This window comes from Burkholderia ubonensis, from assembly GCF_902833085.1.
GTDB lineage: Bacteria > Pseudomonadota > Gammaproteobacteria > Burkholderiales > Burkholderiaceae > Burkholderia > Burkholderia ubonensis.
Map to the genome: position 1 here is coordinate 109,858 of NZ_CADFEB010000008.1, position 55,444 is coordinate 165,301.

Sequence of the window (55,444 nt, forward strand, 5' to 3'; positions counted from 1 at the left end):
AGCCGCCGGTCGATCCGGAGCCGCCGGTTGCAGAGACGAAGCCGCCGGTCGATCCGGAGCCGCCGGTCGCGGAAACGAAGCCGCCGGTCGATCCGGAGCCGCCGGTCGCGGAAACGAAGCCGCCGGTCGATCCGGAGCCGCCGGTCGCGGAAACGAAGCCGCCGGTCGATCCGGAACCGCCGGTTGCAGAGACGAAGCCGCCGGTCGATCCGGAGCCGCCGGTTGCGGAAACGAAACCGCCGGTCGATCCGGAGCCGCCGGTCGCGGAAACGAAGCCGCCGGTCAACCCGCAACCGCCGGTCGCCGAAACGAACCCGGAACTTGTCGTCGATCCGACTGCGGCCGATCGCCCCGTGCTTGGCGCCGCACCGAACGGCACGCCGATCGTCGACATCAACGCACCGAATGGCGCCGGCATTTCCTCGAACCGGTTCCTCGACTACAACGTCGGCCCGAACGGCCTCGTGCTGAACAACAGCGTGAACCGCACGAACACGCAACTGGCGGGTGACATCGACGGCAATGCGCGGCTCGGCGGCCGTTCAGCACGGGTGATCCTGAACCAGGTGGTGGGCGGCAACGCATCGGTGCTCGCGGGCGCGACGGAAGTCGCGGGGCAGCAGGCGCGCGTGATCGTCGCGAACCCGAACGGGATCAGCGTGAACGGCGCGAGCTTCATCAACGCGAGCCGCGTGTCGCTCGTCGCGGGCACGACGGAATTCGACGAGGACGGCGATGTCGCACGGTTCCGGACGAAGAACGGCCGCATCGCGATCGAAGGCGCCGGGCTCGACGCACGCAATATGGATCAGCTCGATCTCGTGTCGCGCAGCTTGACGGTCGATGCGGCGGTGCGCGCGAAGAAGCTGGTCGCGATCGCCCATGAAGGGACGGCGGCGATCGAGCAGCCGAACCTGCGGACGCTCTCCGGTTCGGCGGGCAGCAAGGCGCCGGACGTGGCGATCGACGTGTCCGGATCGGGCAGCCTGCACGCGGATGAGATCGCGCTGGTCGGCGCGTCGGCGAAAACCGGTGTCAGGATCGCCGGCACGGTCGACGCGTCGGCCGGCAGCGTGTCGCTCGCATCGAGCGGCAAGGCGACGATCGAGTCGAGCGGGCGTCTGCAAGGGCAGAGGTTGTCGGTTCTGGGCCCGCTCGACAATCACGGCACGGTCAGCGGCGACACCGTCGAGGTGGCCGGTCACCTCGAAAACGACGGTTCCGTGCAGGGGCGCAGCGTCAGGATCGCCGGCAACGCGACCAATGCCGGCACGCTGCACAGCGACGGCACGCTCGAGATCGCCGGCCGCCTGACCAACGACGGCGACGGCAGCGTCGTCAGCGGGCGCGACGTTCGGATCGCGGGCAACGTCGACAACAAGGGGACGTTGCGCGGCGCCGAGTCGCTGAAGCTCATGGGCGCGTTGACCAACCGCGGCACCGTCGAAGGCGGCGACGTTCAGGTGATGAGCAAAACGGTCAACACCGGCACGCTGCGCGCGACGAAGCTGCTCACCGCGATGGGCGCCGTGACCAACAGCGGCACGATCGAAGGCGGCGACGTCAAGCTCATGGGCAATCTGACCAACGATGGCACGCTGCGTGCGGAGAAGTCGGTCTTTGCGATGAGCAACGTGACCAACAACGGTGAATTGCACGGCGGCGATTCGGTCGTCGTGATGGGCCGCCTGTACAACGGGTTGTCCGGCGTCACGAGCAGCTACGGCAATGTGTCCGCCTTTGGGCGCGTGTCGGGGCCGGGGCGTATCGTCAGCTACATGGCGCGTCCGCTGCCTGCCGACGACGTCCGGTAAGCATCGCTTGCCCGGCTCGCGTCGAGCCGGGCAAGCGGGGCGTCGCGCAGCCGGCGACGCCTTCCACCCGCGGCACGATCCGCAGCAAAATTCGCGCCGGAGCAGGGCGGCATCGCTCCGGCGCGATGCGCTATCCGCAGCACATCCTATCGCACGCATTTGCACGACCGTTCGTGCTGCATGTCGGGCGATCGCTATCGGCTGCATTGAAAAAGCCAATTGGGGGATGTTTTCCCGAGCGCCTAGATTACACAGCACGATGCCGGCGGCAGGTGCCGCGCTGCGCGCATCGTTCCCCACAATCGATCATCCGGTCCGACGCATCGCTGCGCGGGCGCAATGCACGGAGGCGCAGATGGCTCAGCTCAAAGGCAGCAAAACCGAAGAGAACCTGAAATATGCGTTCGCGGGCGAATCGCAAGCGAACCGGCGCTACCTGTATTTCGCATCGAAGGCGGACGTCGAAGGCCAGAACGACATCGCCGCGCTGTTCCGCTCGACCGCCGAAGGCGAGACCGGGCACGCGCACGGCCACCTGGAATATCTCGAGGCGGTCGGCGATCCTGCGACCGGGCTGCCGTTCGGTTCGTCGCGGCTGAACCTGCAATCGGCGATCGCCGGCGAGACGCACGAGTACACCGACATGTATCCGGGCATGGCGAAGACGGCCCGCGAGGAAGGCTTCGACGAAATCGCGAACTGGTTCGAGACGCTGGCGAAGGCCGAACGCAGCCACGCGAACCGCTACACGAAGGCGCTCGACGCGCTCGTCGACTGACCCGCGCGGGCCGGCCGGCCCGCCATGCGCCTGACGTTCGACGCCGCACCGCCGCGCCGCCGCCCGCATCGCGCGGGCGGCGCGCGCGCATGCGCCTCTCCGTCCCGCTGGAGCGCCCCATGCCACACAAGGAAGGCAGTCTCGAAGCCCCGACCCGGCATCCGCTCGACTGGCAGTCCGACGCGTTCTACGACCAGGCGGCCATCGATGCCGAGATGACCCGCGTGTTCGACATCTGCGCGGGCTGCCGCCGCTGCGTGTCGCTGTGCGGGGCGTTTCCGACGCTGTTCGATCTCGTCGACGAGACGGAGACGGGCGACATCCACGAAGTGCCGAAGGACGCATTCGGCAAGGTCGTCGACCAGTGCTACCTGTGCGACCTCTGCTACATGACGAAATGCCCGTACGTGCCGCCGCATCCGTGGAACGTCGATTTCCCGCACCTGATGCTGCGCGGCAAGGCGGCGCGCTACCGGCGCGGCGACGTGAAGCTGCGCGACAAGGTGCTGTCGAACACCGACGCGCTCGGCCATTTCGCGGGCATCCCGATCGTCACGCAGGCCGTCAACGCGGTGAACCGCACGCCGCCCGCGCGGCACGCGCTGGAAGCGGCGCTCGGCGTCGACCGCAAGGCCTGGCTGCCGGAATTCGCGCCGCGCAAGTTCCGGCGCGCGGCAAAGCGCTCGGACGGCCATCCGGTGCGCGACGGCGAGCGCACGCCCGGCAAGGTCGCGATCTATGCGACCTGCTACGTGAACTTCAACGAGCCCGGCATCGGCCACGACCTGCTCGCGATCCTCGCGCACAACGACATTCCGTACGAGCTCGTGACGAGCGAGGCGTGCTGCGGGATGCCGCTGCTCGAACAGGGCAACCTCGCGGGCGTCGCCGCGAAGAAGGACGAGAACATCCCCGTGCTCGAGCGCTACGCGCGCGACGGCTACGCGCTGATCGGCGCGATTCCGAGCTGCGTGCTGATGTACAAGAGCGAGCTGCCGCTGATGTTCCCCGGCGACGCCGCGGTGCGCGCGGTCGCCGACGCATTCTGGGATCCGTTCGAATACGTGATCGCGCGGCATCGCGACGGCCTGCTGAAGACCGATTTCAAGACCGGTCTCGGCACCGTGTCGTATCACGTGCCGTGTCATGCGCGCGTGCAGAACATCGGCCGCAAGACCGCCGACGTGCTGTCGCTCGTGCCCGAGACGCGCGTAAACGTCGTCGAGCGCTGCTCGGGCCATGCGGGCACGTTCGGCGTGAAGAAGGAATTCCACGCGGACGCGATGCGGATCGGCGGGCCGGTGTTCAAGTCGATGGCGCAGCCGCAGCCGGACTTCGTGTCGTCCGACTGCGCGCTCGCGGGCCATCACATCGTGCAGGGCATCGACGAGGCGGGGCTCGCGCAAGCGCCGCTCGCGCATCCGCTCACGCTGCTGCGTCGCGCGTACGGCATTTGATCCAGATCAATCAAGGATCGGAAAAGGACAACTCATGACGCTCACCCGCGATTCGCTGCTGACGCTCGAAGCGTACGCGAAGATCCGCAAGGCCGAACATGCGCGGCTCATCGAGCACAAGCGACGGCGCGCGGTGCAGCTCGGCAATCACCTGCGGTTCCTGTTCGAGGACGAGACGACGATCCGCTATCAGGTTCAGGAGATGCTGCACATCGAAAAGATCTTCGACGAGGCGGGCATCGAGGGCGAGCTGGACGCGTATCGGCCGCTGGTGCCCGACGGCGGCAACCTGAAGGCGACGATGCAGATCGAATACGCGCACGAGGCCGAGCGGCGCGCGGCGCTCGAGCGGCTGATCGGCGTCGAGGATCGCGTGTTCCTGCAGGTCGACGGCCACGCACCGGTCTATGCGATCGCGGACGAGGACCTCGATCGCGAGACGGACGAGAAGACTTCCGCGGTGCACTTCGTGCGTTTCGAGTTCGACGCGCCGATGCGCGCGGCGCTGAAGCAGGGCGCGGCGCTGTCGATCGGCTGCGATCATCCGGGCTACACCGTGCCGGCACGACGCATCGAAGAAGGCGTGGCGGCATCGCTCGTCGGAGACCTGCGCTAGCTGCGCGACAAGGTTCGGCATATTGCAAGCGCCTGCGCGCCACTGCATCGAAACATGCAGTGGCGCTTCGTTACATTCGCATTCCTGCAATGACGCGTGCGGCGTCACATCCCTTTCACTGTCCGGCGAGAAACAATATAAAGATTGTGCACAAGGAAAAGTTCAATCAAGCGCAATCGAATGAATTACCGATCGGAAAATATCTCGTTACGAATTTTCCGTGAATTACCGATTTTGAGGCATTGATCCGGTGAATATTACTGGAAGGGGTCGGAACCGTATCGGCGGCACTGCCGGGCGAGCGCGGCAGGCATCCCGAACAGCCCCGCCAGACGGGGCTTCACGGGCGGTCGAATAAAGTTTACGTAAAGAAATTCATCTATAAATTTGATCTTGATCGATTCCATGTTGTTTCATTGCGTAACATAAAGTCATTGTCATATTGAGATAAACCCTAGGGATGGTATGCTTCGTCGACAAATTTTTCCGCAATGGAGTGAGACCGGGATCCGTGCGTTATTGCCGAGATTCGCGGCACCGCCTTAGTGCGTGTTGCGATGGCATGCACAACCCGAACAACCATAACGTGCAACCTGGCCGCCCCGCGAGCGATCGCGACGGCGCCGCCAATCGCAGCCCGGCCTGGCTGCGTGGAGAGATCTACTATGTTCTTCGATGAGCTAAACGATGAAGAGTGGGTTCGTCTTTCGACGCTGATCGCCGATGAACCGATTCGGCTGAATCGTCGTGGCCGTCCGCGCGCGGAACCGCGCGTTGTCGCCAATGCGGTGCTCTGGATCCTGACGACCGGCGATGCATGGTCCAAGCTGCCCGGCCGCTATCCGTCCGGGCCCACGTGTCGCCGCCGCTACGAGGAGTGGCTCGCGAACGGGACGCTGCTGCAGATGATCGACGTGCTGACCCAGTTCAGCGGCCGCACGTTCGCGTACGTCCCGCCGCCGCCGGTGCCGGTCGTGCCCGCGCGCCGCGCCGAACCCGCGCCGGACAACGACCGCCTGCGCGGCGTGTTCTGGCAGAACCCGGAATCGTGGCAATTGCCGCAATTGCAGGGCATGCAGGCAAACGTTTGGCACCGCGACGATGCGGCATCGCGCTGCGAAACGGACGTGCCGGCGCAGCCGGCGTTCATCGTGCCCGGCGCGCCTGCCGCCGCCGAGCCGGCCGCGGGCCTGAGCGAGCGCCATCATTCGCGCGCGTCCACCGCGAGCTTCGCGGCGACCGAGCCGCAGGTGGACACGTATCGCGGCTATACGGTCTACGGCATCGCGCAGCCGGTGCAGAACCTGATGTATCGCGCATGGGCGGAGATCGTGCACGACGAGCGTCGCGTCGAGCGTTCCGGCCTGATCGGCCCGCGTTTCACCGACGCCGAGGAAGCGGAGCAGTACGCGCTCGAATGGGCGCGGCAGTGGATCGACCGGCACGGCGCGGGCGACGAGCCGGCGCGCGCGCCGCAGAGCGTGCCCGTGCTCGCCGGGCTGTCCGCGCTCGCGCGGGCGGAGTCGGACATCAAGCGCTTCATCGCCGAGCGCCACTCGGCGTCGCTCACCGACGGCCGCAACGATCCGGTGCAGAGCGACCGGCTCGCCTATCGGGTCGGTTGAGTCCCGCGCGCGGCGCATGGCGTGCCGCGCGCGATGCCGCAACAACACGACAAGGGCGCCGTCGTCGACGGCGCCCTTGTTCATCCGGCAATCGTCACTGCCGTCCGTAGGTATCGTCGAAGCGCACGATGTCGTCCTCGCCGAGGTACGAGCCCGATTGCACCTCGATCAGCTCGAGCGGCATCTTGCCCGGGTTTTCCAGCCGATGCGACACGCCGAGCGGGATGTACGTCGATTCGTTTTCCGACAGCAGGAACGTTTCGTCGCCGCGCGTGATGCGCGCGGTGCCGCGCACGACGATCCAGTGCTCGGCGCGGTGATGATGCATCTGCAGCGACAGCCGCGCGCCGGGCTTCACGACGATGCGCTTCACCTGGAACCGCTCGCCCGTGTCGACCGAATCGTAATGGCCCCACGGGCGATGCACCTTGCGGTGGTCGGTCGCTTCCGCGCCGCGCTCCGCCTTGATGCGGCCGACGATCTTCTTCACGTCCTGCACGCGCGATTTGTCGGCGACGAGCACCGCGTCGGGCGTCTCGACGACGACGAGGTTCTGCGTGCCGACGCAGGCGACGAGCCGGCCTTCCGAATGCGCGAACGTGGAGGCGGCGTCCTCGAACAGCACGTGGCCGCGGCCGACGTTGTCGGCGTCGTCCTTCGGCAGGATCTGCCAGATCGCATCCCACGAGCCGACGTCCGACCAGCCCGCGTCGAGCGGCACGACGACGCTCTCGCAAATCGGCTGCTCGGACGCGAGCGGCTCCATCACCGCGTAGTCGATCGAGTTGGACGGCGACGCGGCGAACGCGTCGCGATCGACGCGGAAGAAGTCGCCGTCGGCCTTGCCTTGCGCGACCGCCTGTTCGCAGGCCGCATGGATCGCCGGCTCGAAGTGGCGGATCGCTTTCAGCCACACCGACGCGCGCATGATGAAGATCCCGCTGTTCCACCAGTATTCGCCGGATGCGACGTACTGCTGCGCGAGTTCGAGATGCGGCTTCTCGACGAAGCGGTCGAGGCGCCGCACGTCGAGATCGCCGGATGCGTCGCCGCCGAGCGGGGCGCCGACGCGGATGTAGCCGTAGCCGGTTTCGGCATGGTCCGGCACGATGCCCATCGTCGCGATGCTGCCTTGCGCCGCGCAGCGCACGCCGGCGGCGACGGCCGCGTGGAAGCGCGGCAGGTCGGCGACCGCGTGGTCGGCCGGCATCACCGTCATCACCGCATCGCCGCTGTCGGCGACGATGCGCAGCGCGGCGAGCGTCAGCGCGGGCGCGGTGTCGCGGCCGAGCGGCTCGAGCATGATCGACGCGCGCTTGCCCGTGACGCGCAACTGTTCGGCGGTCGTGAAGCGATGGTCCTCGCCGCAGACGATCAGCACGTCGTCGCTGAGCGGATGGCCGCTCGACAGGCCGTCGAGGCGGCACGCGGTCGCCTGCAGCAGCGAATGGTCGCCGAGCAGGCCGATCAGCTGTTTCGGATAGTGCTCGCGCGACATCGGCCACAGGCGCGTGCCGGAGCCGCCGGCAAGGATCACCGGCTGCACCGCGACGCGCGCGCCGGCAGGCGCGGCGGCGGAAGAAGATTGGCGCGTATCGGCTGTCACGGCCGGAGCATTCATGATCGCACTCCTCGTTTGATGTCAATGCCTGCCGTTGTAGCATGAAGTAAATCGACAATAAAACCGTGGAAGCGCGTTTGATATTCGTCGATCGCCCGGAAGGGAAAAATTTTCCAGATGTCGGAAGGCGCAAATAAAAAATAAAAAAATAATTCGGAAAATTCGGGTCTGATTCCCGTCCATCATGGCTTTCAGGGCGATTCTACCGATTCGTGAACATCTTTATCGTTTCTCGATCCGGGAAAAGGTGCCGATATAAATCGTGTTCCGGCGCGCAGTAATTACCGATTAATTTTCGAAATACTTGTGCGCTTGCCGGAGGAATTTTCTTACCTGTTCAATAACGCCATGCAATGTTGGATGCGAATGCGCGGCACGGGCTGCGCAAGGAGCGGTTCGGCAAACGCCTGTCCAGAGAGGAAGCGAACATGTTGAGCGTGCTGGCGAGAATCATCGATATCGCGATGGTCGTGGCGGGAGCCGTGATCGCCGCCGCGCTGCACGACGGGCGCAGCGTATGGCTCGACGATCTGCAACGCACGATGGTGCTGTTCGACTGCGTGCTCGTCGTCGTGTTTTTCCCGGCGTTCGGGATCTACCAGTCGTGGCGCGGCAAGCGGCTGATCGGGCTGATGGGGCGCGTCGCGTTCGCGTGGCTCGTGGTCGAGCTCGCGGGCATCCTGATGAGCTTCAGCTTTCACCAGGCGGGCCAGCTGTCGCGGCTCTGGCTCGGCTACTGGGCGCTCGCGACGATGGGGCTGCTCGCGGCGTCGAAGGCCGGCGTGCATGCGGTGCTGCGCCAGCTGCGGCGCGGCGGCTACAACCACCGCGCGGTTGCGCTGGTCGGCGGCGCGCCGGCGACGCGGCGGCTGATCGCGCAGATGCGCGCACGGCCGGAGGCCGGCTTCAATCCGGTGTGCGTGTACGACGAAAGCGCGTCGCCCGGCGAAGCGATGCTCGACGACGTGGCGATCGAGCGCCGCTTCGACACGCTCGTGCGCCTCGTGCGCAGCCGCATGATCCGCGAACTGTGGCTCGCGCTGCCGCTGTCGGAAGAGCCGCAGATCAACCGGATCGTGACGGTGTTCCGCAACGACTTCGTGAACATCCGCTTCATCCCGGACGTGCGCGCCGTGTCGTTCTTCAACCAGGAAGTCGTCGAGCTGCTCGGCGTGCCGGCGATCAACCTCGCGGCGTCGCCGATCACCGACGTGCGGATCCTGCCGAAGTTCGTGTTCGACCGGCTGTTCGCGCTGAACGCGCTGATGGTGCTCGCGCCCGTGATGCTGCTGATCGCGCTGCTGATCAAGGCGACCTCGCCGGGGCCCGTGTTCTTCCGGCAGAAGCGCAAGGGCATCGACGGCAACGAGTTCGAGATCTACAAGTTCCGCTCGATGAAGGTGCACCACGAGACGGCGGGCACGGTCACGCAGGCAACCAAGAACGACACGCGCGTGACGCCGGTCGGCCGCTTCCTGCGCCGCACGAGCCTCGACGAGCTGCCGCAGTTCATCAACGTGCTGAAGGGCGAGATGTCCGTCGTCGGCCCGCGCCCGCACGCGCTCGCGCACGACGACATCTACAAGGATCTGGTCAAGGGCTACATGTTCCGCTACCGGATCAAGCCGGGCATCACGGGCTGGGCGCAGATCAACGGCTTTCGCGGCGAGACCGACCAGGTCGAGAAGATGATGGGGCGCGTGAAGCTCGATCTCTACTACATGCAGAACTGGTCGTTCTGGCTCGACATCAAGATCGTCGCGCTGACGCTCTGGAAAGGCTTCACCGGCAGCAACGCGTACTGAGCGGGCAGGCTGCCTGCCCCGAATTTCGAATCACTGGTCAAGAGGTCGACACATCATGAATCTGACTATCATCGGCAGCGGTTACGTAGGTCTCGTCACCGGCGCCTGCCTCGCCGACATCGGGCACGACGTGTTCTGTCTCGACGTCGATCAGCGCAAGATCGACATCCTCAACGGCGGCGGCGTGCCGATCCACGAGCCGGGCCTCAAGGAGATCATCGCGCGCAACCGCTCGGCGGGCCGCCTGCGCTTCTCGACCGACGTCGAGGCCGCGGTCGCGCACGGCGACGTGCAGTTCATCGCGGTCGGCACGCCGCCCGACGAGGACGGCTCCGCGGACCTGCAGTACGTGCTCGCCGCCGCGCGCAACATCGGCCGCTACATGACCGGCTTCAAGGTGATCGTCGACAAGTCGACCGTGCCGGTCGGCACCGCCGAGCGCGTGCGCGCGGCGGTCGCCGACGAGCTCGCGAAGCGCGGCGGCGACCAGATGTTCTCGGTCGTGTCGAATCCGGAATTCCTGAAGGAAGGCGCGGCCGTCGACGATTTCACGCGGCCGGACCGCATCGTGATCGGCTGCGACGACGACGTGCCGGGCGAGCGCGCGCGCGAGCTGATGAAGAAGCTCTACGCGCCGTTCAACCGCAACCACGAGCGCACGCTGTACATGGACGTGCGCTCGGCCGAGTTCACGAAGTACGCGGCGAACGCGATGCTCGCGACCCGCATCTCGTTCATGAACGAGCTCGCGAACCTCGCGGACCGCTTCGGCGCGGACATCGAGGCGGTGCGGCGCGGGATCGGCTCCGATCCGCGCATCGGCTACCACTTCCTGTACGCGGGCTGCGGCTACGGCGGCTCGTGCTTCCCGAAGGACGTCGAGGCGCTGATCCGCACCGCGGACGACCACGGCCAGTCGCTGCAGATCCTGAAGGCGGTGTCGTCGGTGAACGCCGGGCAGAAGCGCGTGCTCGCCGAGAAGATCGTCGCGCGCTTCGGCGAGGACCTGACGGGCCGCACGTTCGGCATCTGGGGCCTCGCGTTCAAGCCGAACACCGACGATATGCGCGAAGCGCCGAGCCGCGCGCTGATCGCCGAGCTGCTGTCGCGCGGCGCGCGCGTGACCGCCTACGACCCGGTCGCGCAGCACGAGGCGCAGCGCGTGATCGCGCTCGATCTCGCGAGCCACCCGAGCTGGCTCGAACGCCTCGCGTACGTCGACGACGAATCGCAGGTCGCGCGCGACGCCGATGCGCTCGTGATCGTCACCGAATGGAAGGCGTTCAAGAGCCCGGATTTCACCGCGCTCGGCCGGCTGTGGAAGTCGCCCGTGATCTTCGACGGCCGCAACCTGTACGAGCCCGACGCGATGAGCGAGCAGGGCATCGAATATCACCCGATCGGGCGGCCGGGCTCGCGCCAGGCACTCGCCGCACGCCGTTCCGGAGCCGCCCGCGCGAACGCGTGAGGCCGGTCATACGCCATGTTCCGAAACATCCTGATCGTCTGCCACGCCAACGTCTGCCGCAGCCCGGCCGCGGAGCTGCTGTTCAAGTCGCATGCCGCGTCGCGCGGCGGGCCGCGCGTGGCGTTCCACTCGGCGGGCGTCGATGCGAACGTCGGCGAAGGCATCGATCCGGTGATGCGCCGGCTGCTCGCCGAGCGCGGCGTCGATGCGACGACGCATCGCTCGCGGCGCCTGTCGCGCAACCTCGTGCGCGAAGCCGACCTGATTCTCGTCAGCGAGCGCGCGCAGATCGCGGCGGTCGAGTCGGTCGACCCGTTCTCGCGCGGCAAGGTGCACCTGCTCGGCAAGTGGGAAGACGCCGAGATCGCCGATCCGCACGGCGGCCCCGAGGCCGGCTATCGCCGAAGCTACACAATGATCGAACGTCTGGTTCAAGGATGGCTGCAAAAACTATGCTGAATCGTACGCTGCGCCCCGTGGCGCTTGCCGTTGCGCTGACGACGCTCCTGTCGGCCTGCGCAACCGCGCCGGGCAACTACCTCGATGCGTCGCGCCTGAAGGAAGAGGAGCGCGCGCAACCGTCCGAGACCTACACGGTCCACTACATCGACGCGAAGCTGATCATGGACCAGCTTCAGCAGCAGCGCGTGTCGCACCCGCTGCCGCCGTCGCGCTTCACGGACCCGTCGCAATACGTGTACCGCATCGGGCCGCAGGACATCCTCGGCGTGACGGTGTGGGACCACCCCGAGCTGACGACGCCGCAGGGCCAGTCGTTCTCGAGCGGCGGCAACACGACGCAGACGGTCGCCGGCGCGCTGCAGCAGCCGTATACGACGGCGCTGCCGGGCCAGGCCGATCCGTACGGCCAGACGGTCGGCGCGGACGGCACGATCTTCTTCCCGTTCGTCGGCCGCATCCGCGCGGCGGGCAAGACGATCGTGCAGGTGCGCGACGAGCTGGCCACGAGCCTTGCGCGCTACGTGAAGAATCCGCAGATCGACGTGCGCGTGCTGTCGTTCCGCAGCCAGAAGGTGCAGGTTACCGGCGAGGTGAAGCAGCCGGGCCCGCTCGCGGTGAGCGACGTGCCGCTCACGCTCGTCGACGCGATCTCGCGCTCGGGCGGCTCGACCTCCGAGGCCGACCTGCAGCGCGTGCGCCTGACGCGCGACGGCAAGTTCTACACGCTCGACGCGAACGGCGTGCTCGATCGCGGCGAGGTGTCGCAGAACGTGATGCTGCAGCCGGGCGACATCGTCAACGTGCCGGACCGCAGCGACAGCCGCGTGTACATCATGGGCGAAGTGAAGACGCCGGTCGCGGTGCCGATGATGAAGGGCAAGCTGACGATCGCCGACGCGCTGACGTCGGGCGGCGGCATCCTCGATACCGACGCGAACCCGCGCAAGATCTACGTGATGCGCGGCACGCGCGACAACCCGACCAAACCGGAAGTGTTCCGGCTCGACATGACGCAGCCTGACGCGCTGATGCTGTCGAGCCGCTTCCAGCTGCAGCCGCTCGATGTCGTGTACGTCGACACGGCGGGCTCGGTGCAGTTCAACCGCGTGCTGCAGCAGGTGCTGCCGACGATCCAGACGATCTTCTACATGAGGCAGATCACGCGCTGACGAATCGCGGGACGGCTCGGCCGTCCCGGCCCAACTCAAGCGGGAACGTATGGTGAACACGCAAGCGAAACAATCCTACGCGGGCCTGGCCGCGAAGACCGAGGAAGAAGACGTCGTGCTCGGTCAGCTGATCCAGGTGATCTTCGACGATTTCTGGACGCTGCTCGGCATCGCGGTGACCGTCGTCGCGCTCGCCGGCCTCTACTGCTTCATCGCGAAGCCGGTGTACCAGGCCGACGTGCACGTGCGGGTCGAGGGCAACGACAACACGTCGCAGGCGCTCACGCAGACGCAGACGGGCGCCGTCATCAACAGCGGCCCGCAGCAGGCGCCGACCGACGCGGAAATCGAGATCATCAAGAGCCGCGGCGTCGTCGCGCCGGTCGTCGAGCAGTTCAAGCTGAACTTCTCGGTGATGCCGAAGACGATCCCCGTGCTCGGCAGCCTCGCCGCGCGCTTCGCGACGCCGGGCGAGCCGGCCAACGCGTGGCTCGGCCTGAAGTCGTACGCGTGGGGCGGCGAAGTCGCCGACATCGACACGGTCAACGTCGTGCCGGCGCTCGAAGGCAAGAAGCTGACGCTGACCGCGGGGCCGAACGGCACCTACACGCTCGCGGACGCGAACGGCGGCCGGATCCTCGCCGGCCGCGTCGGCGAGGCCGAGCAGGGCGGCGGCGTGACGCTGATGGTGTCGAAGCTGGCCGCGCGCCCGGGCACGCAGTTCACGGTGGTCCGGTACAACGACCTCGACGCGATCGCCGGGTTCCAGGCCGGCATCCAGGTGACCGAGCAGGGCAAGCAGACCGGCGTCGTGCAGATCTCGCTCGAAGGCAAGGACCCGGAGCAGACCGCGTCGATCGCCAACGCGCTCGCGCAGTCGTACCTGAACCAGCACGTGATCGCGAAGCAGACCGAAGCGACCAAGATGCTCGACTTCCTGAAGAGCGAGGAGCCGCGCCTGAAGTCCGACCTCGAGCGCGCCGAGGCCGCGCTGACCCAGTACCAGCGCACGTCGGGCTCGATCAACGCGGGCGACGAGGCGAAGGTCTACCTCGAAGGCAGCGTGCAGTACGAGCAGCAGATCGCGGCGCAGCGCCTGCAGCTCGCGTCGCTCGCGCAGCGCTTCACCGATTCGCATCCGCTCGTGATCGCCGCGAAGCAGCAGCTCGGCCAGCTGCAGGCCGAGAAGGACAAGTTCGCGAACCGCTTCCGCAGCCTGCCTGCGACCGAGGTGAAGGCGGTCCAGCTCCAGCGCGACGCGAAGGTCGCCGAGGACATCTACGTGCTGCTGCTGAACCGCGTGCAGGAGCTGTCGGTGCAGAAGGCGGGCACGGGCGGCAACATCCACCTGATCGACTCGGCGCTGCGCCCGGGCGACCCGGTCAAGCCGAAGAAGGTGCTGATCCTGTCGGCCGCGGTGTTCCTCGGGCTGATCCTCGGCACGGGCATCGTGTTCCTGCGCCGCAACATGTTCCAGGGCATCGAGGATCCGGACCGCGTCGAGCGCATGTTCAACCTGCCGCTGTACGGCCTCGTGCCGGAAAGCGCCGAACAGGTGCGGCTCGACGCGCAGGCCGAGAAGAGCGGCAGCCGCGCGCGGGCGGTCCTCGCGAGCCTGCGGCCGAAGGACCCGAGCGTCGAGAGCCTGCGCAGCCTGCGCACCGCGATGCAGTTCGCGCTGATGGACGCGAAGAACCGCGTGATCGTGCTGACCGGCCCGACGCCGGGCATCGGCAAGAGCTTCCTGGCGGTCAACCTTGCGGTGCTGCTCGCGCACTCCGGCAAGCGCGTGCTGCTGGTCGACGCCGACATGCGCCGCGGCCTGCTCGACCGCTACTTCGGCCTCACGCCGCAGCCGGGCCTGTCCGAGCTGCTGAGCGACCAGTCGCCGCTCGAGGACGCGATCCGCGAGACGCCGGTGCCGGGCCTGTCGTTCATCGGGGCCGGCACGCGTCCGCCGAACCCGTCGGAGCTGCTGATGTCGGCGCGCCTGCCGCAGTACCTCGAAGGCCTCGGCAAGCGCTACGACGTGGTGCTGGTCGATTCGCCGCCGGTGCTGGCCGTGACCGACGCGACGATCTTCGGCCGCATGGCGGGCTCGACGTTCCTCGTGCTGCGCTCGGGCATGCATACCGAAGGCGAGATCGGCGATGCGATCAAGCGGTTGCGCACCGCGGGGGTCGACCTGCAGGGCGGCATCTTCAACGGCGTGCCGCCGAAGGCGCGCGGCTACGGCCGCGGCTATGCGGCCGTGCACGAATACCTGAGCGCCTGACCGGCTGGAGACTCGACGATGAAAATTTCCGTGCTCGTTCCGACCTACCGGCGTCCGGCCGATCTCGCGCGCTGCCTGCATGCGCTGCAGCGCCAGGCGCGGATGCCCGACGAGGTGATCGTGGTCGCGCGCCCGGAAGACGACGCGACGCACGAGCGCCTCGCCGATCCGTCGGTCGGCGGCACGCTGCCGCTGCGCGTCGTGCCGGTCGACGTGCCGGGGCAGGTCGCCGCGCTGAACAAGGGCCTCGACTCGGTGCACGGCGACATCGTCGCGATCACCGACGACGACGCCGCGCCGCATCCCGACTGGCTCGCGCGCATCGAAGCCGCGTTCCTTGCCGATCCGCGCGTCGGCGCGGTCGGCGGGCGCGACTGGGTGCACGAGAAGGGCCGCCTGCTCGACGAATCGCGCGAGCTCGTCGGCCAGCTCACGCTGTCCGGCAAGATCATCGGCAATCATCATCTCGGCGTCGGCGGCATGCGCGAAGTCGACACGCTGAAGGGCGCGAACATGAGCTTCCGGCGCGCGGCGATCGAGCGGCTGCGCTTCGATACGCGGCTGCGCGGCGCGGGCGCGCAGGTGCACAACGACATGGCGTTCAGCATGCGCGTGCAGCGCGCCGGCTGGACGCTCGTCTACGACCCGGCGATCGCGGTCGATCACTTTCCGGCCGAGCGTTTCGACGACGACCGGCGCGACGCCGCGTCGCTGAACGCGATCAGCAACGGCGCGTACAACCTGCATCTGACGCTGCGCGAGCATCTGCCGACGATCCGGCGCGAGGTCGCGTGGTGGTGGTGGATGCTGGTCGGAACCCGCGTGTACCCGGGGCTCGCGCACCTGCTGCTGTCGCTGCATACCGCGCGGCGCGACCGCGTGCGCGACCACTGGCGCGCGGTGCGGCGCGGCGCGCGCGACGCCCGCCGCGCGACCCTGGCCTCCCACCGTGCGGCGATGCCGCCGGTGACGTCTTGAACGGCCCGCGCGCATCTTGCGCGGCCAAACCCGGAGGGCTTGAATTGAAACGACCCCCACGCTCACTTCGTTCGCTGCCCCCCGAGGGGGCGGTCAGCCTCCTTGGGGCGGCCCGGCGGAGGCTGACATGACTGCGACGAAAGTGCACGTCCATCTGTTTTACGGCGCCGATCCGCGCACGTACCGCAAAGGCGACGACATCGGCTGCCTGTACGGCTATCACCACGCCGAATCGGACGAATTCACGCTGACCTATTCGCAGGACGCGCGCGAGAACCGTGTGGTCGGGATCGCGCGCCGCGCGCTGAAGGCGGCGCTCGGCTTCGACGTCGTGCATGCGTGGCGCAACCGCGCCGCGCTGATCGGCACCGACGTGATCTGGACGCACACCGAGCAGGAGCACCTGGCCGCGTCGCTGATCCTGAAGCTGGCGGGCGAGCGGGGCAAGCGTCCGCTGCTGCTCGCGCAGAGCGTGTGGCTGTACGACAAGTGGAGCGGCTACGGCCGCCTGCGCCGCTGGCTGTATCGCACGCTGCTCGCGCGCGCCGACGTGCTGACGACGCTCGCGCGCGACAACGCCGAGCTGTGCCGCCGCTACCTGCAGCGCGACGCGCTGTTCGTCCATTACGGGCTCAACACGCAGGATTTCCCGATCGGCGAGCCGCAGCAGTGGACGCCGAACCGGCCGCTGCGCATCGCGGCGATCGGCAACGACCGCGATCGCGACTGGCGCACCTTCCTCGCCGCGTTCGGCGGCGACGACCGCTACGACGTGCGGCTCGCGACGCGCCGGCGCGTGCCGCGCGAATGGCGCGCGCCGAACGTGAAGATCGGCTCGGCGTCCGGGCTCGCGAAGCAGCACGAGCTGTATGCATGGGCCGACGTGATCGTCGTGCCGCTGCGGCCGAACTTCCATGCGTCGGGCATCACGGTGATGCTCGAGGCGGCCGCGGTCGGCAAGCCGATGATCGTGTCCGACGTCGGCGGGCTCGCCGACTACTTCCCGCACGATACGGCCGCGTACGTGCCGCCGTTCGACGCGCAGGCGATGCGCCAGGCGGCCGACGGCTTCGCGGCGGACCCGCGCCGCGCGCTCGCGACCGCGCAGGCCGCGGCGGCGCAGTTGCGCGAGCGTGACCTGACGACGCAGGCGTTCGCCGCGCAGCACGTGCGGATCACGCGCGACCTGCTGCGCCAGCGCCGCACGCCGGCGGCGGCCGGCATGGCGCTGCCGCTCGCGGATTCCCGTCCGTCGTCGTCGCGATGAGCACGGGTGCGATGAGTACGTCGATCGCTGCCGCCGAACCGTCCCGCGCGCGCCGCCGGTTTGGCGAGCCGAAGCACTGGGCCGGGCAGGCCGGGCTGTGGACCCTGACGGCCGCGCTGATCGCCGCGCACCAGGGCTCGGTGCTGACGCTCGCGTTCCCGGTGCTGTCGATCGCGGTGGGCCTGTGGCTGTATTTCAAGAGTCCGGCGCGCTACGTCGGCTTCATGTGGTGGGTGTGGTTCCTGAGCCCCGAGGTGCGGCGTCTCGCCGACTGGTCGAAGGGCGCGTTCACGCCGACGAGCCTGATCCAGGTCGCGCCGCTCGCGGTGACGATGATCGCGGGCCTCGGCCTCGTGCGCCATTACCGCGTGCTCGCGCAGCGGCGCGGGATACCGGTGCTGCTGATCCTGTTCGGGCTCGCGTACGCGTACCTCGTCGGCATCGTGTCGAGCGGCGTGATGGCCGCGACCTACGATCTCGCGAACTGGGTGTACCCGCTGCTGATCGGCTTTCACATCATGGTCAACGCGCGCGACTATCCCGAGTATCGCGACGTGCTGCTGTCCACCTTCATGTGGGGCATGCTCGTGATGGGTGCATACGGCGTCGTGCAGTACTTCCTGATGCCGCAGTGGGACGTGCTGTGGATGGTCGGCTCGCAGATGGGCTCGCAGGGCGAGCCCGTGCCGTACGGCGTGCGCGTGTTCAGCACGATGAACTCGTCGGGGCCGTTCGCGTTCGCGATGATGGGCGCGCTGGTGTTCGTGCTCGCCGCGCCGCAGAAGATCCGCTGGGTGGCGGGGGCGATGGGCTTCCTCTCGTTCGCGCTGTGCCTCGTGCGCTCGACGTGGGGCGGCTGGGTGATCGCGCTCGCGATCCAGCTCGTGCAGTCGAGCAACCGCGTGCGGATGCGGATCATCGTCAGCGGGCTCGTGCTGGCCGGGCTGTGCGTGCCGCTGCTGACCGTCGGGCCGGTCGCCGACCGGCTCGGCGCGCGCCTGCAGTCGATCACGAACCTGAAGGACGACCGCAGCTACGACGACCGCAACAAGTTCTACGCGACCTTCGCGCAGACGGCGTTTACCGACGTCGCCGGCGAAGGCATGGGCGCGACCGGCGCATCGACCAAGCTGTCGAGCGACAGCGGCGAGCTCGGCAAGTACGGCAGCTTCGACAGCGGCGTGATGAACGTGCCGTTCGTGCTCGGCTGGCCCGGCACGCTGCTGTATCTCGCGGGGCTCGTGCTGCTGCTCGGCCGCACGCTGCGCGCGGCGTTCAGGCTGCGCAAGGACAAGTTCGTCGGCGCCTGCCTGAGCCTGTGCCTGTCGGTGTTCGCGATGCTCGTGTTCACGAACTCGCTGATCGGCACGGGCGGGCTGCTGCTGTTCACCGCCATTTTTTCGATTCTTTCCGCGGCGCACTGGCAGAAGGCCCGGCGCCAGTCATCCGCCGCGGCCTTAACGGGAGCCGACCATTGAGAATCGCGATCGTCACGCATGTCGTGCGTCATAACGACGGGCAGGGCCGCGTCAACTACGAGATCGCCCGCGCGGCGCTGGCCGAGGACTACGAGGTGACGCTCGTCGCGTCGCACGTCGCGCCCGAGCTGCTGGCGAACCACCGGGTGCGCTGGGTGCCCGTGAAGGTCGGGCGCTTCTGGCCGTCGAATCTCGTCAGGCAGCAGGTGTTCGCGCTGAAGAGCGCGTGGTGGCTGCGCGCGCATCGCGGCGAATACGACGTGCTGCACGTGAACGGCTTCATCTCGTGGATCAGGGCCGACGTGAACACCGCGCACTTCGTGCACGGCGGCTGGTTCAAGAGTCCGTACTATCCGTTCGGGCCGACCAAGGGCCTGTGGTCTGCCTACCAGTACGTCTATACGCGCGTGAACACCGCGCTCGAACGCTGGGCGTACCGGCGCTCGCGCGCGATCACCGCGGTGTCGCAGAAGGTCGCCGACGAGATCCGCGGGCTCGGCATCGACGGCGGCAAGATCGACGTGATCTATAACGGCGTCGACGCCGGCGCGTTCGCGGATGCGCAGCCCGACCGCGCGGCGTTCGAGCTGCCGGCCGACGCGTTCCTGCTGCTGTTCGTCGGCGACCTGCGCACGCCGCGCAAGAACCTCGGCACCGTGCTGAAGGCGCTGACGAAGCTGCCGGAGAACGTGCATCTCGCGGTCGCGGGCTACCTGCCCGGCAGCCCGTATCCGGACGAGGCGCGCGCGCTCGGGCTCGGCAAGCGCGTGCATTTCCTCGGGCTCGTCAGGAACATGCCGACGCTGATGCGCTCGGTCGACGCGTACGTGTTTCCGTCGCGCTACGAGGCGATGAGCCTGTCGCTGCTCGAGGCGATGGCGGCCGGCCTGCCGGTCGTCACCGCGCGCACCGCGGGCGGCGCCGAGATCATCACGCGCGAGTGCGGGATCGTGCTCGACGACCCCGACGATCCGGCCGCGCTCGCGCAGGCGATCGGCACGCTCGCGGCGTCGCGCGACGCGTGCCGCGCGATGGGCGCGGCGGCGCGCGACCTGATGTCCCGTTTCGGCTGGGCGCACATGGGCGCCCAGTATGTCGCGCTTTATCGGCGCATCGGCCAACCCTCGCAGCCGACCGCCTTCGGGCATGTCGAGCATGCAGTCACGCAGGAGCAATCGTGATGTCTCATTCCCCCCGGCCGATCAAATCGCTGCAGATCGGCATGCACTGGTTTCCCGAACGTGCGGGCGGCCTCGACCGGATGTATTACTCGCTCGTCGGCGCGCTGCCCGGCGCGGGCGTCGCGGTGCGCGGGCTCGTCGCGGGCTCGGAGCAGGTCGCGAACGACACCGGCGGCGCGATCCGCGGCTTCGGCCCGGCCGAGCAGCCGCTCGCGCGCCGGATGCTGGCCGCGCGCCGCGCGCTGCGCGACGTGATCCGCACCGAGCGGCCCGACGTGATCTCGTCGCATTTCGCGCTGTACACGTTCCCCGGCCTCGACGTCACGCGCGGGATTCCGCAGGTGTCGCATTTCCAGGGGCCGTGGGCCGACGAGAGCCAGGTCGAGGGCGCCGCGTCGCTCGGCCAGCGCGCGAAGCGCTATCTCGAGCATGCCGTGTACGCGCGCTCGTCGCGGCTGATCGTGCTGTCGCAGGCGTTCGGGCAGATCCTGACGAGCCGCTACGATATCGATCCGGAGCGCGTGCGCGTGATTCCGGGCTGCGTCGACACCGCGCAGTTCGACACGCCGCTCGCGCCCGCTCAGGCGCGGCACAAGCTGCAGCTGCCGCAGGATCGGCCGATCGTGCTCGCGGTGCGGCGGCTCGTGCGGCGCATGGGGCTCGAGGACCTGATCGACGCGATCGGCCTCGTCAGGCGCCGCCATCCGGACGTGCTGCTGCTGGTCGCGGGCAAGGGCAAGCTCGCCGAGGAACTGCAGCAGCGGATCGACGCGGCCGGGCTGCAGGACAACGTGAAGCTGCTCGGCTTCGTGCCCGACCATCATCTCGCGGCGCTGTATCGCGCGGCGACGGTCAGCGTCGTGCCGACGGTCGCGCTCGAAGGCTTCGGGCTGATCACCGTCGAATCGCTCGCGTCCGGCACGCCGGTGCTGGTCACGCCGGTCGGCGGGCTGCCGGAGGCGGTCGCCGGCTTGTCCGACGATCTGGTGCTGCCGTCGACGGGCGCGGACGCGATCGCGGAAGGGCTCGGCGCGGCGCTGTCCGGCGCGATCGCGCTGCCGGACGAAGCCGCGTGCAAGCGCTATGCGCGCGATCACTTCGACAACTCGGTGATCGCGAGGCGCGTCGCCGGCGTCTACGACGAGGCGATCCAGGCCGGTTGAGCGCCGCTGCGTTCGTCGTCAGCGCGCGCGTTTCAGCGTTGCCGCCCAGAATGCGAGCGCGGCGACGCTGACCGCCGCGCCGAGCACGCACACGCCGGCCCAGCCGGCGTGTGCATATACCAGCGTCGACGCGATCGCGCCGAGCCCGCTGCCGACCGAGTAGAACAGCATGTAGCAGCCGACGAGGCGCGCGTGCGCGTCCGGGCGCGCGCCGAGGATCATGCTCTGGTTGACGACGTGAATCGCCTGCCCGCCGATGTCGAGCAGGACGATGCCGACGATCAGCAACGGAATCGACGACGTCGTGAACGCGAGCGGCAGCCACGACGCGACGAGCAGCACCAGCGCCGCGCCGGTCGTCGCCTGGCCGAGGCCGCGATCGGCGAGCCGTCCCGCGCGCGCGGCCGCTGCCGCGCCCAGCGCGCCGACGAGGCCGAACGCGCCGATGGCCGTATGCGACATCGCATGCGGCGGCGCGCTGAGCGGCAGCACCAGCGCACTCCAGAAGATGCTGAAGGCCGCGAACATCAGCAGCGCGAGCATGCCGCGCACCTGCAGCACGCGGTCGCGGCGCAGCAGGAATCCCATCGATGCCAGCAACGCCGCATAGCCGATGCGCTCGCGCGGCGCGCGCGCATCGGGCAGCAGCCGCGACAGCACGACCCCCATCACGATCGCGAGCGCCGCCGACGCGAGATAGACGGCGCGCCAGCCGGCGAGATCGGTCACGAAGCCGGCCAGCGAGCGCGCGATCAGGAGCCCGATCACGACGCCGCCCTGCGCGGCGCCGACCACGCGCCCGCGCTCGCCGTCGCCCGCGAGCGCCGCCGCGCACGCGATCAGGCCCTGGGTCATCGCGGTGCCGAGCAGCCCGACGCCGGCCATGGCGGCCAGCAGCCCGACGCGCGACGACGACGCGGCGACGCCGATGCACGCGGCCGTCAGCAGCGCCAGCTGCACGGCGAGCAGCCGCTTGCGGTTCAGCAGGTCGCCGAGCGGGACCACGAACAGCAGCGCGAGCGCGCAGCCGAGCTGCGTCGCGGTGATGACGCCGCCGACTTCGGCATGCGGTATCGCGAAGTCGCGCGCGATCGAATCGAGCAGCGGCTGTGCGTAGTAGACGTTCGCGACGCTCGCCGCGCAGCAGGCCGCGAGCAGCGCGACGCGCGCGGTCGACAGGCGGTTGCCCGCGGCGTCGGCGTCGGGCGCGCGACCGGCCGGCGCTGAAGTCACGGAAGTATCCATCGTTGCTCCTCGTGCAAAGTAGTTGCAATTTGAAACTTGTGTGAGTGTAGGAAAAGAAGTTTTAAAATGCAACTTGTTGACGTGTGAGCGGAGGAACGGATGGCCAAGCAGAAAAGTCTTGCGGATTCGCCGTGCCCGGTGGCGCGGGCGACCGACATCGTCGGCGACCGGTGGGCGCTCCTGATCGTGCGCGACGCGTTCGACGGCGTGCGACGCTTCGGCGATTTCCGTGCGAGCCTCGGCGTGGCGAGCAACATCCTGTCGGACCGGCTCAGGATGCTGGTGGAGGCCGGCGTGTTCGAGGTCGTGCCGGCGTCGGACGGCACCGCGTACCAGGAGTACGCGCTGACGAAGAAGGGCGAGGGGCTGTTTCCGGTGATCGTGATGCTGCGCCAGTGGGGCGAAGCGAACCTGTTCGAGCGCGGCGAGCCGCATTCGGTGCTGGTCGACCGCCAGACCGGCCGCGCGATCCGCAAGCTGGCGCTGCGTCACGACGACGGCCGGCCGCTGAAGGCGGCGGAGACGGTCGTCAGGAAGGTCGGCGGCGGCGATGCTGCAACGCCGCGCTGACGCGGCGCATTCATTTCCGGCATTCGGCCGGCATCGTTCAAGGACCGCTTGCCGTCACTCGATGGCCCGCGCCGCGCGACCGCCGCGCGGCACGCCATGCGCGTCCGGCCGGACGATCGTGGCCAGCAGCGCCGCCACGACCAGCAGCGCGGCCGATACGGCGACCGAGGCTCTGAGCCCGCCCACGACGTGCGGCGCGCCGCCGCCGGCGAGCGCGCCGAACGCCGCGACGCCCATCGCACCGCCGGCCTGTCGCGCGGTGTTCAGCACGGCGGACGCGACGCCCGCGCGTTCGGGTTCGACCGACGCGAGCACGGCCGTCGTCATCGCGGGCACCGCGAAGCCCATGCCGGCCGGAATCAGCAGAAACGGCACGAGCAGCGCGGCCAGCGGCGTCGACGCATCGACGAAGTGCAGCGCGCCATAGCCGAGCGCGGCGACGAGTGCGCCCCAGGGCCTGTTCCCGCTAATAACGGGCTTGCGCTGGCCGCCAGAAGGGCCGAGCGCAAGGAATGGGACGTAGCGAATACCGGGCGTATTCGCAAGGAGCATGACGCGGCGATCGGCCCTTCTGGCGGCCAGCCCCACAAATGAATTTTTTAATCACGGGAACGTGCCTTGCCGGCCGTATTGCGGCGTCGCGCGTCGCTTGTTTGGCTCGGCCAAACGGCGCTCCTTGCTCCTTGCACTACGACCGGCAAGGCACGTTCGCAAGCCCGTTATTAGCGGGAACAGGCCCTGGCATCGGCAGGCGCGGGCCGTGACGCGCGACCGCGCGGCCGCTCGCGAGGTTCGACAGCAGGAAGCCGCCCGTCAGCGGCAGGAACGCGAGGCCGGCCTGCAACGGCGATTCGCCACGCACGCGCTGCAGGTACAGCGCGAGCACGAAGACGGTGCCGTAGTACGTGAGGTTCACGCAGATCCCGAACAGCACGGCCGCGCTGAACGTGCGGCGCCGAAACAGCGCCAGCGGCAGCATCGGCGCCGTGGCGTGCGATTCGGCCGCGACGAAGGCGAGCGCGGCGAGCGCCGCCAGCGCGAAGCCGCCGGCCACGACCGGATGCGCGAAGCCGAGCGGCCGCCACTCGATCACGGCGCCGGTCAGCGCGGTCAGCATCAGGATCGCGAGCGCCTGGCCGCGCAGGTCGAGCGCGTGCGTGCCGTGCTTGCCGTTCGGGAGCGCCGCCGCCTGCCGCTTTGCCGGCACCCACGCGAGCGTCGCCGCGAGCCCGGCCGCGCACAGCGGCAGATTGACGAGGAAGATGCTGCGCCAGCCCCAGGCGGCGATCAGCAGGCCGCCGACCACCGGGCCCGCGGCGATCGAGATCGCGCCGGCGGCGGTCCACCAGCCGACCGCCCGCGCGCGCAGCCGCGGATCGTGACGGCTCGCGTCGTTGAGCAGCGCGAGCGAGTTGGGCAGCATCGCGGCGGCGCCGACGCCCTGCAGCGCGCGGGCGGCGATCAGCATCGCGGGGCGGGTGGCGGCGCCGCACGCGAGCGACGCGATCGCGAACAGCGCGAGGCCGGCGCCATACATGCGCCGTGCGCCGAAGCGGTCGCCGAGCGCGCCGCCCGACAGCATCAGCACCGCGAACGCGAGCGTATACGCATCGACGACCCATTGCAGGCCGGCGACCGACAGATGCAGATCACCGGCGAGATGCGCGAGCGCGATGTTCACGATCGTCACGTCGAGCTGCGTGACGACGAAGCCGGCGCTGACGGTTGCGACGATGCGCGCGAGCGCGGGCGGGAAGGCGGGAGCGGGGGACCGGCTGTTCATGCGTTCATCGTAGAACGCATGGGCGAGCGACGTTTCACGCCGGCGCGAAGTGTCGATGCGTCGTCAGGGTCGGAGGCGATGCGGCGGGACGCGAACGGCGACGCACCGGGGTTGAAGCGCGAATCAGCCGCTCAATGACGATCGCCGCGCCAGCGGCCCGGCGCGATACCGAACCGTTTCGTGAACGCGTGCGTGAACGCGCTCTGGTCGGCGAAGCCGACCTGCCCGGCGATATCCGCGAGCGGGTGCCGGCCGTCGGCGAGCAGGACTACCGCCGCGTCGAGACGCAGCCTTTGCAGGTAGCGGTGCGGGGTTTCGCCGAACGCGTCGACGAACAGTTGATGAAACCGGCGCATCCCGTAGCCGCAATGCGCGGCCAGATCGGCGATGCGCAGCGGCTCGGCGAGCCGCGCGCGCAGCCACTGGTCGATGCGCGCGAAATCGAGGCCCGCCGCGGGCGCTGCCGCTGTGAGGCTGCCGTTGTCCAGCAGCGCGCCGCACAGCTGCGCGGCGGCCTGCCACTGGAAACGATGCGCGGCCGCGCGCTGCGCGTCGCCGGCCGCGGCGTCGAGCCGTTCGGCGGCGGCCGCGACCCGCGCGACCAGCGCCGTCAGGCCCGGATCGACCGACACGGCGCGCGCGCCGTCGAACAGCCGCCGCGGCACCGCGAGCGACGACGCGGGCAGGTCGAGCACGAGCTGGCGGTTGTCGCCGAGGCCCGCGTAATCGTGGCGCGAACCGGCCGGAATCAGCCACGCGGCATGCCGGTCGATGCGCTGGCCGACGCCGTCCACCGCCATCACCATCGCGCCGTCCACACCGAGTACGACCTGGTGGAAGTCGTGCAGGTCCGACGCTTCCGACGCGTCGTAGCGGCGCAGCGCAAGGGTGGGGGACGCGACGCGTTCCATCGGGCGGACGGCGGACCGTGGGGCGTCAGACGTCGAGCAGCTCGACCTCGAACACGAGCGTCGCGTTCGGCGGAATCACGCCGCCCGCGCCGCGCGGACCGTAGCCGAGTTGCGGCGGAATCGTCAGGCGGCGCACGCCGCCGACCTTCATGCCCTGCACGCCTTCGTCCCAGCCCTTGATGACCATGCCGCCGCCGAGCACGAACGCGAACGGGTCGTTGCGGTCCTTGCTCGAATCGAATTTCTGGCCGTCGGTCAGCCAGCCCGTGTAATGCACGCTGACCGTTTGACCTGCTTGCGCCTCGGCGCCGGTGCCTTCGGTGAGATCTTCGTACTTGAGGCCCGTATCGGTCGTGATGACTGCCATGACTGCTCCTGAATGGGGTTGGGTGAAACCGCTATTGTAGGCGAGCGGACGCCGCGCCGCCGCACGCGCGGGCAGGGCGTCGGCGCGCGGTCGACGGTGCGCTTCCCGCCGTGTGCCGGCGCGTCGCTTCACCGGCCCGTTTGAATCGATCCGAATCGATCGGCGGCCGCATGGCCCGCATCGCGGCGCACGGCCGAGGTGCGCGTATGAATCCGTTGCCGCATCGGTGCGTGCATCCGTTGCAGCGCCTGCGCGAGCAGTCCGGCGACGCCGGGCGCGCGTTCGAATTTCCCTGTCGATGCGCGTCGTTTCCGCGCCGCTTGTTCCGTCGCTTGCACCGCAAGGTGTTTGGAAGCGCGCGTCTACCGCGCGGCTTGCGTGTGCGGGTCGCCGCGACCTATCTTTACATCTATCAATGTCAAGATCGCCGATGTCGTGGACCGGCCCGGAGCGGCATGGCACGAGACCCGTGCACGCAGCATGGGACAGGAGACGAACCAACATGAAATCAGCCGCTTCCGCCACCGCGGCCAACGTGATGCCGGTGCGCCGCGACCTGCGTTTCGACCTGCCGGTCGAGCGCGCGAAGGACTGGCACGGCAAGGGGCCGCACGTCACCCATTTCTTCAACGCGCTGTCGCTGCTGTTTCCGGCCGGTGAGCGCTTCTTCATGGATTCGGTGCGCCATTACCGCGACCGCATCGACGATCCGGTGCTCAAGCGCCAGGTGCTCGGCTTCATCGGACAGGAGGCGATGCACACGCGCGAGCACGTCGAATACAACGAGCTGCTGCAGGCGAACCGGCTGCCGGCGCGCAAGCTCGACAAGCGTGTCTGGGCGGTGCTCGGCTACCTGAAGCGCACGCTGCCGCATTCGGTGCAGCTCGCGCACACGGTCGCCGCCGAGCATTACACGGCGATGCTCGCCGACTGGATCCTGCGCGATCCGTCGCGGCTGGCCGGCTCGGTCGACGGCTACCGGCAGATGTGGATCTGGCATGCGCTCGAGGAAACCGAGCACAAGTCGGTGTCGTTCGACGTGTGGACCGCGGTGATGAAGCCGGGCGCGCGGCGCTACTGCGTGCGCATCGGCGTGTTCCTGGCGACGACGCTGACGTTCTGGCCGACGGTGTACCTGATGCACCGCGCGCTGCTGCGGCGCGACCCGGCCGCCCGGCGCCACCGTGTGCGCGGGACGCTGAGCATGATCGCGTTCCTGTACGGGCCGCGCCACGGGTTGTTTCCGCGCATCGCGCGCGAATGGCTGAGCTTCTTGCGGCCCGGTTTCCATCCGTGGGATCACGACAACCGCCACCATCTCGCCCGCGTCGACGCGCTCGTCGCCGCGTACGGGGAGCACGACGGCACGTCGCCCGGCCGTGGCCGCGCGCTCGCGCCGCTGGCGTCCGGGCGCTGAAGGGTGCTGATCGGCATTGAGTGCCGAGGGCGCGGTGTTGCGTCCGCACATCAGTCGGCTGCGTCTGACGATTGACCTCGGTCAATCGCCGCGATCCGCCCCCGATCGCGTTTGCCTGCTTCGGATCGGAACCGAAATCGACGGTCGCGGGCATCGCGGACACGGCGGACGCCGCCATGCCCGGCGCATAGCGGACGGCGCCGGCCGCGCGACCCTGCGCCTTCGCGCCCGCCCCTGACCCTGAGCCGACCCCCACATCCCGGCCGCAACCGCGCGACGCCAGCCCGTTTCGCGGCCGCCGTGCCACCGGGATTACACCCATCTAGCCGCACCGTGCCGGCGCCGATATACCGCTTAAGGCAGGCTTCGAACCGATGCAATTATTGCGCCGGGGTATTTTATTCAGACGGAAATACGGCGAATATGTCGGTTCGATCGTCTGGTCTGTCGCGCGCCACGGCGGCGAGCCGAAGCGCGCAACCAACGCAGAGCGGGGAACAACGATGGTGTCAAAGTCACCCGATGCAACCAGGGGGGCGGCGTCCGCCGGATCCGACGCGCCGCCGGTATCCATCACCGCGCCCGAGGCCGGGCGCAAGCTGTTCGTGATTGCGAAGTCGCCCGACGAGCCGCTGCTCGCGCAGCTGCGCTCGCTCGGCTGGGAGATCGCGGTCGCGAAGTCGGCCGGCGCCGCGCAGAACATGACGTCCAGCGCGGGCGTCGCGGCGGGCCTGATCGATTTCACCGGCTTCACGTCGCGCGATTTCCCCGCGCTGAAGGCGTGCCTGAGCCTGCCGGCGATCGGCTGGATCTCGGTCGCGCAGGCCGGCGTGTCGATCGGCCAGGCGGTGCGCGAGCTGATCCGCAGCTATTGTTTCGATTACGTGACACTGCCGCTGCCGTACGAATGGATCTCGCACGTGCTCGGCCATGCGCGCGGCATGGCGGCGCTCGATCGCGTCGACGGCGCGGCCTATGCGGCGTCGATCGGCGAACACGGGATGATCGGCAACTGCGAGGCGATGCAGCAGCTGTTCAGCACGATCCGCAAGGTCGCGAAGACCGACGCGAGCGTGTTCATCTCCGGGGAATCCGGCACCGGCAAGGAACTCACCGCGCTCGCGATCCATGAACGTTCCGCGCGCGCCAAGGGGCCGTTCGTCGCGATCAACTGCGGCGCGATTCCGCACCACCTGCTGCAATCGGAGCTGTTCGGCTACGAACGCGGCGCGTTCACCGGCGCGAACCAGCGGCGCGCCGGGCGGATCGAGTCGGCCGACGGCGGCACGCTGTTCCTCGACGAGATCGGCGACATGCCGCTCGAAAGCCAGGCGAGCATGCTGCGCTTCCTGCAGGAGGGCAGGATCGAACGGCTCGGCGGCCAGGAGTCGATACAGGTCAACGTGCGGATCGTGTCGGCGACGCACGTGGATCTCGACGGCGCGGTCGAGTCCGGGCGGTTCCGCGCGGACCTCTATCACCGGCTGTGCGTGCTGCGTATCCACGAGCCGCCGCTGCGCGCGCGCGGCAAGGACATCGACATCCTCGCGCATTACGTGCTGCAGAAATACAAGGCGGACAGCGGCCGCAAGATCAGCGGCTTCACGTCGGCCGCGCTCGACGCGATGCGGCGCTACGAGTGGCCGGGCAACGTGCGCGAGCTGATCAACCGCGTGCGGCGCGGCATCGTGATGGCCGAGAGCCGGCTGCTGACGCCGCACGACCTCGGGCTCGAGACCCCGGGCGAAGCCGAGCCCGTGACGCTCGAACAGGCGCGCGCGCTCGCGGAGCGCACGGCGATCGAGAATGCGCTGCTGCGCAACGATCACCGGATCAACAAGGCGGCCGCCGAACTCGGCATTTCGCGCGTGACGCTCTACCGGATGATGATCGAGCACGGCCTCAGCGATCACGACAACGGCGACGGCGGCAAGGACGGCGCGCCGACCGAGCCGCCGTCAGGCGACGAGGGCCATCGCCGGGTCGGCTAGCGATAAGTCCACAGCCGGTGCAGCACGAACGTGACCGGCGGCACGAACAGCACGACCGCGACGATGCTCCATCCGGCGGCGAGACCGAGCGCCTCGGTGCCGCGTGCGAGCAGCATCGTCTCGACCAGCCCCGACACCGCGACCGCGAGGAAGCGTGCGAGGTTGCTCCATTGCACGGTCGACGAGAAACTCCACAGCGTGTTGGCGAGATACGAGAACACGGTCGCGCAGACGAACGCGACCGCGTTCGCGGTCACGGGCGTCGCATCGGCCAGCGCGAACATCGCCGACGCGATGAGCGTGTGGATCGCGGTCGAGCAGAGGCCCGACACGCCGAAGCGGATGAGCCGCCCGCGTTCGGCGGCGTAGAGGGCGCGAATCACCTGGATCTCCATGGCAGTGTTCCGTGCGCGGCGTTCAGTGCGCGGCGACGCGATGACGCGTCAGCGCGCGGCGGCGCGCAAGGTCGGCGCGCGCGGTGGCCGCCGCCTGGCGCAGCGAGTCGCGCGACACGGGCAGCGCCGTCACCTTGCTGCGCGCCTGGTAGCGGCGGCGCACGAGATAGACGGGCCGTTCCTTCGATTCGTAGTAGATGCGTCCGATATATTCGCCGACGACGCCGATCCCGATCAACTCGATGCCGCTGATGAACAGCATCGCCGAGATCAGCGACGCGTAGCCGGGCACCGGATTGCCGAACATGAGCGTGCGCGCGACGATGAACGTGCCGTACACGAACGCGAGCGCGGCGATGCCGAGCCCGATGTAGGTCCAGCTGCGCAGCGGCACCGTGCTGAAGCTCGTGATGCCCTCCAGCGCGAAATTCCACAGCTTCCAGCCGGAGAATTTCGACTTGCCGGCGCTGCGCGCTTCGCGCTCGTAGTCGACGATCACGGTGCGAAAGCCCACCCACGCGAACAGGCCCTTCATGAAGCGGCGCCGCTCCGGCAGGCTGCGCAGCGCGTTGACGACCTGGCGGTCCATCAGCCGGAAATCGCCGACGTTTTCCGGCAGCTTCACTTCCGACAGCGCGTTGTGCACGCGGTAGTAGAGGGCGGCGGCGGTGCGCTTCGCGAACGAATCGCACGCGCGGTTGGTGCGCCGCGCGGCAACGACTTCCGCGCCGTTGCGCCAGTGATCGATCATCACCGGGATCAGGCTCGGCGGGTCCTGCAGGTCCGCGTCGATCGGAATCACCGCGTCGCCGACCGCTTCGTCGAGGCCCGCCGTGAGCGCCGCTTCCTTGCCGAAATTGCGCGTGAGGTCGATCACGCGCACGCGGCGGTCCTTCGCGCCGATCGCGATCAGGCGCTCGAGCGTGTCGTCGCGGCTGCCGTCGTTGACGCACACGATCTCGAAGCGGATTCCGTCGATTCCGGCCATCAGCGGAATCACGACGTCGAAGAAGTGCCCGACGGCCTCGCCTTCGTTGTAGAACGGCACGACCAACGAGACGAGTGGTGTATGTGGTTGAGCCCGCATGACGTTTCCCCCTGTGTATGCCGCTTCGGTGCCGGCTGCCGGACGGCAGCGGCCGGGCGGTCGAATCAATGAAGCCGCGGCGCCGCGTGGCGCGGCCGCACGGCGTGCGTGAAATCGGTGTCGGTCGCGCTGTCGTGCGCGTCCGGCATGCACGGCGCGTCGTGGCGTTCGTGCGCGATGCGCGCAACGAGCAGCAGCAGCGACACGGCCGTGACGAGCGGCATGAACTGCACGTGCAGATGCGCGATGGCGAGGCTCGCCAGCGGCGCGGCCCACAGCAGCGCGAGCCATTCGCGGTCGAAGCGCCGCCAGCCGAACGCGAACGCGTGACGCGCATACCACGCGATCACGATGCCGTACCACGCGAGATCGCAGTCGATCAGCGACGGGCCGGCCAGCAGGCTCGCGCAGACGAGCGTCGCGGCGCGCAGCGCATAGGTGCAGCTGCCGCGCCATGCGTAGACGACGGCCGCCGCCGCGCACACGATCGACAGCGCCTGCAGCGTCCGCGCGACGAACGGCGGCCAGCCGGCCAGCGCCGCCATCGCCTGCGCGGTCGGCATGCGCGCGAGCAGCGCGGGGGCGGCGCCGGCCGCCCGGCGCACGTCGTCGATCGCCTGCGCGAACGCGAGCCACGCATCCGGGCCGAACGCGAGCGTCGCGAGCGCGGCGATGCCGGCGACGGTCGCGGCCCATGCGGCGAGCGCGCGCCATTGCGCGGCGCACAGCAGCGCGAGCGGGAACAGCGCGGCGAGCTGCGGCTTCATGCTCAGCAGCCCGAAGCAGACGCCGGCGGCGAGCGGGCGCCGCTGCAGCAGCAACAGCCCGAAGCCGGCGAGCGATGCGGTGACGAGCGCGTCCTGCCCGGCGAGGGTCGCGAGGAACGCGCCGGGAAACGCCCACGCGCATAGCGCGGCGGAGCGGCGCTGCACGATCAGGCGGCTCGTGGCGACGAACAGCGCATACCCTCCGCCGAGCCACAGGGCCGCCGCGAGCGCGTAGGGCAGCCAGCCGAGCGGCATCGCCATCCACAGCGTGCCGGGCGGGTAGAGCCACGGCATCGCGGCCGGCGCGCCGTGCAGCGACGGAATCGCCTGCGCCTCGACCGCGCGCAGCGCCGCGCCGTGCCATGCGTCGAGCGCGCGCCCGTGCGCGGCGAGCCACGCCGCGCTCCAGGCCGACGCGAAATCGGACGCGGGCGGCGTCAGCGTGTCGCCGTGCGGGCCCAGCAGGCGCACGACGTAGATTCCGGCGAACAGCAGGTAGCAGCACAGCGCGGCGCACGCATATGCGCGCACGCGGCGCAGCGTGAGCCAGTGGGGCCGGCGGCGCGGGCCGGCCGCCGGCAGTTCGGGATGCGCGTCGAACGCGGGCAGCGCGTCGCGGCCGGAGTGACGGAGCTGCATCATGCGGCTCCCGGCGCGAGCGACGCGCGGCGCAGGACGACGAACAGCAGGCTCAGCAGCACGACCGGGCCGATTTGCGGCAGCAGGAACAGGCGGTTGACGAACTCGAACGCGGGCAGCAGCCACGCGAGCACGACCACCGGCTGGTCGCCGGGCAGCCAGCCTTCGTCGAGGCCGTACGCGACGACGCAGAACACCGCGATGCCGAGCCACGGCAGTTCGTAGTGCCACAGGTACGGCGTCGTCAGCAGCGTCGCGGCCGCGAGCGCCGCGCCGCGCAGGCGCATGTCGCGCGTGCGGCGCCACACGGCAACCGCGGCCGTCGCGGCGACCAGCGCGATCGCGGCCTGCGCCGCGTACGCGATAGTCGGCGACGCGCCGGCGAGCCGCAGCGCCGCGAACGGCGACGGCGACACCAGCCAGTACCCCACGCCGTGCTCGACGATCATCTCGCGCACCGTCGTCATGCCGTTCGCGAAGCCGCGCAGCGCGGCGGCGCCGCCGAGCGCGACGCTGGCTGCCGCGAACAGCGCGGAGCCGGCTGCGGCGGCGGCAAACGCCCGCCACGCGCGCGTGGCGATCAGCACGAGCGGAAACAGCACGGCGAGCTGCGGCTTGACCGCAAGCAGGCTGACGAGCAGGCCGGCTGCGACCGGCCGCCGTTCGAGATGGCGCAGCGCGAGCGCCGCGATGCCGGCGGTGAGCAGGCCGTTCTGGCCGCTCGCGATCGCGACGAACACGCCGGGGAACGCCAGCAGCGCGAGCGTGACGGCGCTCGGTTGCGAGAGGTGCGCGCGCAGCCCGGACAGGCCGGCGACGCCTCGCGCATAGCATAGAAAGCTGCCCGCGAAAAAGAGGAAAAAAGCGGGCAGAAACGGCACGAAAGCGAGCGGCACGACGAGCAGCAGCATCGTCGGCGGATACAGCCACGGCAGGAAGCCGCGATGCAGGTACGCGCCGAACCGCAGCAGTTCGGCTTGCGTGAAGAAGCTGAAATCGTAGATCGAGCCGACCTGTCCGTGCAGGATCAGGTCGGAGGCCGTCCAGAACACCGCGAAGTCGACGCCCGGGCGCACCGCCGTGTTGGCGCTGAAGCCGTGCGTCGTCCACGCCCATGCGCCGAGCGTGAGCGCGATGAGCAGCAGCATCGCGCAGCTGTACGGCACGATCCGCTCGGCCGTCAGCCACTGTGTGCAGCGCAGCGCGCGCCAGCGCGCTCCCCGATTGGCTACGTACATGATGCCCCGCCTGCAGGTGGGGGCTGCATCGTCGATGCAGCCCGTTGGTATCGTGTGGTATCGCACGGACTTCGAAGCGTGTTCGCTTTCTGGCAGCGTCCGGCCATTCCATTGTTAGAAAAAAACGCCCGGCGATGCAAATCGCCCCCGGTTTAACCGGGTGTTTAAAAAAGGAAAATCAGGCGAAAACGGGCCGGCGGCGGGTTCGTGATAGGACGAATCGGGCCTCGGTGTTACGGACATGAAACATTTCGCATGGCCGGCCGATGCAAACCTGTACACCGGCTGCCGTGCGCTCGCGGGCGGCGCGATCCGGGAAAATCCCGAGAAAATTTTTTGAGCCTTGTCCGGCGGGGCTCTGCGCGGGTCGTGCCGCTGCGCGCGGCGGCGCGGATGTATCAGAAGCGCAACTTCCGGCCGGCCGCGCTCCCCCCGTTCGACCACCCCCCGACCCGAACCCCTTGTGCGGGCGGGATCGGGGGCAGGCTGGCCCGCTCTTTGCGATAGCTGACTCGCGGAAGTCGACGACGTGACGTCCGGCCGATCCAGACATCGACTACACCAGGATCGACGCCGGCGCCGCCCACGGGGTTGGAGTCCGGAGCCGTGCAGAACAGCGCCGCATCCGGTCTCACTGGGCAAGTCGCCGTCTGGCCAGCGGGGCGCCGGCATCGTCCGGTCGCCAGAACAAGGAGCAGGACCGAAGTCGGGGGTAACAAAATGATGGACCAAGCCACGCCGCGGCTCGCGAGCCGCCAACGCAGCGCAACGGCGCCACGCCGGGCGACTGCGCTTCATTCGTCCGGCCGGCGTGCGTCGACCGGCCTCCAGTCCGCTTCGGGCGGCAAGCGCATCCGGCAGATCGCCACGCATGCGCACCCGAGCGGCAGTTCCTCGTTCGTCGAAACGGCCCGCAAGGGCATGTGCGCCCGCGCGCCCGTGCCGATGCGGCCGATCTTCACGTTCTGATTTTTTGCAGTGCCAGCAGCAGGTAGGTCCCCCGAGTCAATGGTGGCAAGGGGTTTTGTTTAGCTATCCCAAGGGAGAGAAAACATGTCCAAGCTCGTTCAGCAACTGAAGCAGTTCGCCCGTGACGAAGACGGCGTGACCGCCATCGAGTACGGCCTGATCGCCGCATTGATTGCCGTCGTCATCATCGGCGCGGTGAAGATCGTCGGCCAGGATCTCAATGGCGTCTTTACGACGATCGGCAACGAACTGTGAACCCGCCGACGGGCGAGTTCACGGTTGATTCGCCCGTCATTTCCTCGATTCGATGAGTGATGTCTTTGGTACGCGATGAGGAGCATGTCATGAAGCAGACAGTCCTTGTGCAGCACTCCGGCAGTTTGCGTCAGCTGCTGGCCCGTGTGCACCGCTCGGGTTTCCTTCGGGACGACAGCGGCGTCACGGCGATCGAGTACGGCCTGATCGCCGCGTTGATCGCGGTGGTGATCATCGGCGCCGTGCAGCTCGTCGGCCAGGACCTGAACGGAGTGTTCACGACCATAGGGAACGAACTGTAGCGCACATGACATGGCGCACGGTCTGGCGTCCGGGCAGGCCAGCCCGGACGTGTATCGGCAGACACGTCGCGCATGTGCAGCGGCACGAATACTGAAGAAACGGAGATCGCCATGCGAACGGGAATCAAGGCGGTAGCGAGATGGATTGACGACAGGGGCGGGGTCACGGCGATCGAATACGCGTTGCTGGCGTCGCTGATCGCGATGGCCATCGTCATTGCCGTGACGACGCTCGGCACGACGCTCGACGGTCTTTACCTGGACGTTGCGGCCCGCATCACGGCCGCGACCTGAATCATCCCACCCACGATCGAAGAGGCCAGCCATGTTGCCTGTCATGCCGCCCCACCCGATTCCGCTGTGCGTCACGACGCTCGTGGTCGTCGCGGCGAGCACGGACCTGACGTGCCGTCGCATTCCGAACCGCCTGCTCGCAGTCGGGCTCGGCGGCGCGCTGGTCGCGCAGTGCGTGCTGCTCGGGCCGTGGGCCGGTGTGCTCGCATGGCTCGCCGGCGCCGCGACCGGGCTCGCGCTGCTGCTGCCGCTGTACCTGATGCACGGGATGGCGGCCGGCGACGTGAAGCTGATGCTGACGATCGGCGCGTGGGTCGGCCCCGCGCTCGCGGTCTGGATCGTGCTCGCGACCTTCGTCGCGGGCGGCGTCGGCGCGCTGGCGGTGGTGGTGTGGCGAGGCCGCGCGCGGCAGCTGTTCGCGAACATCCGCTACCTGCTCGCGCGCAGCGCGCTCAGGCAGCAGGGCCTGGGGGCCGAGATGCCGGCGCAGGTCGCGTCGGTGGGGGCGTTGCCGTACGGCGTTGCAATCGCCGCAGGCACGCTGGGGATGTTGTTCGCGGCCGCCGTGTAGGCGGGCCGCCTGCGCAATCGATGCTGACAACGGAGCGATCATGAACGCAGACCACAACGAGCCGAGACGCGACGCGCAGATCGCTCATCTGCCCGATCCGGCGCCGTCGCGCGAGTCGCACACGAAATTCCAGCCGCGCCTGCCGCGCGCGCCGCGCACGCTCGCGGATACCGGGCTCAAGGACACGTTCGTAGCCGGCCTGGTGCTCAAGTCGACGCTGATGCACGGGCGCTCGGAGTACGCGGACCTGATCGACCGGCACTGCCTGCCGATCTCGGTGCTCGACGACGTGCTCGCGTTCCTCGTGCGCGAGCATCTCGTCGAGATCACGCACCGTGGCACGACCGATCTCGACGTGTCGTTCCGCCTGACCGACGCCGGCCGCGTGCTCGCGATCGAGGAAAAGGCGCACAGCAACTACGCCGGCCCCGCGCCGGTCACGCTCGACGCGTATCTCGAGATGATCGACCTCCATTCGGTTCGCAGGCAGCGCATCGCACGCGCCGACGTGATGGCCGCGTTCGAGGGCATCGTGTACGACATGGCGATCATCGAAGCCGCGGCCGCCGCGCTGAACGCCGGCCGGCCGCTGCTGATCCACGGGCCGGCGGGCAGCGGCAAGACCTTCCTCGCGGAGCGCCTCGGCTCGCTGATGCGCGGCGAAGTGCCGGTGCCGTACGCGATCTACGCGGGCGGCGAGATCATCCAGATCCACGACCCGCTCGTGCACGTCGACGCGGCGCAGCAGCCGGACGGGCAGTCGGTCGACCGCCGCTGGCGGCTGTGCGAGCGCCCGATGGTGCTGTCGGGCGGCGAGCTGACGCTCGAAGAGCTCGACCTGCGGCGCGAAGACGCATCCGGCTGCTACCAGGCGCCGCCGCACGTGAAGGCCAACATGGGCATGTACGTCGTCGACGACCTCGGCCGCCAGCGCGTCGAGCCGCGCGACCTGCTCAACCGCTGGCTGCGGCCGCTCGATCGCGGCGTCGACCTGCTGACGCTCGGCTCGGGCAACCGCTTCGTCGTGCCGTTCGACGTGTGGCCGGTGTTCTCGAGCAACATCGCGCCGTCGCAGTTCGGCGACGACGCGTTCCTGCGCCGCCTCGGCTCGAAGCTCTACGTCGGGCCGATGGCGATCGAGGACTACCACGCGGTGTTCGACGCGATGTGCCGCTCGCTCGGCCTCGTGCCGGCCAACGACGCGTTCGACTACCTCGCGCACAAGCTGCACCTGCCGACCGGCAAGGCGTTCCTCGCCTGCTTCCCGGGCGACCTGCTGCGTCTCGTCGCCGCGTCGGCGCGCTATCGCGGCGACCCGATGGAAGTCACGCCGGAGGGGCTGCATGAGGCATGGGCCGGCTACTTCGGCGCCGCGCCCGAGCGGGACAGCCCGCATCCGCCGGCGGGCGAGCGGGTGGGCCGCACGCTGATTTCCGGTTGAGCCGTTTCATTCACGATCTGTCGAGGAGCATTGCCATGAAAAACACTCGCGCAATCACGATGCTGATCATCGCCATGGTGGCCGGTCTCGCCGCCGTCGCGTTCGCATCGCGGTGGCTCGTTCAAACGTCCACCAGCGCCGTCACGCAAGTTGCCGTCGCGGCCACCGACCTCAACCTGGGCGAGCCGATCGGGCCGGCCCAGGTCCACACCGTCAGCTGGCCGTCGGGCAGCGTGCCCCCCGGCACGTTCACCGACACCAAGTCGCTCGAAGGGCGCGTCGTGCGCACGAGCCTCGCGCGCGGCGAGCCCGTGCTCGAAGCGAAGCTCGCGCCGATCGGCACGAAGGGCGGGCTGTCCGCCGTGATCGGCGCGGGCAACCGCGCGATCACGGTGCGGGTCAACGACGTCGTTGGCGTCGCGGGCTTCGCGCTGCCGGGCAACTACGTCGACGTGATCGTCAACACCCAGGAGCCGGGCAAGACCGACAACCAGCAGAGCATCTCGAAGATCGTGCTCGAGCACATCCTGGTGCTGGCGGTCGCGCAGCAGGTCAGCCGCGACGATACGGCGCCGAAGGTCGTCAACGCGGTGACGCTCGAAGTGTCGCCCGAGCAGGCGGAGAAGCTCGACGTCGCGCGCAGCGTCGGCACGCTGTCGCTCGTGCTGCGCAACCAGGTGGACAAGCAGACGCTGAACACCGACGGCGCGACCAAGCTCACGCTGCTCGGCATGCCCGCGGCGCCGTCGGCTCCGCCGGCGCCCGCCCGTGCGAAGCCGGTGCGCGTGCACGTCGCGTCGCATGCGGCGCCGGCGGCGGTGCGGCGCGACTGCATCGGTGTGCTGACGGGCGTGGCCGGCAGCCTCGAATGCTTCTGAGCACATCAACAACAGGTATGGCGTCAACAACACGGACAGCAACCAGGCCGCTCGCCGCAAGCGGCGGCCTTTGACAGTCAAGCCCGGCGCTTCGCCGGGAATTCGGGGGATCAGACGAAATGAAGATCAAACCGCAAAGTTCTGGAGCCGGACCGGCGCGCCTGCGCGCCCTGCACGGCGCGATGGTGGCGGCAATTCTCTGCGCCGGCTGGTTCAACGTCTACAGCGCGGTCGCGCAGGTCGGCGCCGAGTCGGGGGCGCTACTCAAGGGCGGCCCGGCGAGTGCGCCGGCGGCGATGGGCAAGGGACCGATGCAGATGACGATCAGCATGACGCCGGCGCCTGCAGCGGGGGCCGCGGCCGCCGCCGCGAACGGGCCGCTGCGCGGGCCGAACTGCGTCGGCGCGGTGCGCGAATCGACGTCCGTCAGCGTGCCGCTCGGCAAGTCGATGCTGGTGCCGATGCCGGAGCCCGTGCGCAATCGCACGATCGGCAACCCGGCCGTCGCGCAGGCGACGATGGTGTCGCCGCAGACGCTCTACATCCTCGGGCTGTCGGTCGGCACGACCAACATGATCGTGCAGGGCAAGAGCGGCGCGTGCCGGATCATCGACGTGGCGGTCGGCGCCGACGCGGGCGGCCTGCAGGCGTCGCTCGGGCAGCTGATGCCGGGCGAGCGCGACATCCACGTGTCGACCGCGGCCGACACGATCGTGCTCGCGGGCAACGTGTCGAGCTCGCAGGCCGCGCAGCAGGCGGCCGCGATCGCGAAGGCCTATGCGAACGCGGGCGGCGGCGGCGCCAACGGCGACAACAAGGGCGGCGGCACCGTGCTCAACATGCTGACCGTGACCGCGCCGCAGCAGGTGATGCTCGAGGTGAAGGTCGCCGAGGTGTCGAAGACGCTGATCAACCAGCTCGGCTCGGCGTTCAACATCCAGGGCGGCTTCGGCTCGTGGAGCGGCGCGCTGGTGAGCAACCTGCTCGCCGGCGTCGCGAGCGGCATCATGGCGAACAAGGCGAACAACCGGCCGTTCCGCGTCGCGGTGGACGCGCAGAACACCGACGACCTCGTCAAGATCCTCGCGGAGCCGAACCTCGTGACGATCAGCGGCCAGGAAGCGACCTTCCTCGCCGGCGGCAAGATCTTCATCCCGGTCCCGCAGAGCAATACCAGCGGCGGCACGACGATCACGCTGCAGGAAGAGGAATTCGGCGTCGCGCTGCGGTTCCTGCCGACGGTGCTGTCGAACGGCCGCATCAGCATGAAGGTCGCGCCGGAAGTGTCGGAGCTGTCGCAGACGGGCGTCACGCTTACCGCGACCAACGTCGCCGGCGCGTCGATCCTGCCGCTGATCACGACGCGGCGCGCGTCGACGACCGTGCAGATGGCGGACGGTGAAACGTTCGCGATCGGCGGGCTGATCAAGGACAACGTGACGGGCTCGCTGAAGGCGGTGCCGGGCATCGGCGAAATCCCGGTGCTGGGCGCGCTGGCGCGCAGCACGTCGTTCCAGCAGGACCGCACCGAGCTGATCTTCATCATCACGCCGCACCTCGTGAAGCCGCTGCAGACCGCCGACGTGCCGCTGCCGACCGACAGCTTTACCCGGACGAACGAAGCGGACGTGTTCGCGACCGGCAACATGGAAGGGCGAGGCGGGCTGCGCAAGCACGGCAGGGCGCCCGCGAGCGAGGCCGCGCCGACGCAGCAGTCGATGCCGCAGTCGCAGGCGCCGGCTCCCGTGCCGGCCCCGGCGCCCGCGCCGCAGTCGGACGAGCCCGCCGCCTCCGCCGCGCTGCCGGCGCCGCGCGCGCCGCACGCCGATCCGGCCGCGCAGCCGGCCGTGACGGCGCTGCCGGTGACGACGCAGGACGTGCCGGCCAAGCCGATCGCGGCATCGTCGTCACCGGTGAAGGCCGTGCTGGCCAGGCAGTTCGCGGCAGCACCGGCCCCGGTGAAGGCCGAGCCGGTCAAGCCGGTCGCGGCAGCACCGGCTCCGGTCAAGGCCGAACCGGCACCGGCCGCTGCTGCACCGGCCGCCGCCGACGCGACGGCGGCCCGCGTCGCCCGCATCGAAGCGGCCGCCGCCCGCATCGCCGCGGCGACCCAGGCGAACCCGCCGAGCCCGGCCAATCGCCGCCCGCAACAGGTTGCCGGCGCAAACGCCGCGCCGTCGTCCACCGATCGTTGAAAAGACACTCAAGGGGAAGCTCATGAAATCCGCCTACCTCGTAATCGTGCGCCGCGTGGCCCTGGCCGCGCCGCTCGCCGCCGCGCTCGCGGGCTGCATGTCGTCGACGCCGGTGTGGGACGGCCGCTTCGGCGAGTCGGTGCGCGCCGTGACGCAAGCGCAGATCATCGATCCGCATGCCGCGGAGCACGCGCCGAAGCCGGCAGTGTCGGGCAGCGCCGCGGCGTCCGCGCTCGACAACTACGACAAGTCGTTCCAGACGGTTCAGCCGCCGTCGAACACGTTCGTGATCGGCATCAGCAAGTCCGCCAACCAATAACGACAGCCGCTCAGGGAGATTGCCATGTCCCGCGTCGCTCAACATCCTCGAATCACCGCTCGCGGCAGCCGCCGCCAGCGCGGCGCCGTCGCGGTCATCGTCGCCCTCGCGCTGGCGGTGCTGATCGGGTTCGTCGGCCTCGCGCTGGATCTTGGCAAGCTGTACGTCACGCGCAGCGAACTGCAGAACAGCGCCGATGCCTGTGCATTGGCGGCTGCGCGTGACCTGACCGGCGCCACGGTGAACCTGTCGGTTTCGGAGGCGGCCGGCATTACCGCCGGCCACCAGAATTTCGCGCTGTTCCAGCAGAACGCGGTGCAGCTGCTGACGGATTCGAACGTCACCTTCAGCGATGCGCTGACCAATCCGTTCCTGCCGAAGGGCTCGGTATCGGCGCCGGCGAGCATCAAGTACGTGAAGTGCACGACGGCGCAGGGCAACATCGCGAACTGGTTCATCCAGGCGCTGAACGTGATCCCGGGCATCAACATCGCGAACGCGTCGGTGTCGGCCGCCGCGGTCGCGACCGTCGGGCCGGCGCAGACGACCTGTGCGATTCCTGTGTTCGTCTGCAAGGCGGGCACCAACGTGAGCCCGCCGGTGGCCGGCGCCAGCTACAACATCGGCGACTGGATGGCCTCGAAGACGGGCTCTCCGCCGAGCTACGGCGCCGGCAACTTCGGCTGGGCGGCGCTCAACGGCTCGAACAGCGCGTCGGAGATCACCAAGGAACTGGCCGGCAACTACTGCAACCTGCCGGCGGTCGGATCGAGCCTCGGCTCGCCGGGGAACAAGGTGTCGAGCGGCGATGCGTGGAATACGCGCTTCGGCATCTACAACAACCCGTTCAAGGGCCCGGCGGACGGCACGCCCGATTTCACCGGCTGGACGTACAACACGACCACGTGGGCCACGGGACGGGACGCATACGCCGACTTCGTGGCCCACCGCCGGACGTTCGCCAGCTATCAGGGCGACGCGACGACCGGCATCACCACGAGCGGCTCGTATGCGGCGAGCAACTATACGGCCGGCGCGGATCGCCGCCTGGTGCTGGCGCCCGAAGTCGACTGCACGCAGCTGTTGAGCGGCCACAGCGCGCCGGTGCTGCAGTGGGACTGCATGCTGATGCTCGACCCGATGGGCTCGGGCGGCGGCGCAGGCCCGGTGCACCTCGAATATCGCGGCTCGTCGTCGATGGCGGGCAGCCCATGCGCCACCGAAGGCGTGCCGGGCGACCTCGGCTCGGTCGGGCCGATGGTGCCCGTGCTGCTTCAATAACCGAGGCGATCATGAACCAGAAGCCCTTGTCCCGTCGTTCCCGGATGCGCGGCGTCGCCGCGGTCGAGTTCGCGTTCGTGATGATTCCGCTCGTGCTGCTCGTCACCGGCGTCGCGGAGTTCGGCCGCGCGATCTACCAGTACGAGGCGCTGACCAAGTCGACGCGCGATGCGGCGCGCTATCTGTCGACGTACCTGCCGAGCGATCCCGCGTATCCGCTCGCGGCCGCGCAGTGCCTCGCCGTCTACGGCAGCACGACCTGCGGCGCGAAGGGCACCGAGCTCGCGCCCGGGCTGGCGACGACCAACGTGGTGATCTGCGACGCATCGAACAACACGGGCTGCAGCGATGCGTCCGACCCGCCGCAGTTCGCGAGCGTGGTCACCTACGACGCGAACAACGGCGCGTCGGGCGGCGCGCCGTCCGGGAGCATCAACCTGGTCGAGGTCAAGATCAAGGGCTACAAGTATGTGCCGATCCCGGCGTTCCCGGGCCTGCCGCAGATCACCTTCGGCAACATCGTCACCGTGATGAGGCAAGTGTCATGAAACCGCGCACCCGTTCCCCGCTGCGTCGCCGCGCCGAGCGCGGCGCGACCGTCGTCGAGTTTGCGCTGGTCGCGGCGATCTTCTGCACGCTGCTGATCGGCATCTGCGAATTCGGCCGCGTGCTGTTCTACTGGAACACCGCGAGCGAGGCGATGCGCCTCGGTGCGCGCACCGCGACCGTGTGCGACGCGGATGCGACCGTGATCAAGCAGCGCATCACGACGCTGATGCCGCTGCTGAAGGCCAGCAACGTGACGCTCACCTATACGCCGTCGGGCTGCGATTCCGATCCGACGACCGCGCGCAGCACCTGTACGTTCGTCACGCTGCAAGTGACGGGCATCACGATCAAGACGCTGATCCCGTTCGTGAAGATCAACGTCCCCATGCCGTCGTTCTCGACCACGCTCCCTCGCGAGAGCCTGATGTCGTCCACTGGCGGAACGGTCTGCAATTAACCGAACGAGGCAAAACATGATCAACATCCTCGTGGCTTCCGACGATACGGGGCGTCTGACGCAGATCGCGCGGCTCGTCGCCGACTGCGGCAACTATCGCGTCACGCGCGCGGCCGGCCGGCCTGCGCAGATCGAGCATCGCACCGACGGGCTCGACGCGTTCGACGTGCTGATGGTCGACTGCGCGTCGCTCGACGCGGCCGAGCTGGCCGCGATCGAGCGGATGTGCCGGCTGCACATGGGCCTGACCTGCATGCTCGTGACCGCCGACGCGTCGCAGCACACGCTGCTCGACGCGATGCGCGCCGGCGTGCGCGACGTGCTGGCGTGGCCGCTCGAAGTGCATGCGCTCACCGACGCGCTGCAGCGTGCGGCCGCACAGAGCACGCGGCGCGACAGCGGCGACACCCGGATCGTCTCGTTCATGTCGTGCAAGGGCGGCTCGGGCACGACCTTCATCGCGAGCAACGTCGCGTACGAGATCGCCGAGACCTTCAAGCGCCGCGTGCTGCTGATCGACCTGAACCAGCAGTTCGGCGACGCGGCGTTCCTCGTCTCCGACGAGACGCCGCCGTCGACGCTGCCGCAGCTCTGCACGCAGCTCGAGCGCCTGGACGGCGCGTTTCTCGACGCGAGCGTCGCGCGGGTCAGCGACACCTTCCACGTGCTGGCCGGCGCGGGCGACCCCGTCAAGGCGGCCGAGATGCGCGAGGATGCGCTCGAGTGGATCCTCGGCGTCGCCGCGCCGCGCTACGACTTCGTGATCTTCGACGTCGGCCTGAGCCTCAATCCGGTGTCGATGGTCGCGCTCGACCGCAGCGACCGGATCGAGCTCGTGCTGCTGCCGACGATGCCGCACGTGCGCGCGGGGCGCCGGCTGCAGGAAATCCTGATGTCGCTCGGCTATCCGCTCGACCGGCTGCGCCTGATCGTGAACCGCAACGCGCGCGCGAGCGAGCGCACGCGTTCCGCGCTCGAGGAAGTGCTCGGCATGCACGCGACGGACGTGATTCCCGACGATCCCGTCACCGTGCTCGAATCGGTCAACCAGGGGCACCCGATTTCGCGCCTTGCGCGCAACTGCGCGGTGGCCCGCGCGCTGCAAGGCTGCGCGAAGCAGCTCGTCGAGGGCGAGATGCGCGCGGGGCACGGCGCGCAGCGCACTGAACCGCTGGTCGCCCGGCTGTTCGGCCGCGGCGCGGCGCCGAAACTCAAGTCCATGTGAATTCATTCGAGGAGTCGACCATGTCACTGCGCGAACAGTTGTCCATGCAACGGATGCCGCCGGTCGCCGCACGCGCCGACCACGGCGGTCCCGGCGGCGCGATGGTGCGCGAGGCCTATCAGAAGCTGCGCCGCGAGATCCACGCCGCGGTGCTGGAACGCGTCGAGCTCGAGCGCCTGTCGCGGATGCCGCAGGAGCAGGTCCGCCACGAGATCTCGATGCTGATCGCGCGCATCCTCGACGAGGACAAGCTGCCCGCGAACGACATCGAGCGGCGCCAGCTCGCGATCGACGTCTACGACGAGATGTTCGGCTTCGGCCCGCTCGAATCGCTGCTGCGCGACCCGAGCGTGTCGGACATCCTCGTCAACACGTACAAGCAGGTCTACGTCGAGCGGCACGGCCAGCTCGAATTGACCGACGTGACGTTCTACGACGACGCGCACCTGATGAAGGTGATCGAGAAGATCGTGTCGCGCGTCGGCCGCCGCATCGACGAGTCGAGCCCGATGGTCGACGCGCGCCTGCCGGACGGCTCGCGCGTCAACGCGATCATCCCGCCGTCGGCGATCGACGGGCCGCTGATGTCGATCCGGCGTTTCGCGGTGTGCCCGCTGAAGATGGACGACCTCGTGCGCTTCCAGAGCATCACGCCGCCGATGGCCGAGCTGCTCGACGCGCTGTCGCGCGCGAAGGTGAACGTGCTGGTGTCGGGCGGCACCGGCAGCGGCAAGACGACGCTGCTCAACATCCTGTCGGGCTTCATTCCGGCGAACGAGCGGATCGTCACGATCGAGGACGCGGCCGAGCTCCAGCTCCAGCAGCCGCACGTGCTGCGCCTCGAGACGCGTCCGCCGAACATCGAGGGCAAGGGCGAGATCACGCAGCGCACGCTGGTGCGCAACGCGCTGCGGATGCGCCCGGACCGCATCATCCTCGGCGAAGTGCGCGGCGCGGAGGCGCTCGACATGCTCAACGCGATGAACACCGGCCACGAAGGCTCGCTCGCGACGATTCACGCGAACACGCCGCGCGATGCGCTCACGCGTCTCGAAAACATGATCAGCATCGCCGGCCTGTCGCTGCCGCCGAAGACGATGCGCCAGCAGATCGCGTCGGCGATCTCGGTCGTCGTGCAGGCGGCGCGCCTGACCGACGGCAAGCGCAAGATCGTCAGCATCTCCGAGCTGACCGGGATGGAGGGCGACATCATCAACATGCAGGAGATCTTCACGTTCAGGCGCACGGGCGTGGACAAGGACGGCACGGTGCGCGGGCACTTCACCGCGACCGGCGTGCGGCCGAAGTTCGCGGACCGCCTGCAGGCGTTCGGCATCAACCTGCCGGACGCGCTCTACGACCCGGCGCGCCATTACGAGGCGAACTAACGGCGCGGCCGGCGCGCGCCGGCCGCGTTCCGAAGACGAGGAACGACCATGGATCCGATCTTCTACGCGTTTGTGATTCTCCTGTTCGTCGCGGTGGTGCTGGCGTTCGAGGGGCTCTACCAGTGGTGGAACGCCCGGCACGGCGTCGCGGCCAAGCGCATCGAGGCGCGCATCCGCGCGATGTCCGCCGGCGGGCAGGTGCAGAAGGAGCGGCTGTCGATCCTGAAGGAGCGCATGCTCAACGACGCGAAGCCGTTCGACCGCCTGCTGATGGCGATGCCGCGCGTGCACTCGCTCGACCTGCTGCTGCAGCAGTCCGGCATGAGCTGGTCGGTCGCGAAGCTGGTCGGCATGAGCCTCGCGCTGCCGCCGCTCGTGCTGGTGGCGCTGACCTTCACGACGCTGCCGTTCCCGGTCGCGGTGCTGATCGCGCTGCCGGCCTGCATGCTGCCGCTGCTGTTCGTGATGCGCAACCGCGGGCGCCGGATGCGCAAGCTCGAGCGCCAGCTGCCCGACGTGTGCGACATGATCGCGCGGGCCTTGCGTTCCGGCCACGCGTTCACGAGCGCGATCGGGATGGTCAGCGACGAGTTTTCCGAGCCGATGGGCAGCGAGTTCCGCATCACGTTCGACGAGATCAACTACGGCGTGTCGCTGCACGACGCGCTGATGAATCTCGCGAACCGGGTGCCGGTGCGCGACCTGCGCTACTTCGTGATCGCGGTGCTGATCCAGCGCGAGACCGGCGGCAACCTGGCCGAGCTGCTCGACGGCATCGCCGCGCTGATCCGCGAGCGCTTCAAGCTGTTCGACAAGATTCGCGTGCTGGCCGCGGAAGGGCGCATGTCGGCGTGGGTGCTGGGGCTGCTGCCGTTCGCCGCCGCCGGCGCGATGATGCTGCTGAACCCGGAATTCCTGGCGGTGCTCTGGCAGGACCCGGCCGGGATCAAGCTGGTCGTCTCCACGCTGGTGTCGATGGCGTTCGGCGTGCTGTGGATGCGCCGGATCATCCGGATCCGTGTCTGACGCGCGGCGCGCGCGACGTGACCGGATGCTTCACGCTCTGATCGAGGAGTTGTCATGCAAAACCTGAACCTGATACAAATCCTGATGCTCGGCGGGCTGTTCGCGGCGGTGTTCGCCGGCGCGCTGGTGGCGCTGCTCGTGTTCGTGCCGCGCAACATGCAGCGCCGCCTGCAGCAGGCGGGCGGCGGCGCCGTGACGCTCGGCGACGGCGCTTCGACGGGCGGCTTCGCGTCCGAGTGGGTCGAGAAGTTCGCCGAGATGTCGAAGCCGATCTCGAAGCTGTCGGTGCCGAAGGAGGGCTGGGAAGATTCGCCGCTGCGGGTCCGGCTGATGAACGCCGGCTGGCGCACGCCGAACGCCGCGAGCGTGTATTTCGGCGCCAAGACGCTGCTCGCGATCGCGCTGCCGGCCATGCTGCTGCCGGCGCTGATCACGACGAAGCTCGCGGAGAGCCGCTACACGCTGTCGATGATCCTCGTGCTGTTCGGCGCGATCGGCTATTACCTGCCGAACGTCGTGCTGGCGCGCAGGATCGCATCGCGCCAGCGCGTGATCTTCGAGGATTTCCCGGACGCGCTCGACCTGCTGACCGTATGCGTCGAGGCGGGCCTGAGCCTCGACTCGGCGCTGCTGAAGGTATGCGAGGAGCTGCAATTCCGCAGCCCGGTCGTCGCGAGCGAGCTCGACCTGATGCTGCTCGAAATGCGCTCGGGCTTCACGAAGGAAGCCGCGCTGCGCAATCTCGCGCTGCGCACCGGCGTCGAGGACATCGAATCGTTCTGCGCGATGCTGATCCAGGCCGACCGCTTCGGCACGAGCATCGGCGATTCGCTGCGCGTGCTGTCCGACATGCTGCGCACGCGGCGGCGCATGCGCGCGGAGGAACGCGCGGCGAAGATCGCGCTGAAGCTGCTGTTCCCGCTGATCTTCTGCATCTTTCCGGCCCTGCTGACGGTGCTGCTCGGACCGGCATTCATCCACATCTACCGGATCCTGCTGCCGACCTTTGCGTCGATGAACGGCGGCTGAGAATTCCGGACGACGGGCGCCGCCGGATCACGGCGGCGGGGAGGGGAGGCGGCCGGCTTGTCCGGCCGCGTCTTTTTTGTTTCACGATGATCGATCAGGTACTTCGGGCAGGTACGTGTCCTCATTGCTTGTGGCTTGCATCTTGAAACTTACGTGTGTAGTATGACTTTCATGTTGAAAGTAAGTGCCCGAGAGAAGGGACATCAGATGAAGCGTACCGATCTAAGCGCATGGGCATGCCCGATTGCTCGCAGCGTGAGCCGTGTTGGAGAGTGGTGGAGCATCCTCATCCTGCGGGATGCGATGTATGGGCTGACCCGCTTCGACGAATTTGAAGAGAGCCTTGGCATCGCCACCAACATGCTCACCCGCCGGCTGACCGATCTGGTTGCTGCCGGATTGCTGGAGCGTGTTCAGTACAGCAGCAAGCCTCCCCGGTATGAGTACGTTTTGACCGAACTCGGCTGGTCATTCCGCCCGGTCATGCTGGCGCTCACGGAATGGGGAAGCGAGCGGCTGTCTCCGCAGGGACGCACGGTCCAACTGCTCGACAAGGCATCGGGACGGGCTGCGCGCATTGGCGTCGTGGACCTGGAAACAGGACAGCTGATTACGCGAGACAGCCATGTGGTCGTGCCCGGCCCTGCTGCGGACGCGATCATCCAGGAGCGTTTTGCACGAGCAAGGACGAAGCATGCGGCGACCGAGCGAGCGTGAACAGGCCCCTAGGGGAAGGGCGCTCACGGCTTCGCGACCGACGGCCAAGCGCTCGCCGTATATGTGATTGAGACTGATGAATATGAAAAGAATTGTTGTAACGGGCATGGGTATCGTCTCCCCCCTTGGATGCGGGCTGGAGCACGTGTGGCGCAGGTTGCTTGACGGCGATTCCGGCATCGTTTCCCTGCCGCCCGAAATCGTTGACGGCATACCTGCGAAGGTCGGCGGCCTGGTTCCCGAGCGCACGGAGACTTACCCGGCTGGATTCGATCCGAATCTGGCTGCCGATCCCAAGGATCAGAAGAAGATGGATCGCTTCATCCTGCTTGCCCTTGCGGCGGCAAAGGAGGCGCTCGAGCAGGCAAAATGGTCGCCCGAAGATGAGAACGGGCAGACGAGGACAGCGACTATCGTCGCGTCGGGCATCGGTGGATTCGGAGCGATTGCCGACGCGGTTCGAACCAGCGAAAGCAAAGGGCCTCGCCGTCTTTCTCCCTTTACCATTCCCAGCTTCCTGGCAAACATGGCCGCCGGAAATATTGCGATTCGCCACGGCTTCAAGGGGCCGATCGGCGCTCCGGTCACGGCTTGCGCGGCCAGCGTTCAGGCAATTGGCGACGCCGCACGTTTGATCCGGGCGGGGGAAGCAGACATTGCACTGTGTGGCGGGGCCGAAGCATGTATCGACAGGGTCAGCGTAGGTGCCTTCGCGGCCGCAAGGGCGCTTTCCACCGGCTTTGCCGAACACCCGGAGGAATCTTCCCGGCCATTCGATCAGGGGCGTGACGGATTTGTCATGGGCGAAGGAGCCGGGTTACTGGTCATCGAGGAACTGGAGCATGCATTGCGTCGCGGTGCGACGCCGATCGTCGAGTTGGTCGGTTACGGGACCAGTTCGGATGCTTACCATATGACCTCGACGCCAGCCGACGGGAACGGTGCGCGTAGAGCGATGGAATTGGCACTCAGGCAGGCGGGAATTGCCCCGGGCGGCGTTCAGCATCTGAACGCGCATGCTACGTCCACTCAACTTGGCGACAGCAGCGAACTGAACGCCATCAAGGCAGTGTTCGGAGGCTCCGGGGGCCCAGCAGTCTCGGCTACGAAATCAGCCACAGGGCATTTGCTGGGTGCAGCCGGCGGAATCGAAGCCATTTTTACGGCGCTGGCGATACGAGACCAGATCGCGCCCGCCACGCGAAACCTGCAAACACCGGACGAAGGCGCAGCCGGTGTCGATATCGTGTGCAGGTCCCCCCGGCAAATGGAAATCGAATATGCGATTTCCAACGGATTCGGGTTCGGCGGTGTGAATGCAAGTGTGCTGTTCCGCCGTTTTGAATAACTGAGCGGCGGCCTTCGATCCGCTCGCGGCTGGGCCGGCCTCGACGGCGGCCCGGCCAGCCCGATCCGGCCGCCGTGCGGGGCGCCCGTGACGCCGCGTCAGCCCCCGTAGATGTCGAAATCGAAGTACTTCGATGCGAGCCGCCTGTAGGTGCCGTCCTTGACCATGTCGAGGATCGCGCGGTCGATCTTCGCCTTCAGGTCCGCGTCCTCCTTGCGCAGGCCGATGCCCGCGCCGACGCCCAGTACCTTCTCGTCGACGAGCTCCGGCCCGACGAACTGGTAGCCGGCGCCGCGCGGCGACTTCAGGAAGCCGATCGCGGCCTGCACCTCGTCCTGCAGCGCGGCGTCGAGGCGGCCGGCCAGCAGGTCCGCATAGACGCCGTCCTGGTTCTGGTACGACACGACGTTCGCCCCTTGCTTCGCCCAGTACGCCTTCGCGTACGCTTCCTGCGTCGTGCCCTGTTCGACGCCGACCGACTTGCCCTTCAGCGAATCGGCACTCGGCGCGAGCGGCGAGCCCTTCTTCACGACGAGACGCGTCGGCTGGTTGTAGATCTTCGTCGTGAACGCGATCTGCTCGGCGCGCTGCGCGGTGATCGACATCGACGACAGCACCGCGTCGAACTTCTTCGCCTTCAGCGCCGGGATCATCCCGTCGAAATCGTTCTCGAGCCACACGCACTTCGCCTTCAGGCGCGCGCAGATCTCGTTGCCGAGATCGATGTCGAAGCCGACGAGCTTGCCGTCGGGCGCCTTCGACTCGAACGGCGCGTAGCTCGCGTCGGTGCCGAAGCGCAGCGTGGTCCAGTCCTTCGCGGCGGCGGGGCCTGCCGATACCGCGAGCAGGGCGATCGAAACGGCGGCAATCAGTCTCTTCATGGTGCGTTCCTTGGCGTGGTCGGTCCGGTTCCGGGGCGGACGGGAGGCATCCGCGCTGTCCCGTGCCGCCATTAGCGCAGAAAATAAAATAACAGTCCAGAATGGACAAAAAATATCGTTTCGGCGCGAGCAAACCCCGAGCGCCGAACGCCGGGTGCCGACCCTTGCACAAATACGAAAATGGACTAATCTTGTTAGTGAATTCGTTTTGAGACTAACGCTCATGTCCCGGCCCGCTCACATCCCGCATCCCGTTCCGCCGCAGGCTTCGGTCGCCCAGATGTCGGCGGCCGGCCTGCGCGCGTTCTTCAACATCGCGCGCGACTGGGAGCTGACGATCGACGAGCAGATCGTGCTGCTCGGCTCGCCCGGCCGGTCGACGTTCTTCAAGTGGAAGGCGGCGCCGGAATCGGCGCGCCTGCCGCGCGACACGCTCGAACGGCTGTCGCTGCTGCTCGGCATCTACAAGGCGCTACAGATCCTGCTGCCGCAATCGGCGGCCGCCGACGCGTGGGTCAAGCGCCCGAACGACGCCGCGCCGTTCGGCGGCAAGCGCGCGCTGGACCGCATGCTGGCGGGCAACGTCGGCGATCTCGTCGCGGTGCGCCAGTATCTCGACGCGATGCGGGGCGGATGGGCGTGAACACTCCCGACGCGTTGATGAACTGGCCGACGACGGCCCTCGACTGGACGCCCGCCTATCGCGTCATCCCCACCCGCTTTCCGGCGATCAACCTGTTCGACCGCGTCGCGTCGGCGGACGATTTCGACGCGCTCTACGCGCTCGAATCGCTGACCAACGACCGCATCCGCAACGAGGTCGGCACGCTCGACCTGGTGCCGCCCGACGAGCGCCGCTACGGGCTCGGCTGGGGGCCGATCATGGCTGCGTTCACCCACCTGAATCCGCAGGGCAGCCGCTTCTCGGACGGCCGCTACGGCGTGTTCTACTGCGCACGCTCGCGCGACACGGCGATCGCCGAGACCCGCTACCACAGCGGGCTGTTCCTGGCCGCGACGAAGGAGCCGCCGATGCGCCAGCAGATGCGGCTGTACACGGTGGTCGCGCAAGGCGACGTGGCCGACGTGCGCACGTGGCCGCGGCGCGATCCGGCGCTGCTGCATCCGCGCAACTACGCGGCGGGGCAGGCGCTCGGCCGCGCGGTGCGCGACGCGGGCGGCGCGGGGGTCGTCTATCCGTCGGTGCGCGATCCGCTCGGCGAATGCCTGGCGGCGTTCCGCACCACGATCCTGCGCGACTGTCATCACGCGGCCTATCTCGAATACAACTGGAACGGCGCGGCGATCGATGCGGTGTACGAATTGAGCCAGGTCGGCTAGCGCCGGCCGGCGGGGCAGGCGCTGCCGCGCGTCACGGCAACGGCCATTGCTGCGCGTGCCGTTCGCGCGCTTGCGCCTGCGTCGCCGACCAGCTGCTCCCGGTGCGCGGCTCGACGAGCGTGAGCCGTCCCGCCGGCGCGAACGCGCCCGTGTCGATGAACCACTGCGCGCCGATCCGCAGCGGCGCGCGCACCGGCGTATGGCCGCTGCAGGTGAGCGACAGCCCGTGCTGCAGGCCCGGGTCGGCGAGCCCCTGGACGAGATCGCGGCCCCAGATCAGCCGCTCGCGCACGTCGGGCGCGTAGTGGCCCTTATCGAGATCGTCGTCGTCGCCGAAGAATTCCGCATGCAGCACGTTGAAGCGCTCCGGCCCGTCGCCGACCACCCGCACGAGCGGCAGCGCGTCGACGCGCGCCGCATGCTCGCGCAGCCGCTCCGGCGGCAGGTCCGCGCCCCAGTCGCCGCCGATGCCGCGCCACGCGTCGGGCGCCAGCTTGCCGCGCGCGACGAGGCTCAGCACTTCCTCGTGATTGCCGCGCACCACGTGGCACCACGGGCGATCGAGCAGGTCGAGCGCGGCTTCCGATTCGGGGCCGCGGTCGACGAGGTCGCCGACGCAGAACAGGCGGTCGCGGGCCGGATCGAAGCGAACCTCGTGCAGCAGCGCGCGCAGCGCATCGAGGCAGCCGTGAAGGTCGCCGACCACGAAGTCGCGGCCGACGGTGTTCGCCGGATGGCGGCAGAGGGCGGGGGTGGCAGTCATCCTCATATCTTAGGCGCTTGCGATCATCGCCACGACCCGTCGGAATGGCGATAATCGGGGCGGTACCAGCCGGAATCCCCGAGACTGACCGGCGCCTTTCATTCGCTTTCGGAAACTCACCATGACCCTTTATCCGCAGGTATTACGCAACCGGCCGCGCCTGGTGGCGGCGTTCGCCGCAGGCTTGCTGTGCGCGCTGCTGCTGCCGCTTCCGCTGCGCCCGACCGTGCGCGCGCTGATCGGCTGGGATGTCGCGGTGTGGCTGTATCTCGCGCTGATGTGGGTGCGCATGGTGACCGCGCACCACCATCAGGTGCGCGAGATCGCGATCCGCGAGGACGAGAGCGCGACCACCGTGCTGACGATCATCTGTTTCGCGACCGTCGCGAGCGTCGCGGCGATCGCGATCGAGCTCGCGACGGCCAAGGGCGTGGGCTTTCGCGCGGGGCTCGGCCATTACGCGGTGACGGCGGCGACGCTGTTCGGCGCGTGGTTCCTGATCCCGACGATCTTCACGCTGCATTACGCGCGGCTCTACTACGCGTCGCCGGCCAGCGAGCGTGCGCTCCGCTTCCCGGACACGAAGCTCGAACCCGACTACTGGGACTTCCTGTATTTCTCGTTCACGATCGCGGTTGCGTCGCAGACCGCCGACGTGGCGCTCGGCAGCCGCCCGGCGCGGCGCGCGGTACTGTCGCAGTCGATTCTTTCGTTCTACTTCAACATGGCGGTGCTGGGCCTGTCGATCAACGTCGCGGCCGGGCTGCTGGGCTGAGCCGCGTAGCGCGCCGCGTGCGGCGACAGGCGTCCCGTCGGGGTCGATACGCTTTTAATAATGTCCGGCGGCGCGCGTCGCCACCGGAAAAGCAGCGCATACTCATCTACTCCCTCCCGCTTGGCAACCCGCATGCCAGTCCCCCTGCGCCGCCGCGACGGCGCATCCGTGCAGCCCGGCATGCACGAGGAGCGCGTGATGTCAGATTGTCCGCACGATCCGTATGCGCATCACTACATTCACTGTCTGTCGTCCGGCGCGCAGCCGTGCGGCGCGATCGGCGCGTCGCCGCGCACGCACTTCCGCGTATGGGCGCCGGGCTGCGCGCAGGTCCAGCTCGAACTCGACACCGGCAGCGGCATGACGCTGGTGCCGATGGCGCCGGCCGGCCCCAACTGGTTCGAGGTCTTCGCCGACTGCGGCGCGGGCGCGCGCTACCGCTATCGCCTCGACGACGCGGTCTCGATTCCCGATCCCGCCTCCCGCTCGCAGCCCGAAGGGCTGAACGGCCCGAGCGAGGTCGTCGATCCGCGCGCGTTCACGTGGCGGCACACGTTCTGGCGCGGCCGCCCGTGGGAGGACATCGCGCTGTACGCGATCCAGCCGCGCGCGGCCGGCGGCTTCGACGGCGTGCGCCGCCGGCTGCCGCAGCTCGCGCATCTCGGCGTGACCGCGCTCGAACTGCTCGCGTCGCCGCACGACAGCCTGCCGTTCGCGCCGCTCGCGATCGACGGCGGCCCCGACGCGCTGAAGGCGCTGATCGACGACGCGCACGGCTACGGTCTCGCGGTGCTGCTCGAACTCGATTACGCACGGTTCGGCAGCGGCACGGACGCGTTGCGCCATTACGCCGCGCCGTTCTTCCACTCCCGCGACGATCCTTTGCAGGCGCCGCCGCTCGCGCTCGACCATCCGGAAGTGTGCGATTTCTTCTGCGACAACGCGCTGTACTGGTTCGACGAATACCGTTGCGACGGCCTGCGGCTGCGCGAGGCGGACCGCATCGGCATCACGTGGCTGCGCGAGATCGCAGACCGCGTGCGCGCAGCGGTGCCGGCCGACCGGCTGATCCATCTGGTGCTCGGCAGCGAGCGGCATCCGGCGCATCTCGCCGACACGCATTTCGACGCGCAATGGAACGGCTGCGGCGAACGCGCGCTGCACCGGCTGACGGGCCGCGACGCGTCCGGTCATGAAGGGATCTCGTCGCATCAGTCGATCCACACGCTCGCGCGGGCCCTGACGGCTGCCGGTGCCGCGTTCCAGCCGGCGGCCCAAAGCGAGGGCGGCCCGGCGGATACGGCACTGCCGCTGACGTCACTCGTGCTGTCGGATGGCGCATGGCGGGACAGCGGCCAGGATCGCGAAGCGGGCCTCGCCGCGCTCGCGCTGTCGCTGCTGACGCCGCAGATTCCGCTGATCTTCGACGAAACCGCGCGCGATCTCGAACGCGCGCATTTCGTGCAGTCGGCGCTCGCGGTGCGCGCGAAGCTGATCGCGCCGCGCCTGGCCGATTGCCGGCCGCAGGATGCGCACACGCTGCGCACGGGCAGCACCGGCGAGGCCGATGCGCTGCTCGCGTCGTGGCGGCTCGCCGACGGCGAGATGCTCAGCATCGCGCTGAACCTGTCGCCGGATGCGGTGCCGTTCGACGCGCCGGCGGGGATGGTGGTGTTCGAGACGCCGGGCCGCGCGCGCGACCGGGTCGACGGCGGCGAGCTGCCGCCGTATTCGCTTGTTGCGTGGCTGACGGGCGACGTCAACCAGTATGCGCTGACGCACGACGCGCGCCGGATCGACGACGGCGCATGGCGCGGGATGCTTGCCTGAGTGTCCGGGGACCGCCGCGCGCGAGCGCGCTACCAGAAGCCGC

52 protein-coding genes and 2 pseudogenes (1 of these 54 cut by a window edge) are annotated in these 55,444 nt (G+C 68.7%); 40 read left to right on the top strand and 14 right to left on the bottom strand.

Features of this window, described 5'->3' with window-relative positions:
* The 4 genes from HWX31_RS35010 to HWX31_RS22695 form a co-directional block, all read left to right on the top strand.
* The coding region (locus HWX31_RS35010) for a two-partner secretion domain-containing protein (protein WP_244143811.1) at positions 1-1,814 on the top strand (1,814 nt) is incomplete at its 5' end.
* A gap of 355 nt (positions 1,815-2,169) precedes the next feature.
* Positions 2,170-2,592 carry a rubrerythrin family protein gene (locus HWX31_RS22685; protein WP_010089086.1) on the top strand — a complete coding sequence of 141 codons (423 nt, stop codon included), beginning with the start codon at positions 2,170-2,172 and terminating at the stop codon, positions 2,590-2,592.
* A 119-nt stretch (positions 2,593-2,711) separates the two neighbouring features.
* The gene (locus HWX31_RS22690) at positions 2,712-4,049 is read left to right on the top strand and encodes a heterodisulfide reductase-related iron-sulfur binding cluster (protein ID WP_174964553.1); all 1,338 of its coding nucleotides are present in this window, start codon (positions 2,712-2,714) and stop codon (positions 4,047-4,049) included.
* 34 nt (positions 4,050-4,083) lie between these two features.
* Entirely contained in the window at positions 4,084-4,665 is a 582-nt protein-coding gene (locus HWX31_RS22695; RefSeq protein ID WP_174964554.1) for a DUF3501 family protein, read from the top strand.
* A gap of 257 nt (positions 4,666-4,922) precedes the next feature.
* On the opposite strand, the gene HWX31_RS22700 is transcribed toward HWX31_RS22695, so the two are convergent.
* On the bottom strand, positions 4,923-5,072 hold the full coding sequence (locus HWX31_RS22700; RefSeq protein WP_174964555.1) for a hypothetical protein: 150 nt from the start codon (positions 5,070-5,072) through the stop codon (positions 4,923-4,925).
* A gap of 258 nt (positions 5,073-5,330) precedes the next feature.
* On the opposite strand from HWX31_RS22700, the gene HWX31_RS22705 reads away from it, so the two are divergent.
* Complete coding sequence (locus HWX31_RS22705; protein WP_174964556.1) at positions 5,331-6,290, top strand: transposase; 960 nt, start codon at positions 5,331-5,333, stop codon at positions 6,288-6,290.
* A 94-nt stretch (positions 6,291-6,384) separates the two neighbouring features.
* Here the strand turns inward: HWX31_RS22705 and HWX31_RS22710 are convergent, their stop codons facing one another.
* A complete protein-coding gene (locus tag HWX31_RS22710; RefSeq protein WP_174964557.1) occupies positions 6,385-7,911 on the bottom strand; it encodes a mannose-1-phosphate guanylyltransferase/mannose-6-phosphate isomerase in 1,527 nt (508 codons plus the stop codon).
* Positions 7,912-8,339: 428 nt separating this feature from the next.
* Between HWX31_RS22710 and HWX31_RS22715 the strand changes: the two genes are divergently transcribed.
* The 10 genes from HWX31_RS22715 (at position 8,340) to HWX31_RS22760 (ending at position 21,157) form a co-directional block, all read left to right on the top strand.
* Positions 8,340-9,716 (top strand): undecaprenyl-phosphate glucose phosphotransferase, encoded by a 1,377-nt coding sequence (locus HWX31_RS22715; RefSeq protein WP_174964558.1) that lies wholly within the window; start codon positions 8,340-8,342, stop codon positions 9,714-9,716.
* A 55-nt stretch (positions 9,717-9,771) separates the two neighbouring features.
* Positions 9,772-11,184, top strand: a complete 1,413-nt coding sequence (locus HWX31_RS22720; protein ID WP_174964559.1) for a UDP-glucose dehydrogenase family protein — start codon at positions 9,772-9,774, stop codon at positions 11,182-11,184.
* A 15-nt stretch (positions 11,185-11,199) separates the two neighbouring features.
* Positions 11,200-11,643, top strand: coding sequence for a low molecular weight protein-tyrosine-phosphatase (locus tag HWX31_RS22725; protein ID WP_174964560.1), 444 nt, complete (start codon positions 11,200-11,202; stop codon positions 11,641-11,643).
* Positions 11,637-12,815 (top strand): polysaccharide biosynthesis/export family protein, encoded by a 1,179-nt coding sequence (locus HWX31_RS22730; RefSeq protein ID WP_059759184.1) that lies wholly within the window; start codon positions 11,637-11,639, stop codon positions 12,813-12,815. Before HWX31_RS22725 ends, HWX31_RS22730 begins: the two co-directional genes overlap by 7 nt.
* Positions 12,816-12,864: 49 nt before the next feature.
* Positions 12,865-15,090, top strand: a complete 2,226-nt coding sequence (locus HWX31_RS22735) for a polysaccharide biosynthesis tyrosine autokinase (RefSeq protein ID WP_174964561.1) — start codon at positions 12,865-12,867, stop codon at positions 15,088-15,090.
* 18 nt (positions 15,091-15,108) lie between these two features.
* The gene (locus tag HWX31_RS22740; RefSeq protein ID WP_174964562.1) at positions 15,109-16,068 is read left to right on the top strand and encodes a glycosyltransferase family 2 protein; all 960 of its coding nucleotides are present in this window, start codon (positions 15,109-15,111) and stop codon (positions 16,066-16,068) included.
* Positions 16,069-16,195: 127 nt separating this feature from the next.
* On the top strand, positions 16,196-17,335 hold the full coding sequence (locus HWX31_RS22745) for a glycosyltransferase (RefSeq protein ID WP_174964563.1): 1,140 nt from the start codon (positions 16,196-16,198) through the stop codon (positions 17,333-17,335).
* A gap of 11 nt (positions 17,336-17,346) precedes the next feature.
* Positions 17,347-18,813 carry a glucose-6-phosphate isomerase gene (locus HWX31_RS22750; protein WP_174964564.1) on the top strand — a complete coding sequence of 489 codons (1,467 nt, stop codon included), beginning with the start codon at positions 17,347-17,349 and terminating at the stop codon, positions 18,811-18,813.
* On the top strand, positions 18,810-19,994 hold the full coding sequence (locus HWX31_RS22755; RefSeq protein ID WP_174964565.1) for a glycosyltransferase family 4 protein: 1,185 nt from the start codon (positions 18,810-18,812) through the stop codon (positions 19,992-19,994). The genes HWX31_RS22750 and HWX31_RS22755 overlap by 4 nt, the downstream gene beginning before the upstream one ends.
* Positions 19,994-21,157 carry a glycosyltransferase family 4 protein gene (locus HWX31_RS22760; RefSeq protein ID WP_174964566.1) on the top strand — a complete coding sequence of 388 codons (1,164 nt, stop codon included), beginning with the start codon at positions 19,994-19,996 and terminating at the stop codon, positions 21,155-21,157. The genes HWX31_RS22755 and HWX31_RS22760 overlap by 1 nt, the downstream gene beginning before the upstream one ends.
* A gap of 18 nt (positions 21,158-21,175) precedes the next feature.
* Here HWX31_RS22760 and HWX31_RS22765 read toward each other — a convergent pair whose 3' ends face one another.
* Entirely contained in the window at positions 21,176-22,402 is a 1,227-nt protein-coding gene (locus tag HWX31_RS22765) for an MFS transporter (protein WP_174964567.1), read from the bottom strand.
* A gap of 99 nt (positions 22,403-22,501) precedes the next feature.
* Between HWX31_RS22765 and HWX31_RS22770 the strand changes: the two genes are divergently transcribed.
* Entirely contained in the window at positions 22,502-22,972 is a 471-nt protein-coding gene (locus HWX31_RS22770) for a winged helix-turn-helix transcriptional regulator (protein WP_174964568.1), read from the top strand.
* A gap of 252 nt (positions 22,973-23,224) precedes the next feature.
* On the opposite strand, the pseudogene HWX31_RS35400 reads toward HWX31_RS22770, so the two are convergent.
* From HWX31_RS35400 to HWX31_RS22790, 4 genes and pseudogenes are all read right to left on the bottom strand, one after another.
* A pseudogene (locus tag HWX31_RS35400) lies at positions 23,225-23,422 on the bottom strand (MFS transporter); the annotation flags it as partial.
* Positions 23,423-23,714: 292 nt separating this feature from the next.
* Positions 23,715-24,755, bottom strand: a pseudogene (locus tag HWX31_RS22780) (MFS transporter); the annotation flags it as partial.
* 131 nt (positions 24,756-24,886) lie between these two features.
* Positions 24,887-25,666, bottom strand: a complete 780-nt coding sequence (locus HWX31_RS22785) for an AraC family transcriptional regulator (RefSeq protein ID WP_174964569.1) — start codon at positions 25,664-25,666, stop codon at positions 24,887-24,889.
* Between the two features lie 25 nt (positions 25,667-25,691).
* Complete coding sequence (locus tag HWX31_RS22790) at positions 25,692-26,033, bottom strand: FKBP-type peptidyl-prolyl cis-trans isomerase (RefSeq protein ID WP_059613377.1); 342 nt, start codon at positions 26,031-26,033, stop codon at positions 25,692-25,694.
* 502 nt (positions 26,034-26,535) lie between these two features.
* On the opposite strand from HWX31_RS22790, the gene HWX31_RS22795 reads away from it, so the two are divergent.
* Positions 26,536-27,450 carry a metal-dependent hydrolase gene (locus HWX31_RS22795; protein WP_174964570.1) on the top strand — a complete coding sequence of 305 codons (915 nt, stop codon included), beginning with the start codon at positions 26,536-26,538 and terminating at the stop codon, positions 27,448-27,450.
* Positions 27,451-27,953: 503 nt separating this feature from the next.
* The gene (locus HWX31_RS22800; protein ID WP_059610889.1) at positions 27,954-29,441 is read left to right on the top strand and encodes a sigma-54 dependent transcriptional regulator; all 1,488 of its coding nucleotides are present in this window, start codon (positions 27,954-27,956) and stop codon (positions 29,439-29,441) included.
* On the opposite strand, the gene HWX31_RS22805 is transcribed toward HWX31_RS22800, so the two are convergent.
* From HWX31_RS22805 to HWX31_RS22820, 4 genes are all read right to left on the bottom strand, one after another.
* Complete coding sequence (locus HWX31_RS22805) at positions 29,438-29,836, bottom strand: GtrA family protein (RefSeq protein ID WP_174964571.1); 399 nt, start codon at positions 29,834-29,836, stop codon at positions 29,438-29,440. The genes HWX31_RS22800 and HWX31_RS22805 overlap by 4 nt on opposite strands.
* A gap of 22 nt (positions 29,837-29,858) precedes the next feature.
* The gene (locus HWX31_RS22810) at positions 29,859-30,923 is read right to left on the bottom strand and encodes a glycosyltransferase family 2 protein (protein ID WP_174964572.1); all 1,065 of its coding nucleotides are present in this window, start codon (positions 30,921-30,923) and stop codon (positions 29,859-29,861) included.
* 65 nt (positions 30,924-30,988) lie between these two features.
* Entirely contained in the window at positions 30,989-32,329 is a 1,341-nt protein-coding gene (locus HWX31_RS22815) for a glycosyltransferase family 87 protein (protein ID WP_244143812.1), read from the bottom strand.
* The gene (locus tag HWX31_RS22820) at positions 32,329-33,567 is read right to left on the bottom strand and encodes a glycosyltransferase family 87 protein (RefSeq protein ID WP_174964574.1); all 1,239 of its coding nucleotides are present in this window, start codon (positions 33,565-33,567) and stop codon (positions 32,329-32,331) included. Before HWX31_RS22820 ends, HWX31_RS22815 begins: the two co-directional genes overlap by 1 nt.
* 720 nt (positions 33,568-34,287) lie before the next feature.
* Between HWX31_RS22820 and HWX31_RS22825 the strand changes: the two genes are divergently transcribed.
* The 18 genes from HWX31_RS22825 (at position 34,288) to fabF (ending at position 49,811) form a co-directional block, all read left to right on the top strand.
* Positions 34,288-34,536, top strand: a complete 249-nt coding sequence (locus HWX31_RS22825) for a hypothetical protein (RefSeq protein ID WP_174964575.1) — start codon at positions 34,288-34,290, stop codon at positions 34,534-34,536.
* Between the two features lie 84 nt (positions 34,537-34,620).
* A complete protein-coding gene (locus HWX31_RS22830) occupies positions 34,621-34,791 on the top strand; it encodes a Flp family type IVb pilin (RefSeq protein WP_174964576.1) in 171 nt (56 codons plus the stop codon).
* An 89-nt stretch (positions 34,792-34,880) separates the two neighbouring features.
* Entirely contained in the window at positions 34,881-35,093 is a 213-nt protein-coding gene (locus HWX31_RS22835) for a Flp family type IVb pilin (RefSeq protein ID WP_244143813.1), read from the top strand.
* Positions 35,094-35,165: 72 nt separating this feature from the next.
* Positions 35,166-35,387, top strand: coding sequence for a Flp family type IVb pilin (locus HWX31_RS22840; RefSeq protein WP_244143814.1), 222 nt, complete (start codon positions 35,166-35,168; stop codon positions 35,385-35,387).
* 31 nt (positions 35,388-35,418) lie between these two features.
* Positions 35,419-35,958: an A24 family peptidase gene (locus HWX31_RS22845; RefSeq protein WP_174964577.1), complete on the top strand. Its 540-nt coding sequence runs from the start codon at positions 35,419-35,421 to the stop codon at positions 35,956-35,958.
* Between the two features lie 40 nt (positions 35,959-35,998).
* Positions 35,999-37,399 (top strand): ATP-binding protein, encoded by a 1,401-nt coding sequence (locus tag HWX31_RS22850; protein WP_174964578.1) that lies wholly within the window; start codon positions 35,999-36,001, stop codon positions 37,397-37,399.
* Between the two features lie 35 nt (positions 37,400-37,434).
* On the top strand, positions 37,435-38,277 hold the full coding sequence (gene cpaB, locus HWX31_RS22855; RefSeq protein WP_174964579.1) for a Flp pilus assembly protein CpaB: 843 nt from the start codon (positions 37,435-37,437) through the stop codon (positions 38,275-38,277).
* A gap of 119 nt (positions 38,278-38,396) precedes the next feature.
* Entirely contained in the window at positions 38,397-40,472 is a 2,076-nt protein-coding gene (locus HWX31_RS22860; protein WP_175933966.1) for a type II and III secretion system protein family protein, read from the top strand.
* A gap of 22 nt (positions 40,473-40,494) precedes the next feature.
* Positions 40,495-40,791, top strand: a complete 297-nt coding sequence (locus tag HWX31_RS22865) for a hypothetical protein (protein WP_174965952.1) — start codon at positions 40,495-40,497, stop codon at positions 40,789-40,791.
* 24 nt (positions 40,792-40,815) lie between these two features.
* Positions 40,816-42,072, top strand: coding sequence for a pilus assembly protein TadG-related protein (locus HWX31_RS22870; RefSeq protein ID WP_174965953.1), 1,257 nt, complete (start codon positions 40,816-40,818; stop codon positions 42,070-42,072).
* A gap of 44 nt (positions 42,073-42,116) precedes the next feature.
* A complete protein-coding gene (locus HWX31_RS22875) occupies positions 42,117-42,620 on the top strand; it encodes a TadE/TadG family type IV pilus assembly protein (protein ID WP_174965965.1) in 504 nt (167 codons plus the stop codon).
* Positions 42,617-43,078, top strand: a complete 462-nt coding sequence (locus HWX31_RS22880) for a TadE/TadG family type IV pilus assembly protein (RefSeq protein WP_174965954.1) — start codon at positions 42,617-42,619, stop codon at positions 43,076-43,078. Before HWX31_RS22875 ends, HWX31_RS22880 begins: the two co-directional genes overlap by 4 nt.
* A gap of 16 nt (positions 43,079-43,094) precedes the next feature.
* Positions 43,095-44,303 carry a CpaE/TadZ family protein gene (locus tag HWX31_RS22885; RefSeq protein ID WP_174965955.1) on the top strand — a complete coding sequence of 403 codons (1,209 nt, stop codon included), beginning with the start codon at positions 43,095-43,097 and terminating at the stop codon, positions 44,301-44,303.
* A gap of 20 nt (positions 44,304-44,323) precedes the next feature.
* On the top strand, positions 44,324-45,691 hold the full coding sequence (locus tag HWX31_RS22890; RefSeq protein WP_059610863.1) for a TadA family conjugal transfer-associated ATPase: 1,368 nt from the start codon (positions 44,324-44,326) through the stop codon (positions 45,689-45,691).
* A 48-nt stretch (positions 45,692-45,739) separates the two neighbouring features.
* Entirely contained in the window at positions 45,740-46,717 is a 978-nt protein-coding gene (locus HWX31_RS22895) for a type II secretion system F family protein (RefSeq protein ID WP_059610861.1), read from the top strand.
* A 54-nt stretch (positions 46,718-46,771) separates the two neighbouring features.
* On the top strand, positions 46,772-47,746 hold the full coding sequence (locus HWX31_RS22900; RefSeq protein WP_174965956.1) for a type II secretion system F family protein: 975 nt from the start codon (positions 46,772-46,774) through the stop codon (positions 47,744-47,746).
* A 207-nt stretch (positions 47,747-47,953) separates the two neighbouring features.
* Entirely contained in the window at positions 47,954-48,463 is a 510-nt protein-coding gene (locus HWX31_RS22905) for a winged helix-turn-helix transcriptional regulator (protein ID WP_059610857.1), read from the top strand.
* Between the two features lie 76 nt (positions 48,464-48,539).
* On the top strand, positions 48,540-49,811 hold the full coding sequence (fabF, locus tag HWX31_RS22910) for a beta-ketoacyl-ACP synthase II (protein ID WP_174965957.1): 1,272 nt from the start codon (positions 48,540-48,542) through the stop codon (positions 49,809-49,811).
* 98 nt (positions 49,812-49,909) lie between these two features.
* Here fabF and HWX31_RS22915 read toward each other — a convergent pair whose 3' ends face one another.
* On the bottom strand, positions 49,910-50,692 hold the full coding sequence (locus tag HWX31_RS22915) for an ABC transporter substrate-binding protein (RefSeq protein WP_059610853.1): 783 nt from the start codon (positions 50,690-50,692) through the stop codon (positions 49,910-49,912).
* 223 nt (positions 50,693-50,915) lie between these two features.
* On the opposite strand from HWX31_RS22915, the gene HWX31_RS22920 reads away from it, so the two are divergent.
* Positions 50,916-51,335 (top strand): MbcA/ParS/Xre antitoxin family protein, encoded by a 420-nt coding sequence (locus tag HWX31_RS22920; RefSeq protein ID WP_174965958.1) that lies wholly within the window; start codon positions 50,916-50,918, stop codon positions 51,333-51,335.
* Positions 51,326-52,033: an RES family NAD+ phosphorylase gene (locus HWX31_RS22925; protein WP_059490720.1), complete on the top strand. Its 708-nt coding sequence runs from the start codon at positions 51,326-51,328 to the stop codon at positions 52,031-52,033. Before HWX31_RS22920 ends, HWX31_RS22925 begins: the two co-directional genes overlap by 10 nt.
* A 31-nt stretch (positions 52,034-52,064) precedes the next feature.
* Here HWX31_RS22925 and HWX31_RS22930 read toward each other — a convergent pair whose 3' ends face one another.
* Complete coding sequence (locus HWX31_RS22930; RefSeq protein WP_174965959.1) at positions 52,065-52,796, bottom strand: metallophosphoesterase; 732 nt, start codon at positions 52,794-52,796, stop codon at positions 52,065-52,067.
* A 121-nt stretch (positions 52,797-52,917) separates the two neighbouring features.
* Here HWX31_RS22930 and HWX31_RS22935 point away from each other — a divergent pair, with 121 nt between their 5' ends.
* Positions 52,918-53,571 (top strand): DUF1345 domain-containing protein, encoded by a 654-nt coding sequence (locus tag HWX31_RS22935; protein ID WP_174965960.1) that lies wholly within the window; start codon positions 52,918-52,920, stop codon positions 53,569-53,571.
* Positions 53,572-53,769: 198 nt separating this feature from the next.
* Positions 53,770-55,401 carry a DUF3459 domain-containing protein gene (locus HWX31_RS22940; protein WP_174965966.1) on the top strand — a complete coding sequence of 544 codons (1,632 nt, stop codon included), beginning with the start codon at positions 53,770-53,772 and terminating at the stop codon, positions 55,399-55,401.
* Between the two features lie 29 nt (positions 55,402-55,430).
* On the opposite strand, the gene HWX31_RS22945 is transcribed toward HWX31_RS22940, so the two are convergent.
* On the bottom strand, positions 55,431-55,444 hold the 3' end of the coding sequence (locus HWX31_RS22945) for a thiamine phosphate synthase (protein ID WP_174965961.1). The gene runs 571 nt beyond the window's last position; the window shows 14 of its 585 coding nt (coding positions 572-585); its start codon lies beyond the right edge, outside the window — the gene reads right to left on this strand; its stop codon occupies positions 55,431-55,433.

What these genes read in the sequence shown, in the direction of transcription:
- HWX31_RS22685 (WP_010089086.1), top strand. Translation starts at nt 2,170, where the DNA reads ATGGCTCAGCTCAAAGGCAGCAAAACCGAAGAGAACCTGAAATATGCG.
- HWX31_RS22690 (WP_174964553.1), top strand. Translation starts at nt 2,712, where the DNA reads ATGCCACACAAGGAAGGCAGTCTCGAAGCCCCGACCCGGCATCCGCTC.
- HWX31_RS22695 (WP_174964554.1), top strand. Translation starts at nt 4,084, where the DNA reads ATGACGCTCACCCGCGATTCGCTGCTGACGCTCGAAGCGTACGCGAAG.
- HWX31_RS22700 (WP_174964555.1), bottom strand. Translation starts at nt 5,072, where the DNA reads ATGGAATCGATCAAGATCAAATTTATAGATGAATTTCTTTACGTAAAC.
- HWX31_RS22705 (WP_174964556.1), top strand. Translation starts at nt 5,331, where the DNA reads ATGTTCTTCGATGAGCTAAACGATGAAGAGTGGGTTCGTCTTTCGACG.
- HWX31_RS22710 (WP_174964557.1), bottom strand. Translation starts at nt 7,911, where the DNA reads ATGAATGCTCCGGCCGTGACAGCCGATACGCGCCAATCTTCTTCCGCC.
- HWX31_RS22715 (WP_174964558.1), top strand. Translation starts at nt 8,340, where the DNA reads ATGTTGAGCGTGCTGGCGAGAATCATCGATATCGCGATGGTCGTGGCG.
- HWX31_RS22720 (WP_174964559.1), top strand. Translation starts at nt 9,772, where the DNA reads ATGAATCTGACTATCATCGGCAGCGGTTACGTAGGTCTCGTCACCGGC.
- HWX31_RS22725 (WP_174964560.1), top strand. Translation starts at nt 11,200, where the DNA reads ATGTTCCGAAACATCCTGATCGTCTGCCACGCCAACGTCTGCCGCAGC.
- HWX31_RS22730 (WP_059759184.1), top strand. Translation starts at nt 11,637, where the DNA reads ATGCTGAATCGTACGCTGCGCCCCGTGGCGCTTGCCGTTGCGCTGACG.
- HWX31_RS22735 (WP_174964561.1), top strand. Translation starts at nt 12,865, where the DNA reads ATGGTGAACACGCAAGCGAAACAATCCTACGCGGGCCTGGCCGCGAAG.
- HWX31_RS22740 (WP_174964562.1), top strand. Translation starts at nt 15,109, where the DNA reads ATGAAAATTTCCGTGCTCGTTCCGACCTACCGGCGTCCGGCCGATCTC.
- HWX31_RS22745 (WP_174964563.1), top strand. Translation starts at nt 16,196, where the DNA reads ATGACTGCGACGAAAGTGCACGTCCATCTGTTTTACGGCGCCGATCCG.
- HWX31_RS22750 (WP_174964564.1), top strand. Translation starts at nt 17,347, where the DNA reads ATGAGTACGTCGATCGCTGCCGCCGAACCGTCCCGCGCGCGCCGCCGG.
- HWX31_RS22760 (WP_174964566.1), top strand. Translation starts at nt 19,994, where the DNA reads ATGTCTCATTCCCCCCGGCCGATCAAATCGCTGCAGATCGGCATGCAC.
- HWX31_RS22765 (WP_174964567.1), bottom strand. Translation starts at nt 22,402, where the DNA reads ATGGATACTTCCGTGACTTCAGCGCCGGCCGGTCGCGCGCCCGACGCC.
- HWX31_RS22770 (WP_174964568.1), top strand. Translation starts at nt 22,502, where the DNA reads ATGGCCAAGCAGAAAAGTCTTGCGGATTCGCCGTGCCCGGTGGCGCGG.
- HWX31_RS22785 (WP_174964569.1), bottom strand. Translation starts at nt 25,666, where the DNA reads ATGGAACGCGTCGCGTCCCCCACCCTTGCGCTGCGCCGCTACGACGCG.
- HWX31_RS22790 (WP_059613377.1), bottom strand. Translation starts at nt 26,033, where the DNA reads ATGGCAGTCATCACGACCGATACGGGCCTCAAGTACGAAGATCTCACC.
- HWX31_RS22795 (WP_174964570.1), top strand. Translation starts at nt 26,536, where the DNA reads ATGAAATCAGCCGCTTCCGCCACCGCGGCCAACGTGATGCCGGTGCGC.
- HWX31_RS22800 (WP_059610889.1), top strand. Translation starts at nt 27,954, where the DNA reads ATGGTGTCAAAGTCACCCGATGCAACCAGGGGGGCGGCGTCCGCCGGA.
- HWX31_RS22805 (WP_174964571.1), bottom strand. Translation starts at nt 29,836, where the DNA reads ATGGAGATCCAGGTGATTCGCGCCCTCTACGCCGCCGAACGCGGGCGG.
- HWX31_RS22810 (WP_174964572.1), bottom strand. Translation starts at nt 30,923, where the DNA reads ATGCGGGCTCAACCACATACACCACTCGTCTCGTTGGTCGTGCCGTTC.
- HWX31_RS22815 (WP_244143812.1), bottom strand. Translation starts at nt 32,329, where the DNA reads ATGCAGCTCCGTCACTCCGGCCGCGACGCGCTGCCCGCGTTCGACGCG.
- HWX31_RS22820 (WP_174964574.1), bottom strand. Translation starts at nt 33,567, where the DNA reads ATGTACGTAGCCAATCGGGGAGCGCGCTGGCGCGCGCTGCGCTGCACA.
- HWX31_RS22825 (WP_174964575.1), top strand. Translation starts at nt 34,288, where the DNA reads ATGATGGACCAAGCCACGCCGCGGCTCGCGAGCCGCCAACGCAGCGCA.
- HWX31_RS22830 (WP_174964576.1), top strand. Translation starts at nt 34,621, where the DNA reads ATGTCCAAGCTCGTTCAGCAACTGAAGCAGTTCGCCCGTGACGAAGAC.
- HWX31_RS22835 (WP_244143813.1), top strand. Translation starts at nt 34,881, where the DNA reads ATGAAGCAGACAGTCCTTGTGCAGCACTCCGGCAGTTTGCGTCAGCTG.
- HWX31_RS22840 (WP_244143814.1), top strand. Translation starts at nt 35,166, where the DNA reads ATGTGCAGCGGCACGAATACTGAAGAAACGGAGATCGCCATGCGAACG.
- HWX31_RS22845 (WP_174964577.1), top strand. Translation starts at nt 35,419, where the DNA reads ATGTTGCCTGTCATGCCGCCCCACCCGATTCCGCTGTGCGTCACGACG.
- HWX31_RS22850 (WP_174964578.1), top strand. Translation starts at nt 35,999, where the DNA reads ATGAACGCAGACCACAACGAGCCGAGACGCGACGCGCAGATCGCTCAT.
- cpaB (WP_174964579.1), top strand. Translation starts at nt 37,435, where the DNA reads ATGAAAAACACTCGCGCAATCACGATGCTGATCATCGCCATGGTGGCC.
- HWX31_RS22860 (WP_175933966.1), top strand. Translation starts at nt 38,397, where the DNA reads ATGAAGATCAAACCGCAAAGTTCTGGAGCCGGACCGGCGCGCCTGCGC.
- HWX31_RS22865 (WP_174965952.1), top strand. Translation starts at nt 40,495, where the DNA reads ATGAAATCCGCCTACCTCGTAATCGTGCGCCGCGTGGCCCTGGCCGCG.
- HWX31_RS22870 (WP_174965953.1), top strand. Translation starts at nt 40,816, where the DNA reads ATGTCCCGCGTCGCTCAACATCCTCGAATCACCGCTCGCGGCAGCCGC.
- HWX31_RS22875 (WP_174965965.1), top strand. Translation starts at nt 42,117, where the DNA reads ATGCGCGGCGTCGCCGCGGTCGAGTTCGCGTTCGTGATGATTCCGCTC.
- HWX31_RS22880 (WP_174965954.1), top strand. Translation starts at nt 42,617, where the DNA reads ATGAAACCGCGCACCCGTTCCCCGCTGCGTCGCCGCGCCGAGCGCGGC.
- HWX31_RS22885 (WP_174965955.1), top strand. Translation starts at nt 43,095, where the DNA reads ATGATCAACATCCTCGTGGCTTCCGACGATACGGGGCGTCTGACGCAG.
- HWX31_RS22890 (WP_059610863.1), top strand. Translation starts at nt 44,324, where the DNA reads ATGTCACTGCGCGAACAGTTGTCCATGCAACGGATGCCGCCGGTCGCC.
- HWX31_RS22895 (WP_059610861.1), top strand. Translation starts at nt 45,740, where the DNA reads ATGGATCCGATCTTCTACGCGTTTGTGATTCTCCTGTTCGTCGCGGTG.
- HWX31_RS22900 (WP_174965956.1), top strand. Translation starts at nt 46,772, where the DNA reads ATGCAAAACCTGAACCTGATACAAATCCTGATGCTCGGCGGGCTGTTC.
- HWX31_RS22905 (WP_059610857.1), top strand. Translation starts at nt 47,954, where the DNA reads ATGAAGCGTACCGATCTAAGCGCATGGGCATGCCCGATTGCTCGCAGC.
- fabF (WP_174965957.1), top strand. Translation starts at nt 48,540, where the DNA reads ATGAATATGAAAAGAATTGTTGTAACGGGCATGGGTATCGTCTCCCCC.
- HWX31_RS22915 (WP_059610853.1), bottom strand. Translation starts at nt 50,692, where the DNA reads ATGAAGAGACTGATTGCCGCCGTTTCGATCGCCCTGCTCGCGGTATCG.
- HWX31_RS22920 (WP_174965958.1), top strand. Translation starts at nt 50,916, where the DNA reads ATGTCCCGGCCCGCTCACATCCCGCATCCCGTTCCGCCGCAGGCTTCG.
- HWX31_RS22925 (WP_059490720.1), top strand. Translation starts at nt 51,326, where the DNA reads ATGGGCGTGAACACTCCCGACGCGTTGATGAACTGGCCGACGACGGCC.
- HWX31_RS22930 (WP_174965959.1), bottom strand. Translation starts at nt 52,796, where the DNA reads ATGACTGCCACCCCCGCCCTCTGCCGCCATCCGGCGAACACCGTCGGC.
- HWX31_RS22935 (WP_174965960.1), top strand. Translation starts at nt 52,918, where the DNA reads ATGACCCTTTATCCGCAGGTATTACGCAACCGGCCGCGCCTGGTGGCG.
- HWX31_RS22940 (WP_174965966.1), top strand. Translation starts at nt 53,770, where the DNA reads ATGTCAGATTGTCCGCACGATCCGTATGCGCATCACTACATTCACTGT.